This window comes from Metabacillus sp. YM-086 (genome assembly GCF_048059995.1).
GTDB lineage: Bacteria > Bacillota > Bacilli > Bacillales > Bacillaceae > Metabacillus > Metabacillus litoralis_B.
The window spans coordinates 1-57,671 of sequence record NZ_JBLUOI010000016.1; the positions used below are offsets into that span (position 1 = coordinate 1).

56 protein-coding genes, 4 tRNA genes, 1 other RNA gene, 2 pseudogenes and 1 riboswitch (1 of these 64 running past the window's edge) are annotated in these 57,671 nt (G+C 34.8%); of the genes and pseudogenes, 45 read left to right on the top strand and 18 right to left on the bottom strand.

All coding sequences use genetic code 11. The features are described 5' to 3' along the window. The first annotated feature begins 2 nt into the window (after window positions 1-2). The 3 genes from ACEWK1_RS09320 to ACEWK1_RS09330 all read left to right on the top strand — a co-directional run bounded on the left by ACEWK1_RS09320 (window position 3) and on the right by ACEWK1_RS09330 (window position 270). Window positions 3-76, top strand: a tRNA-Ile gene (locus ACEWK1_RS09320). Window positions 77-103: 27 nt separating this feature from the next. Then, window positions 104-178, top strand: a tRNA-Asn gene (locus ACEWK1_RS09325). A gap of 18 nt (window positions 179-196) precedes the next feature. Beyond that, a tRNA-Arg gene (locus tag ACEWK1_RS09330) sits at window positions 197-270 on the top strand. A gap of 37 nt (window positions 271-307) precedes the next feature. On the opposite strand, the gene ACEWK1_RS09335 is transcribed toward ACEWK1_RS09330, so the two are convergent. Beyond that, a complete protein-coding gene (locus ACEWK1_RS09335) occupies window positions 308-1,117 on the bottom strand; it encodes a hypothetical protein (protein WP_416636036.1) in 810 nt (269 codons plus the stop codon). A gap of 447 nt (window positions 1,118-1,564) precedes the next feature. On the opposite strand from ACEWK1_RS09335, the gene ACEWK1_RS09340 reads away from it, so the two are divergent. Further along, the gene (locus tag ACEWK1_RS09340) at window positions 1,565-1,756 is read left to right on the top strand and encodes a YbxH family protein (RefSeq protein ID WP_416636037.1); all 192 of its coding nucleotides are present in this window, start codon (window positions 1,565-1,567) and stop codon (window positions 1,754-1,756) included. A gap of 78 nt (window positions 1,757-1,834) precedes the next feature. Here the strand turns inward: ACEWK1_RS09340 and yyaC are convergent, their stop codons facing one another. From yyaC to ACEWK1_RS09355, 3 genes are all read right to left on the bottom strand, one after another. Continuing rightward, window positions 1,835-2,380, bottom strand: a complete 546-nt coding sequence (gene yyaC / locus ACEWK1_RS09345; protein WP_416636038.1) for a spore protease YyaC — start codon at window positions 2,378-2,380, stop codon at window positions 1,835-1,837. 203 nt (window positions 2,381-2,583) lie between these two features. Continuing rightward, the gene (gene sda, locus ACEWK1_RS09350) at window positions 2,584-2,742 is read right to left on the bottom strand and encodes a sporulation histidine kinase inhibitor Sda (protein ID WP_416636040.1); all 159 of its coding nucleotides are present in this window, start codon (window positions 2,740-2,742) and stop codon (window positions 2,584-2,586) included. Between the two features lie 136 nt (window positions 2,743-2,878). Beyond that, window positions 2,879-3,100, bottom strand: coding sequence for a hypothetical protein (locus ACEWK1_RS09355; protein WP_416636042.1), 222 nt, complete (start codon window positions 3,098-3,100; stop codon window positions 2,879-2,881). A 127-nt stretch (window positions 3,101-3,227) separates the two neighbouring features. Between ACEWK1_RS09355 and ACEWK1_RS09360 the strand changes: the two genes are divergently transcribed. From ACEWK1_RS09360 to ACEWK1_RS09390, 7 genes are all read left to right on the top strand, one after another. Continuing rightward, window positions 3,228-3,491, top strand: a complete 264-nt coding sequence (locus tag ACEWK1_RS09360) for a hypothetical protein (protein WP_416636044.1) — start codon at window positions 3,228-3,230, stop codon at window positions 3,489-3,491. 230 nt (window positions 3,492-3,721) lie between these two features. Then, window positions 3,722-4,597 (top strand): carbon-nitrogen hydrolase family protein, encoded by an 876-nt coding sequence (locus ACEWK1_RS09365; protein WP_416636046.1) that lies wholly within the window; start codon window positions 3,722-3,724, stop codon window positions 4,595-4,597. Between the two features lie 13 nt (window positions 4,598-4,610). Then, window positions 4,611-5,279 (top strand): GNAT family N-acetyltransferase, encoded by a 669-nt coding sequence (locus ACEWK1_RS09370; protein WP_416636048.1) that lies wholly within the window; start codon window positions 4,611-4,613, stop codon window positions 5,277-5,279. A gap of 19 nt (window positions 5,280-5,298) precedes the next feature. Beyond that, window positions 5,299-5,970 (top strand): GNAT family N-acetyltransferase, encoded by a 672-nt coding sequence (locus ACEWK1_RS09375; protein WP_416636049.1) that lies wholly within the window; start codon window positions 5,299-5,301, stop codon window positions 5,968-5,970. A gap of 145 nt (window positions 5,971-6,115) precedes the next feature. Continuing rightward, a complete protein-coding gene (locus ACEWK1_RS09380) occupies window positions 6,116-6,592 on the top strand; it encodes a hypothetical protein (protein WP_416636051.1) in 477 nt (158 codons plus the stop codon). A 48-nt stretch (window positions 6,593-6,640) separates the two neighbouring features. Next, entirely contained in the window at window positions 6,641-7,069 is a 429-nt protein-coding gene (locus tag ACEWK1_RS09385) for a ferritin-like domain-containing protein (protein WP_416636053.1), read from the top strand. A gap of 213 nt (window positions 7,070-7,282) precedes the next feature. Beyond that, window positions 7,283-9,790, top strand: a complete 2,508-nt coding sequence (locus ACEWK1_RS09390; RefSeq protein WP_416636054.1) for a DEAD/DEAH box helicase — start codon at window positions 7,283-7,285, stop codon at window positions 9,788-9,790. Between the two features lie 55 nt (window positions 9,791-9,845). Here the strand turns inward: ACEWK1_RS09390 and ACEWK1_RS09395 are convergent, their stop codons facing one another. Together ACEWK1_RS09395 and ACEWK1_RS09400 are read right to left on the bottom strand one after the other, a co-directional pair. After that, window positions 9,846-10,694 carry a DUF4097 family beta strand repeat-containing protein gene (locus ACEWK1_RS09395; RefSeq protein WP_416636056.1) on the bottom strand — a complete coding sequence of 283 codons (849 nt, stop codon included), beginning with the start codon at window positions 10,692-10,694 and terminating at the stop codon, window positions 9,846-9,848. Between the two features lie 111 nt (window positions 10,695-10,805). Beyond that, window positions 10,806-11,639 (bottom strand): PaaX family transcriptional regulator C-terminal domain-containing protein, encoded by an 834-nt coding sequence (locus ACEWK1_RS09400; RefSeq protein WP_416636058.1) that lies wholly within the window; start codon window positions 11,637-11,639, stop codon window positions 10,806-10,808. Between the two features lie 199 nt (window positions 11,640-11,838). Here ACEWK1_RS09400 and ACEWK1_RS09405 point away from each other — a divergent pair, with 199 nt between their 5' ends. After that, window positions 11,839-12,708 (top strand): alpha/beta fold hydrolase, encoded by an 870-nt coding sequence (locus tag ACEWK1_RS09405; protein ID WP_416636059.1) that lies wholly within the window; start codon window positions 11,839-11,841, stop codon window positions 12,706-12,708. A 78-nt stretch (window positions 12,709-12,786) separates the two neighbouring features. Here ACEWK1_RS09405 and ACEWK1_RS09410 read toward each other — a convergent pair whose 3' ends face one another. Together ACEWK1_RS09410 and ACEWK1_RS09415 are read right to left on the bottom strand one after the other, a co-directional pair. Continuing rightward, a complete protein-coding gene (locus ACEWK1_RS09410) occupies window positions 12,787-13,260 on the bottom strand; it encodes a YndM family protein (protein WP_416636060.1) in 474 nt (157 codons plus the stop codon). A 105-nt stretch (window positions 13,261-13,365) separates the two neighbouring features. Further along, a complete protein-coding gene (locus tag ACEWK1_RS09415; protein ID WP_416636061.1) occupies window positions 13,366-14,622 on the bottom strand; it encodes an MDR family MFS transporter in 1,257 nt (418 codons plus the stop codon). Window positions 14,623-14,719: 97 nt separating this feature from the next. Here ACEWK1_RS09415 and ACEWK1_RS09420 point away from each other — a divergent pair, with 97 nt between their 5' ends. Both ACEWK1_RS09420 and ACEWK1_RS09425 read left to right on the top strand, forming a co-directional pair. After that, window positions 14,720-16,510 carry an ABC transporter substrate-binding protein gene (locus ACEWK1_RS09420; RefSeq protein ID WP_416636062.1) on the top strand — a complete coding sequence of 597 codons (1,791 nt, stop codon included), beginning with the start codon at window positions 14,720-14,722 and terminating at the stop codon, window positions 16,508-16,510. A gap of 37 nt (window positions 16,511-16,547) precedes the next feature. Further along, entirely contained in the window at window positions 16,548-16,943 is a 396-nt protein-coding gene (locus ACEWK1_RS09425; RefSeq protein WP_416636064.1) for a VOC family protein, read from the top strand. A gap of 66 nt (window positions 16,944-17,009) precedes the next feature. On the opposite strand, the gene ACEWK1_RS09430 is transcribed toward ACEWK1_RS09425, so the two are convergent. Further along, window positions 17,010-18,059, bottom strand: coding sequence for a lactonase family protein (locus tag ACEWK1_RS09430; protein WP_416636066.1), 1,050 nt, complete (start codon window positions 18,057-18,059; stop codon window positions 17,010-17,012). A 195-nt stretch (window positions 18,060-18,254) separates the two neighbouring features. On the opposite strand from ACEWK1_RS09430, the gene ACEWK1_RS09435 reads away from it, so the two are divergent. Together ACEWK1_RS09435 and ACEWK1_RS09440 are read left to right on the top strand one after the other, a co-directional pair. Next, window positions 18,255-19,970, top strand: coding sequence for an ABC transporter ATP-binding protein (locus ACEWK1_RS09435; protein WP_416636067.1), 1,716 nt, complete (start codon window positions 18,255-18,257; stop codon window positions 19,968-19,970). 189 nt (window positions 19,971-20,159) lie between these two features. After that, window positions 20,160-20,777, top strand: a complete 618-nt coding sequence (locus ACEWK1_RS09440) for an acetate uptake transporter (protein WP_416636069.1) — start codon at window positions 20,160-20,162, stop codon at window positions 20,775-20,777. Between the two features lie 37 nt (window positions 20,778-20,814). Here the strand turns inward: ACEWK1_RS09440 and ACEWK1_RS09445 are convergent, their stop codons facing one another. Continuing rightward, window positions 20,815-21,606 carry a formate/nitrite transporter family protein gene (locus ACEWK1_RS09445; RefSeq protein WP_416636070.1) on the bottom strand — a complete coding sequence of 264 codons (792 nt, stop codon included), beginning with the start codon at window positions 21,604-21,606 and terminating at the stop codon, window positions 20,815-20,817. 326 nt (window positions 21,607-21,932) lie between these two features. On the opposite strand from ACEWK1_RS09445, the gene rocF reads away from it, so the two are divergent. Further along, window positions 21,933-22,841, top strand: coding sequence for an arginase (rocF, locus tag ACEWK1_RS09450; RefSeq protein ID WP_416636072.1), 909 nt, complete (start codon window positions 21,933-21,935; stop codon window positions 22,839-22,841). A gap of 32 nt (window positions 22,842-22,873) precedes the next feature. Here the strand turns inward: rocF and ACEWK1_RS09455 are convergent, their stop codons facing one another. Further along, window positions 22,874-24,289: a sigma-54 interaction domain-containing protein gene (locus ACEWK1_RS09455; RefSeq protein WP_416636074.1), complete on the bottom strand. Its 1,416-nt coding sequence runs from the start codon at window positions 24,287-24,289 to the stop codon at window positions 22,874-22,876. A 210-nt stretch (window positions 24,290-24,499) separates the two neighbouring features. On the opposite strand from ACEWK1_RS09455, the gene ACEWK1_RS09460 reads away from it, so the two are divergent. The 3 genes and pseudogenes from ACEWK1_RS09460 to ACEWK1_RS09470 all read left to right on the top strand — a co-directional run bounded on the left by ACEWK1_RS09460 (window position 24,500) and on the right by ACEWK1_RS09470 (window position 26,569). Further along, window positions 24,500-25,693 (top strand): ornithine--oxo-acid transaminase, encoded by a 1,194-nt coding sequence (locus ACEWK1_RS09460; protein WP_416636075.1) that lies wholly within the window; start codon window positions 24,500-24,502, stop codon window positions 25,691-25,693. A 75-nt stretch (window positions 25,694-25,768) separates the two neighbouring features. After that, window positions 25,769-26,128, top strand: a pseudogene (locus ACEWK1_RS09465) (Glu/Leu/Phe/Val dehydrogenase dimerization domain-containing protein); the annotation flags it as partial. Window positions 26,129-26,317: 189 nt separating this feature from the next. Continuing rightward, entirely contained in the window at window positions 26,318-26,569 is a 252-nt protein-coding gene (locus ACEWK1_RS09470; RefSeq protein ID WP_416636077.1) for a biotin/lipoyl-containing protein, read from the top strand. Between the two features lie 94 nt (window positions 26,570-26,663). Here ACEWK1_RS09470 and ACEWK1_RS09475 read toward each other — a convergent pair. Next, window positions 26,664-28,025: pseudogene (locus ACEWK1_RS09475) on the bottom strand (YjiH family protein). A gap of 406 nt (window positions 28,026-28,431) precedes the next feature. Here ACEWK1_RS09475 and ACEWK1_RS09480 point away from each other — a divergent pair. Together ACEWK1_RS09480 and ACEWK1_RS09485 are read left to right on the top strand one after the other, a co-directional pair. Then, window positions 28,432-29,529: a GntR family transcriptional regulator gene (locus tag ACEWK1_RS09480; protein ID WP_416636079.1), complete on the top strand. Its 1,098-nt coding sequence runs from the start codon at window positions 28,432-28,434 to the stop codon at window positions 29,527-29,529. Between the two features lie 56 nt (window positions 29,530-29,585). Beyond that, window positions 29,586-30,308: an HAD family hydrolase gene (locus tag ACEWK1_RS09485; RefSeq protein WP_416636080.1), complete on the top strand. Its 723-nt coding sequence runs from the start codon at window positions 29,586-29,588 to the stop codon at window positions 30,306-30,308. 32 nt (window positions 30,309-30,340) lie between these two features. On the opposite strand, the gene ACEWK1_RS09490 is transcribed toward ACEWK1_RS09485, so the two are convergent. Continuing rightward, entirely contained in the window at window positions 30,341-30,601 is a 261-nt protein-coding gene (locus tag ACEWK1_RS09490) for a small, acid-soluble spore protein, alpha/beta type (RefSeq protein ID WP_416636081.1), read from the bottom strand. Between the two features lie 150 nt (window positions 30,602-30,751). Between ACEWK1_RS09490 and ACEWK1_RS09495 the strand changes: the two genes are divergently transcribed. The 16 genes from ACEWK1_RS09495 (at window position 30,752) to ssrS (ending at window position 46,726) form a co-directional block, all read left to right on the top strand. Beyond that, window positions 30,752-30,982, top strand: a complete 231-nt coding sequence (locus ACEWK1_RS09495; RefSeq protein ID WP_416636083.1) for a hypothetical protein — start codon at window positions 30,752-30,754, stop codon at window positions 30,980-30,982. Window positions 30,983-31,156: 174 nt separating this feature from the next. Next, a complete protein-coding gene (locus ACEWK1_RS09500) occupies window positions 31,157-32,350 on the top strand; it encodes an alanyl-tRNA editing protein (protein WP_416636084.1) in 1,194 nt (397 codons plus the stop codon). A 667-nt stretch (window positions 32,351-33,017) separates the two neighbouring features. Next, window positions 33,018-33,743 carry an RraA family protein gene (locus ACEWK1_RS09505; protein ID WP_416636085.1) on the top strand — a complete coding sequence of 242 codons (726 nt, stop codon included), beginning with the start codon at window positions 33,018-33,020 and terminating at the stop codon, window positions 33,741-33,743. A 98-nt stretch (window positions 33,744-33,841) separates the two neighbouring features. After that, the gene (locus tag ACEWK1_RS09510; protein WP_416636086.1) at window positions 33,842-34,705 is read left to right on the top strand and encodes an NAD(P)-dependent oxidoreductase; all 864 of its coding nucleotides are present in this window, start codon (window positions 33,842-33,844) and stop codon (window positions 34,703-34,705) included. A 44-nt stretch (window positions 34,706-34,749) separates the two neighbouring features. Continuing rightward, window positions 34,750-35,235, top strand: a complete 486-nt coding sequence (gene rpiB / locus ACEWK1_RS09515) for a ribose 5-phosphate isomerase B (protein ID WP_416636088.1) — start codon at window positions 34,750-34,752, stop codon at window positions 35,233-35,235. A gap of 104 nt (window positions 35,236-35,339) precedes the next feature. Beyond that, a complete protein-coding gene (locus tag ACEWK1_RS09520) occupies window positions 35,340-36,650 on the top strand; it encodes an ABC transporter substrate-binding protein (RefSeq protein ID WP_416636117.1) in 1,311 nt (436 codons plus the stop codon). 123 nt (window positions 36,651-36,773) lie between these two features. After that, the gene (locus tag ACEWK1_RS09525; protein WP_416636089.1) at window positions 36,774-37,664 is read left to right on the top strand and encodes a carbohydrate ABC transporter permease; all 891 of its coding nucleotides are present in this window, start codon (window positions 36,774-36,776) and stop codon (window positions 37,662-37,664) included. 10 nt (window positions 37,665-37,674) lie between these two features. Then, entirely contained in the window at window positions 37,675-38,583 is a 909-nt protein-coding gene (locus ACEWK1_RS09530) for a carbohydrate ABC transporter permease (protein WP_416636091.1), read from the top strand. 120 nt (window positions 38,584-38,703) lie between these two features. Next, window positions 38,704-39,726: a LacI family DNA-binding transcriptional regulator gene (locus ACEWK1_RS09535; RefSeq protein WP_416636092.1), complete on the top strand. Its 1,023-nt coding sequence runs from the start codon at window positions 38,704-38,706 to the stop codon at window positions 39,724-39,726. Between the two features lie 64 nt (window positions 39,727-39,790). Further along, window positions 39,791-40,486, top strand: coding sequence for an RraA family protein (locus ACEWK1_RS09540; RefSeq protein ID WP_416636093.1), 696 nt, complete (start codon window positions 39,791-39,793; stop codon window positions 40,484-40,486). Further along, the gene (locus ACEWK1_RS09545) at window positions 40,464-41,564 is read left to right on the top strand and encodes an Ldh family oxidoreductase (protein ID WP_416636094.1); all 1,101 of its coding nucleotides are present in this window, start codon (window positions 40,464-40,466) and stop codon (window positions 41,562-41,564) included. The genes ACEWK1_RS09540 and ACEWK1_RS09545 overlap by 23 nt, the downstream gene beginning before the upstream one ends. Then, entirely contained in the window at window positions 41,558-42,751 is a 1,194-nt protein-coding gene (locus tag ACEWK1_RS09550; RefSeq protein ID WP_416636095.1) for an iron-containing alcohol dehydrogenase, read from the top strand. Before ACEWK1_RS09545 ends, ACEWK1_RS09550 begins: the two co-directional genes overlap by 7 nt. Window positions 42,752-42,773: 22 nt before the next feature. Beyond that, entirely contained in the window at window positions 42,774-44,273 is a 1,500-nt protein-coding gene (locus ACEWK1_RS09555) for an aldehyde dehydrogenase family protein (RefSeq protein ID WP_416636096.1), read from the top strand. 90 nt (window positions 44,274-44,363) lie between these two features. Continuing rightward, window positions 44,364-45,497, top strand: coding sequence for a glycerate kinase (locus ACEWK1_RS09560; RefSeq protein WP_416636097.1), 1,134 nt, complete (start codon window positions 44,364-44,366; stop codon window positions 45,495-45,497). Window positions 45,498-45,512: 15 nt separating this feature from the next. Then, window positions 45,513-46,475, top strand: coding sequence for a 2-hydroxyacid dehydrogenase (locus ACEWK1_RS09565; RefSeq protein ID WP_416636098.1), 963 nt, complete (start codon window positions 45,513-45,515; stop codon window positions 46,473-46,475). A gap of 62 nt (window positions 46,476-46,537) precedes the next feature. Continuing rightward, a non-coding RNA gene (gene ssrS / locus ACEWK1_RS09570) (6S RNA) lies at window positions 46,538-46,726 on the top strand. A 181-nt stretch (window positions 46,727-46,907) separates the two neighbouring features. Here the strand turns inward: ssrS and ACEWK1_RS09575 are convergent. The 3 genes from ACEWK1_RS09575 to ACEWK1_RS09585 form a co-directional block, all read right to left on the bottom strand. After that, window positions 46,908-48,065 carry an ROK family protein gene (locus ACEWK1_RS09575; RefSeq protein WP_416636100.1) on the bottom strand — a complete coding sequence of 386 codons (1,158 nt, stop codon included), beginning with the start codon at window positions 48,063-48,065 and terminating at the stop codon, window positions 46,908-46,910. Window positions 48,066-48,416: 351 nt separating this feature from the next. Beyond that, complete coding sequence (locus ACEWK1_RS09580; protein ID WP_416636101.1) at window positions 48,417-49,319, bottom strand: VanW family protein; 903 nt, start codon at window positions 49,317-49,319, stop codon at window positions 48,417-48,419. A gap of 7 nt (window positions 49,320-49,326) precedes the next feature. Then, complete coding sequence (locus ACEWK1_RS09585; protein ID WP_416636102.1) at window positions 49,327-50,172, bottom strand: hypothetical protein; 846 nt, start codon at window positions 50,170-50,172, stop codon at window positions 49,327-49,329. Window positions 50,173-50,335: 163 nt separating this feature from the next. On the opposite strand from ACEWK1_RS09585, the gene ACEWK1_RS09590 reads away from it, so the two are divergent. The 7 genes from ACEWK1_RS09590 (at window position 50,336) to ACEWK1_RS09620 (ending at window position 57,067) form a co-directional block, all read left to right on the top strand. Next, entirely contained in the window at window positions 50,336-50,860 is a 525-nt protein-coding gene (locus ACEWK1_RS09590) for a CBO0543 family protein (RefSeq protein ID WP_416636103.1), read from the top strand. A gap of 382 nt (window positions 50,861-51,242) precedes the next feature. Then, window positions 51,243-52,211, top strand: coding sequence for a bile acid:sodium symporter family protein (locus tag ACEWK1_RS09595; RefSeq protein WP_416636104.1), 969 nt, complete (start codon window positions 51,243-51,245; stop codon window positions 52,209-52,211). 93 nt (window positions 52,212-52,304) lie between these two features. Then, a riboswitch (TPP riboswitch) is annotated at window positions 52,305-52,405 on the top strand. 138 nt (window positions 52,406-52,543) lie between these two features. Further along, window positions 52,544-53,836, top strand: coding sequence for an acetylornithine deacetylase (locus ACEWK1_RS09600; protein WP_416636105.1), 1,293 nt, complete (start codon window positions 52,544-52,546; stop codon window positions 53,834-53,836). Between the two features lie 37 nt (window positions 53,837-53,873). Further along, the gene (tenA, locus tag ACEWK1_RS09605) at window positions 53,874-54,548 is read left to right on the top strand and encodes a thiaminase II (RefSeq protein WP_416636106.1); all 675 of its coding nucleotides are present in this window, start codon (window positions 53,874-53,876) and stop codon (window positions 54,546-54,548) included. Continuing rightward, window positions 54,541-55,311, top strand: a complete 771-nt coding sequence (locus ACEWK1_RS09610; protein WP_416636108.1) for an ABC transporter ATP-binding protein — start codon at window positions 54,541-54,543, stop codon at window positions 55,309-55,311. Before tenA ends, ACEWK1_RS09610 begins: the two co-directional genes overlap by 8 nt. Next, window positions 55,308-56,060, top strand: a complete 753-nt coding sequence (locus tag ACEWK1_RS09615; RefSeq protein WP_416636110.1) for an ABC transporter permease — start codon at window positions 55,308-55,310, stop codon at window positions 56,058-56,060. The genes ACEWK1_RS09610 and ACEWK1_RS09615 overlap by 4 nt, the downstream gene beginning before the upstream one ends. Continuing rightward, window positions 56,057-57,067, top strand: coding sequence for an ABC transporter substrate-binding protein (locus ACEWK1_RS09620; protein WP_212137382.1), 1,011 nt, complete (start codon window positions 56,057-56,059; stop codon window positions 57,065-57,067). The genes ACEWK1_RS09615 and ACEWK1_RS09620 overlap by 4 nt, the downstream gene beginning before the upstream one ends. Before the next feature lie 115 nt (window positions 57,068-57,182). Here the strand turns inward: ACEWK1_RS09620 and ACEWK1_RS09625 are convergent. Both ACEWK1_RS09625 and ACEWK1_RS09630 read right to left on the bottom strand, forming a co-directional pair. Continuing rightward, a tRNA-OTHER gene (locus ACEWK1_RS09625) sits at window positions 57,183-57,268 on the bottom strand. Between the two features lie 89 nt (window positions 57,269-57,357). After that, window positions 57,358-57,671: the end of a SurA N-terminal domain-containing protein gene (locus ACEWK1_RS09630; RefSeq protein ID WP_121661050.1), read on the bottom strand. 439 nt of this gene lie beyond the right edge of the window; 314 of the gene's 753 nt are visible here — the last part of the coding sequence; its start codon lies off the right edge, out of view — the gene reads right to left on this strand; it ends in the stop codon at window positions 57,358-57,360.

Genomic DNA, 57,671 nt, shown 5'->3' on the forward strand with positions numbered 1-57,671 from the left:
ATGGGCCTATAGCTCAGCTGGTTAGAGCGCACGCCTGATAAGCGTGAGGTCGATGGTTCGAGTCCATTTAGGCCCACTTTAAATCATGAATATTTCATTTTGTTCCGCAGTAGCTCAGTGGTAGAGCAATCGGCTGTTAACCGATCGGTCGTAGGTTCGAGTCCTACCTGCGGAGCCATTTTTATCTTTATATATTGCGCCTTTAGCTCAGCAGGATAGAGCAACGGCCTTCTAAGCCGTCGGTCAGAGGTTCGAATCCTCTAAGGCGCGTCAAAAAAGAGACCACTAGTGGTCTCTTTTTCATTTTCTATTTAGTTCCTAGTGGTATATTTATCACATCATTTTCTTCTTTCCAACTACATGGTTTTACCTCGTTATTATATAATTTCTTTAGAAGTAGCATACATAAATTTGTATGATCCACTTTTCCACCAACTGAACTGCATTTTTCTACATCTGCTCGTAAGCCAATTGAAAACAATGTAACTGGCTTTTTAAGTAGTGGATTCCACGCTTTCATAAATCCAATAGTAGAAGACTCATCATTTGTACTTTTATATTCATTAAGAAAAAATACTGCTCCACAACGTTTTATTAATTTTTCTTCAGCATCCTTGAGTGTTGTGTCAGGGTATGCTTTTTCAATTTCTGTTTTAGGCAATGTGAGAAAGTCTTTTGGTAAAACAGGTTGTAAGGAAGGATGAAATTCGTTCATATAATCTTCAGTTTTTTTTATCGAACTATAGATATTTTTCACTTCTGTGATCAAATATTCTATACTTTTGTGTTTTTCTAAGATGATTTTTTCCCATTCCCACTCTTCAGTATAAAATGAATTAAATTGTTCTAGAGCATTGTTTATTTTTAATGATCGTAGGTTTGTATATAATCCCTCACCATGTGTAAATCCGTATTTAAAAAGGGTTGTTCTTTTCCAATTTATGAAAGAATGTAAATCTTTCTTATCTTTATGTACCTGTATAGGTGAAGAAACCATTAATAAATTTAAAGTTTCTGAAAAAGTGTGTTCGAAAAAGGTTTTTAACTCGTTCATGGCAATTTCAGTATGCATTAAATTTAAGTTCGCATTATCCTTATTTTGAATTTTTTTATTCATTGAAGTCACCCTCCAGGAAAGTATTCATTCAATCATCAATTTTTGGGCATTTGACCCATTTATCATATGTGAGTCCTGCTTGAATTGTGACAAAAGACAATAGATGAATTACCTTTAGCAGGAAACTCACAAAATGTTGCTGCTTCAGCAGAAGAACAGTTTGCCTCAATGGAGGAAATCGCTGCATCGGCAAATTCCCTATCAAAGGTGGCAGAAGATTTACAAGGCATTGTTAGAAAATTTAAAGTGTAATGTTCAGCATACAAAGTAATCTAAGTAGATTATTTTTTACTTATAACATTCAAGCAGCACTGCGATAGAATCTTTGAAAATAATGGATGAGAATGATACAAAAATTTGGACCAACAGGATGTCAAATAAGAGGATAAAAAATGTCATATAGTTCATACTAGCCACTATTAGAATCTATTGAGAGGTTGTGTGGAGTTGGGTGCTGTAGAGAGAATGGGATACCGATTTGAACCTGAGTTTAGTGTAATAAATCAAAATGGGGCTATACATGTTTATCATAAAGGTGAGTTTGTTGAAGAAATTAAGTTCTCTTTTTCAGGGGATTTTCCGGTTCATGATAATATTGAAGCGCTAATTGATCAGTATTGTGAGGAACATAGAATATAAGACTCTTTCTTAAAAATAGAGCAAAAATAAAAAAGATTGAATGGACTACTATACGTCTCATCAATCTTTTTTTCTAAATTAAGATGTAATTCTCCAATTCATTTCATTGGATGTTCTTAACCATTCTGGTAGAGGAAATCTCTTTTCTATCGCCTCAGTTATCTCTTCTGCCATTTTTAATACAAGGGAGAGTTCAGTGTATTGAAGCACTTGCTGTGATAAAAATCCTCCTACATTCACCACACCTGAAATGCTATAATCGCCAACAGCATCTAACTCTTTACCGACCCCTGCACCAGGTTTTAATCCTCCATCAAATACATAAAACTTGCCGATTGAGTCAACTTTCCCTAACATTGAATCGATTACAATTACTTTCTTATTTATAGGAACTTCACTTAGCTTCTCATTTAAATTTTTAGCATGTACAAGGTTGTTTATTGTACCAATTACATTTCTGTAACCCTTCTTTTTTAGGAATGAACCTACTAATGGACCTAATGAATCACCTGTTGAACGGTCTGTCCCTATGCAAACAAATATAACTTTATTGCTGCTTATATTAGTAGGGATCACATCTTGTAATATTTCAGGTAAATGAAAGGAAGTTACTGGTGAAATCATTGGCACAGCCCCCTGAACAATAATTGTAGTTGATAAAATTTACATAAACTTAATAATTTATTTACAATTTTATCATATAAATCCATATTTTATTTAATAAAATAAAGAATTTTCAGAATATATTTCAGCATTTCTCGCAGGAGGGAGTTGAATTTTAGATGATATTGTTGCAATTTGTCGTAATAATATAAAAATAATAAGGATTATTTTTTGGTTGAGATTGGTAGAGGCATCGGGCGGGATTCGATTTCGTTCAGTAATAAATGAATAAATTCATCGGATGCTTTTAACTTGATCGCATCTTTATATGCCCTATAGAGTGTTAAATTTGAGATAAGTTGTAGGGTTGTCTTTTTTTGCATTATTTGAAACTCCTTGAATAGTATGATTGCAACATTTATTGTAGCCAATTTCCCAATAAATGATAAGGGTTTCGACGATCATTCTTATAATATGACAAAAGTGTATTTGTTATAGAGGATAGTTACTTGGAACATACTAGTTATTTTCGTAGGGAACAAGATCATCAATTTCATTCAATCCAAGGCTACATACAGATTTTGTATCAACATTATAAAATAAAAGTTGAGTCCTATCCGGAGATAAATGAATAACACGACCAGAAAATGAAGTTCTCCCTATTTTCGTTTTCGTATATGCCACTCGAAGAAGGGTATGCTTATCTTGCCATTTTTGGACTTTTGAAAAGAATTTTTCCATAATTAATAGTCCTTTCTAAGGATGTTGAGGTTAAGAAAAATAAAGATGTGATAAATTAAATATTTCCAAAATAACTGAGAATTATAAAGGATAAAATAATTAATACTGAAAATAAGGTGGTGTAAGGATGAAAATAGAAGGTACAATTATTTCTGGAGAGTTTGACTTTTCCATGAATGAATTTTCAATACATACTGTAAAGCATTTTCATACAGAATCTACTTTAAAAGAAAGGCAATTATTAATGCTTTATGAATATCTAACAAAGCATAAAGATGAAGATGGTGGGCAATTTATTACTTTATATGATCAATTACCTGTACGATTAACTAGAGGGGAATTGAATGATTTAATAGAAGATCTACAAAAGGTTAAATCATTGTACGAGTAAATTCTATCAGAAATAGTTTGATAAGACTAGTAGCTTAAAGAAGTTTTTAAAACCGCAATTTTTTGTTTGTGGTTTTTTATTATGCTTTGTAAAATACATTAGTATACTTTTCTACACTTAGTGAAAGTAAAGTATGTACTTGTAAAATATTGTTTGTTATCTAATAATGTGGATAGTAGCATCCATGAGAATTTTATCATTCCATAGATTGATTGAAAGAGGGTTTAAGAATGAACTTAAGAGTATCTGCGGTACAATATCACCTTCACACGATTCATTCGTTTGAGGAGTTTGCAAGTCAAGTCAAACACTATGTTAAAACAGCTGAAGAATTTGGTTCAGATTTTATTTTGTTTCCTGAGTTTTTTACCACACAATTATTATCCATTGGGGATGAACAAGGTAATGCATTACCTATTTATCGTTTACCCGATTTTACTGAAAAATATAGATCTCTATTTATTGAACTTGCCATGAGTACAGGAATGCATATTATTGGTGGAACTCATGTCATAGAAAAAGAAGGTAAGTTATATAATGTGGCACATCTTTTTTATCCTGATGGTCGAGTAGCTGAACAAGCAAAGCTGCATATTACACCTACCGAAGTAGAAGAGTGGAATATGAGTGCAGGTGATAGTCTGCAAGTATTTGTAACAGAAAAAGGGACAATAGCCATGCTAACTTGTTATGATATTGAGTTTCCTGAAATTGTTCGAATGGCAAAGGCAAAGGGGGCAGATGTAATCTTTTGTCCTTCTTGTACAGATGATCGTCATGGTTTCCATCGTGTTCGTTACACAAGCCATGCTAGAGCAATTGAAAATCAAGTATACGTTGTCACTACTGGTACAGTTGGATCTCTTCAAACAGTTGATTTTATGAGAGGAAACTTCGGGCAAGCGGCTGTTATTACTCCGAACGATGTTCCTTTCCCGCCAAAAGGAATTATGGTTGAAGGTGAAATTAATCAAGATATGATTGTAACAGCAGATTTGAATTTAGAGCTTCTGTATAAAGTACGCCTCACAGGCTCTGTTACTACATGGAGAGATCGTCGTACGGATCTTTATCCTGATTGGGAACCAGAAAAAGTAACGTATTAAACAGGAGGTTTCTATGTATCGAAAAGAATTTTATGTTTTCGACCAAGATAAACCAATTAAAGCTGTAATTCGTAACTATGAAAAAAAAGATTTCGAAAATTTAATCCTAATTCAGCAAGAAAGTTTTCCTCCTCCTTTTCCATCAGAGCTTTGGTGGAATGAAGAGCAATTGGAAAACCACATTGAATTATTTCAACAAGGTGCTTTATGTATTGAGATTGAGGGGCAGATGGCAGGATCAATGACTGCATTAATTGTAGATTTTAATCCGGATCATCCTAACCATACATGGGGAGAAATAACAGATAACGGGTACATCCGTAATCATAGCCCAGAAGGCAACACCTTATATGTTGTCGATATAGGTGTAAGGCCTAAATATAGAAAATTAGGTCTAGGAAAATGGCTGATGCTGTCAATGTATGAAGTGGTTATTCATTTAGGGTTAGAACGATTGCTAGGTGGTGGACGTATGCCCGGCTATCATAAAAAGTCTGACAATATGTCACCTGAGCAATATGTAGCAGCTGTTGTAAAAGGAACAATTAAAGATCCTGTTTTAACGTTTTTGTTACGGTGCAGCAGAACACCAATTGGAGTAGTATCAAACTACTTAGAAGATGAAGAATCATGCCATTATGGCACTCTTATGGAATGGAAGAATCCGTTTCATGTTGAATAATCATTAAAGGAGAATATTAATGGAGTATAACCGTATAACAAATATTAAAGATCCACTTTTTGCACAAATGCATCAACTCATGCAGGAAATTTTTCCTCCCGAAGAAGTGTTGGAATTTAACCTTTGGAAAGAGCCTTTAGAAGATCCAGGTATTCGTGTATTTGTTGCTGTTCACGAAGGCAAAGTTGTCGGAGCAACAGAGTATCGTTATTATGAAGACTTTAATGTCGCAATGACTGATTTTACGATTATTGGTCAAGCCGGCCTTGGAGTTGGACCTTTCTTAGCAAACAAGCGATCTCATGATCTGCAGCAACTAGCTAATGAAAATGGACAAAAGCTATCAGGTATGTTCGCGGAAATCTATGATCCTTATCGTGTTGAAGATTTTGAATTTGGCGGTGTAAAACCGATGGATCCGTATGTACGTCGAGAAGTATTAGCTCACCTTGGTTATAAACGAATTGATTTTCCTTATGTTCATCCTTCATGGAATAATGATGGAGAGGCTGTCACAGGTCTGGATCTTTGCTTCTTACCAATGGGAGAAAACAACACAACTATTCAATCGGATTTAGTTGTAGCATTCTTGAAGAGGTATTATACTGTACTACCTAACAAGCCTGAAGCATGGCTTAAGATGATCGAAGAACTTGAGTCTAAGGAGCAATTAGCTATAAAAAATATTTAATATTTCAAAAGCCCACTTTTATAGTGGGCTTTTTCTATGAAAATAGATCGTATATTTATCTCGTCCTTGCAAAAACTTATTAGTAAAAGAAAGTTTTTTCAGATAGTGTTTAAATGAAATTAGAAAAAAGGAGGAGAAACTATACTTGCTTAAATATTCAAGATTCTTATTGTTTTTAATGATGATCCTTCCTTGGTTTTCTCTGCCATTTATCGATAAAAAATCATTTAAACGGTACTATCCTGCAAGTTTATTTATTTCAATTGTTGTATGGCTGGAAAGTTATATTGCCAAAAAAAGAAGATGGTGGTGGTTTTATGAAAGTATTCATCCAAAAATAAAGGGTGAAACACCACTCATTTGGGGTCCTTTTTTTATAGGCTCTCTGTGGATTATGAAATTCACTTATGGGAAATTTTATCTATATCTTTTGATCAATTTGCTTGTTGATTCATTCTTTTCGTATCAACTAGTAAACTGGTTTCAAAAATTAGGAGTAAGTTCTTTGGTTCGTATGACTAGATTACAACTGCTATTCGTTTTTCAATTTAAAGCACTATTGCTTTATGGTTTTCAGCTTTTAAAAGAAAAAGGAAGTAACCCTAATAAAACAACAAGTTGACGCATTACATACTTAATTAATATACGATTAATAAGGAGAGAAATGTGATTGAAAGAGGAAAATGTTATCGATACTTTAAATGAATTTTTAAAAGGACAATATATGGGGATTCGTTCTTATGAACATTTTATTGAAAAGCTTGATGATGGATTAATAAAAAAACAATTTCAAACGATGCAACAGGAGCATAAACAGCATGCTTTACAAGTAGCAGAAAGAATTCAAAATCTTGGAGGTACTCCTGTTAGTAGTGAGGGAGTAGTTGGTTCTGTTCAAGGATTCATCAGCCAATTCCAAATCCCAGACACAACAGAAGGTATTATTGAAAGTGCTAAAAAAGGTGAAAGTTATTATGGAATTGGGATGTCAGAGGAAATAGTTAGAGGAGATTTAGATCAGGAAAGTCGGCAGCTTATTGAAAAGATATTGGATAAAGATCGACAACATGTACAGATATTAAATGAACTGCTTCACTAAATTGAGCTGCCATCAGCTCTTTTTTTATTGCTTAGTTTCTAAAGAAAAATTTCCTCCAGCTAATTCCCACGCGTTTTAGCGGTCATTATATTACCACTTTTTCATATTTTTCATCTACAATGAAAAGAACCACTACAAATTTGCCAATACATACATGAATTGATTATGAAATATAGAAACTAGAGATAACCTACATGGTGAAGGAGTTTTATCATGAATGACATATTAGCAAGTTATTATACAATGGCAGTTGAGCGTACTAAAACTAAGGTTTTAGAAGATATAGATAAGTATTTAGAAAAGAAGGAAACATTACCTTCATACGAACAATATGTTAGAGAACGTGGAGAGTATATTGATCAAATTTGGTTGAACTCATGGTTAAATACAACAGCAAGTCATGCAGCGAGTTATGAGAAAAAGGAATTTTTAATAGACAGAGGATATGACTTAGAAGGAATAACCAAGAAGTTAATAAACCAAATGTTTCGAAATGAAATAAGAGATGTCGAAGCCTTTCATGTTCTAAACTGGTTAGATGACATGTTCTTGAATCATAGTGATCATTGGAACGAAAGATATGAGAAAGCAAAAGAATCGTATGAAGATCGCAGAAAAATGCAGGAACACCGTGAACTTACCAAAAAGTTAATTTTGAAATTTGAATTTTATATAGAGGAGCTACTTAACGAAAACTATGAAGAGCTATATCTTTATGTTCGTTATTTAGTTGGTTCTCATCTTGCAATTGAAATTGAACAAAAAGGTGTTGTAATTGCTTCTGAAGGCTTAACATTTTCAACTTATTTATATGATGAAGCACATCTAGCTTATAACAGACATCAATATGAAGAAGACATGACAGAAATGTATGAACGATTAATATCAGGTTATTTGTTTGATTTTGGACCCAATTGGATTAAAGAACGTTTATCTACCGACCTTTTTGATGAATATAAGCATGTCTTTCATGGACCTGTGCCGGATACATTAATTAAGGAAATAGCCTTTGATTTATTTATGGAACTTGCAGAAGAATTTTTTGCTGACTTACTAGAAGAGTATGTAACAGATTTAACAAAGCTTATCGATACTCCTTTCGATCTTCAAGCACATCAGAAAATTTTTGAGCATGACCTTTCAGAGCGGGAACGAAAGGTTGTTGAAGAATTAGAAGAGATCAAACGAAGAAAAGAAGAAGAAGCCAGGATGGTTGATGATATTTTTGGGAGAGAATATAATCCACCAGCTGGCCGAAATATCCAATATATTCTTCATGTTGGAGAAACAAATACAGGGAAAACCTTTCAGGCGATTCAACGTATGAAGGACGCAAATAGTGGTATTTATTTGGCTCCTCTTCGATTGCTAGCTCTTGAGATCTACGAAAAGTTAAATGCAGAGGGTATTCCATGTTCTTTGAAAACCGGTGAAGAAGAAAAAACAATTGAAGGTGCTGCCCATATAGCATGTACTGTTGAAATGTTTTATGAAAAAGATTTTTATGATGTGGTAGTGATTGATGAATCACAGATGATTGCTGATAAAGATCGTGGGTTTTCTTGGTATAAAGCCATAACAAAAGCAAATGCAAAAGAGGTTCATATAATTTGCAGCTTTAATGCAAAACCAATGATTTTACAGCTTCTCGGTGACTCTGATATCGAAATTCATGAATATATTAGAGATATTCCTCTAGAAGTTGAACCACAGCTATTTCGCCTGAATCAAACGAGAAGAGGTGATGCATTAGTCTGCTTTTCGAGGAAGAGAGTGCTTGAGACAGCTTCTGAGCTGCAAAGAACAGGTCGTCAAGTTAGTATGATATATGGAAGCATGCCTCCAGAAACAAGAAAAAAGCAAATGCAGAGATTTATTAACGGTGAGACGACAGTTATTGTAGCGACAGATGCTATTGGCATGGGACTTAATTTACCTATACGACGAATTGTGTTTTTAGAAAATGATAAGTTTGATGGTACAAGAAGAAGGTGGCTCACTTCACAAGAAGTAAAACAGATTGCTGGTCGTGCCGGCAGGAGAGGCATTTATAATATTGGGAAGGTAGCATTTGTACACAACCCAAAATCAATGGCCCGCCTGCTAGATCAAGAGGATGACCCACTTCAAGGTTTCGCGATTGCCCCGACAACAGGTGTGCTTGAACGGTTTCAAAAATATTCGCGAAAACTTGGTTTGTTTTTTTATTTATGGGATCAATTTAAAAGTCCAAAGGGAACAAAAAAAGCTTCCCTTGCAGAAGAAAAGCTATTGTATGAAATGATTGAAGACACAATTATCGAAGCAAAACTATCTATGGCAGATTTATATGGTTTTTTACATTTACCGTTCTCAACGAATGAACCGACCCTTAGAGCTCAATGGAAACAAAAGCTAGAAGCAATTGTTGATGGAGAGGACCTGCCTGATCCTTTAATTAAAGATTCAGGTTTAGAAGACCTTGAACTCTCTTATAAATCAATTGGTCTCCATTTATTATTTTTATATAAATTAGGTCGGAACACTGAAGCTCATTACTGGGAAAGACTACGTGAGGAAATTAGTGACAAAATTCATGAGCATCTAAAGTCTGGTGTTCAAATAACAAAGAAAGTATGTAAAGTGTGCGGGAAAAATTTGTCTCATAAATTTAAGTTTCAAATATGTAATGAATGCCATTTTGAACGACAAGAAAGGAAAGAAAAAAAGAAATCTCGATAATGAGAAGAGGATAACAAACAGGACTTAATCCCTGTAGTTATCCTCCTATTTTTATTTAGTTTATTTCTACTTTTCCACTTGAAACATCAATGTTGACTTGGTGTTTACCAGAACCGTAAACACCATACATTTGATCTGAATTCTTTTGTAATTCTTTTAAATCAAAACTAGAAGAAATGTGACCACTTCCAATACTTCCATTAAGTGTAAAGTCAGCATCTGATGGAAGATTGATTGTTGCTAAACCAGAGTTGATTTCAACATCGATCGAACCAATCAGTTTGTTCATTTCTAAGGTTATTTTCCCAGAGGAAAGATCAGCCTCTACTTTCCCAGTATGTTCTTTAATCGTAAGATTTCCCGAGCTCATATCAAAAATTCCAGATTCAGTTGAGATAGATGAAAGGTTAACATTTCCTGATGATCCGTCAAGCTCCAAATCATTTGCTGTTAACCTACTTATTTGGACATTTCCAGAACTCATGTCGATTGTTAAAGCATCCAATTTCATCTTTGACTGTCCGTTGAATGTAACATTACCTGAGCCACTATCAATAATAAGTTCCTTTTGATAATCCTCTGGAATATATATGGTTATTTCAGTCTTATTAAACATAGAAAATATGTGAAACCATTTTTGAGATTTTGATTCTACAGTAATTGTATCTCCATTCTCTGTTACCACTACTTTCCCTTTTCCTTCTAACTCAGCCCTTACTTGATCTGTATTTTCAGGAATAATTTTCGTGCTAGCTCCAGAAATATCTAATTCAATTTTATCTACTTTATTTGAAACCTCTGCTGAAGAACCATTTCCTCCAAAAACAAACCAAGTAGTGTTTGAATGAATGATGAGGAACAAACCTCCGATAAAAAATAAAAGCAAAAATAATTTTTTCATCATGTTAACCTTTCCTTTCGGTACAATTTGTTGTTATCTCTATCATAAGGAAAAGGAAGGAACACAACAATGAACCCTAGATTTATTTTGACTAGGGCTTGAGGCGTAGTATGTTTATTTGTCATTGTTATTAACAGGTTTAAGAAACTGATTGTAAAAAGAATCACTTGGAATGAGATTAACTAGTGATGCTTGGATTTTTGTGATATGAGCTAAAACTCTGGTTCCTAACCAGCTTGTTGGTAAAAATTCAGGAGGTAGCATGGGGTCCTCTGCAAGAAGCATGTCATGAACTTCTTGGATTTCTAAATAGAAAATAAATAGTTTTAAAGGATCTTGCTGGTTTCCATTTAAGTAAGGATGAAGCTTTGGTTCATATTCATTTTTAATCCAATCAAGTTTTTCTGTGTAGATGTTATGAACCCTTTCAAGATCCCATATTTTTGCTGCTTCATTTGGTCCTTTTGCTCCTTGATTATGGATCTTATTTAAAAGAAATTCATCACTAACAAGAATGGTTACATATTCTTCAATCTCTAATGTATCGATCATATTTAGTACCTTGTTTGTTAGATTCCAAGGATAAATATAAACACTATTATATAATTGGCCGAAGCCAAGTTGGATGAGCTGCCTTCGAAAGGCATCTCTTTTTTTTCGTTCTGTTTCAGGGATCTCAGTTAAAATCATGTACCATTTATGATTCCAATGATACTGATAAAAATTTTGTGTTCGATTAACCGTGGTGATAAAATCCCGTCCATATGTAGTTATTGCATAAACTGAACGCTGAGGTGAAGTAATAAATTTTTCTTTTTTTAATTTCGATAAGATATTTCGAATCGTTTGAGGAGTATAGTTTCTTGCCTCATAAATACTGATTATCTTTTTCCCTTCTAATTGTTCTACCTTGGAAAGCAAATATAATATTTGTTTTTCTACCGTCACTTTAAACCTCCTACATATAACCATGAAAAGTACGAGTGTATGTTTATTTGTTTATTTTATCATGATAGGTTGAAAAAATGGTATTCAGTAAAACGAGTTTAAATAAAAAATGGTTGATGTTTCCAAAAATATTTTTTATAATACAAATTATATCGTACGTTAATTTATTAATTATAAATGAAGGGGAGAAAAGATGATAATGAAAGAAGAAACACAATATCATGATTCTTACAATAAAAGTCTAGAGCTTTGGCCGGTTGAGTATTCCACTTATTATGTGAACACCGCTCAAGGAAAAACACATATTATTGAAAGTGGTAACAAGACTGCTCCATCTTTAATTTTGTTGCATGGAGGTAGCATGAGTTCAACGATGTGGTACCCAAATGTAATGGAATGGAGTAAAAATTATAGGGTTATATGTGTGGATATATTAGGAGATAAAAATAAAAGTATACCCCGAATAGAATTTATAGATCGCCCTAGTTATGCGCTCTGGCTTAAAGATGTTTTAGATACATTACAGATTAAAAAGACAGATATCGTTGGGTTATCTTATGGAGCACTAAATATAGTTAATTTTCTTTTGTTTTATCCAGAAAAAGTGAACCGGGTTGTATTAATGAGTCCGGCTGCAACATATGTGCCTTTTGATTCTAGGTTTTATACACATGCATTTGGTATGGTGCAGAATCCAAGTGGTGTTCAATCGTTTTTAAACTGGATTTTTAATGATCGATATAAGCCACATCCTTTTATAGCTGAACAATTAGTGGCAGCTATGAATTGGGTCGAATCTTCTAAAAGTACAGCACCTAAAGAAAATGGTTTTCCTTATGTGTTTACGGATGAGGAATTAGCTTCAATTAGGAACCCAATTTTATTAATGTTTGGTCAAAATGAAGTAATGTATAACGTTGATGAGGCTTACAAACGTGCTGAGAATTCTTCTCCTTGTATGACAGTAGAGTTGGTAGAAGAGGTAGGTCACCTCATCTCTATGGAAAACCAAAGTTACATTAATAGGCGAGTGCTAGAATTTCTATCCGAGGAAAGAGGGAACTTTTGAAGATAAAGAATCAGCATAACATGCACAATCTGTCATCATCATTTAGCTGATGACAGATTGTTATGTAATAGATAACAACTATTTCTTGTTATCTTCATTTCTTTTTAACGTATTAGAAAGATCTTTTAGATTTTCTTCTTCCGCCATTTCGGTACCAAAAGCTAATCTTGAATTCGAAGCAGGACCTCTGCTTCTAGAAAGAGATGGAGTGTTTTGACGTTCTGCAACAAAAAGATGGACAAAAACTTCTGCACCTGTAATGATAACTGCAGAAATGATACTTCCCCATGCTACTTGTAGATAGCTTTCAAACAGGAAGCTTCCAAAGACCCAAACACTAAGGTATGTGAGTAAAAAGTCAGCAACTGCAGCAGCTCTTTTACCTAACTGAGGTAAAATCACTAATTCCCCAACGGCGTATGAAACAATTGTAACAAATAAACTAAATGAAACAATATCAACGATTGTGGCATCAAAAAACAAATCTAGACCAATTCCAAAGGCAATAAGACATGTCACAAATTTAATTAATAGTATTGTTGCATGATTCATGTAAAAACCTCCTCGTATGTTATTTTGGTCAAAACCGAAAAGTTCATTCAAATTTGGTTAACTATGAAGTTAAAAAAAGTTGATTCAATTGAATCAACTTTTCACTTAAAACGTATTAATTAACTTTTGATTTTGTTCTACTGATTTTCGTTCCTTTATACCAATTGAATATCGATAGCAAAGTAAACCTATAATACCAAGTCCGAAGTACACAACAGCCATAGCTTTAGAAGGAATAAATGCTCCTAGCGTTAAACCTAAGCTACCAAATAACATAGCCATGTTATAAGAAAGATTGTCAACTGCCATATATGAGGCTCTAGCTTGTTCATGAACAATTCCTGCTAAAATCGTTTGACGAACAGGTGAATACATAAGCTCTCCAAGAGTAAATAAAAGAGCTGATATAACAAGTAAACTAAAAGAATTACTAAACGCAAGAACGCTAAAGCTACAGGCGTAAATAGAAAGACCGATGCTTAAAATCACTTTCGGATTATATTTATTTAACCATTTCGATAAATACAAAGTGGTGCACACAATCGTAATGGTATTGATAAGCATAATTAGCCCAAACATCTTAATCCCTGTTATTTCAATGGAGAAAAAGTGAGTGTGAAATTCATTTTTTAACCTTACTGCAACATATTTATCAAGTTGAAATTCCAATGACATTGTGAAAATGGTCGCTAGCACAAATAACATAAAACCACGATCTTTAAGTACAGCCATATAGTGATTGATGATTCCTGCTTTTTGTTGAATTTCTTCAGAATCTATCTTAGTTTTAGTTAATGTCTCATCTATAAAAAAGATGATAAGAAGCAGAGTAATGCCGCTGACAATAAGAAACAAAAGAAAAAGGAAGAACTTATAATCTTCAAAAAGGAGACCACCAATTGCGGCGCCTAATGCAATCGAAATGTTACCAGTCCAATATCCGAGACCATAAATAAAGGGCCTTTCTTTTTCAGAGCTAATATCAATAATCATCGCATTTGCGGCAGGGCCAATTAAACTAGAGCTCATGTTACTTAAGACAAACATTAAATAAGTAATCCAAACGGAAGTAACCCACGGAGAGTTGACTAATGCCATCACGGTTAGTGCGATGACCTGAATTACTTGAGCAATGACCATCATTTTTTTACGCCCCAAACGATCTGAAAGGAAGCCTGAATATAACGCCACTACAATGGAGAGAGAAATGTTTATCATCAGAAGTATCCCGGTCATACCGGCTCCAACATGACTACTAAAATAAATGGCCATAAACGGGAGAATAGACATTTGAGTAATATCAGTAAAAAAGTCTGTTATTAATCTAAGTTTTATCGTTGAATGTATGTCACGAAATTTCATGCTATCTACCTTCTTTCTTCATTTTTTATTATAATGAAAAAAATAAGAAGAAAAACTGTAAACGATGTTAACATGATTTCGTATTTTAGGAGGAACTATGAATCTTATTGAACATTATGTTAATTTGCGATTAGCCTATCAAATGTACAAGGAAGAAGAAAAGATTGAAACAACAACAGGGGAAATATCTCTTCATCTTTCTTGTACGATGCGAAATACAAATATTTTGATGAAGAAAATGATGGAATTAGGTTATCTAAAATGGATGCCCCAAAAAGGAAGAGGGAGAAAATCAACTTTACTTTTTCACCTATCATTACTGGAGGCTGCTACTAATAATGTACAAAGACTGCTCGCTGAAAAGAATTTTGAAGAAGCATACTCCTATATTTTGAGTATTCAATTTTCTCAAGTAATCAAAGAAAAACTCTTACATAATATGCACAGTCATTTTGGGTTAAAGTCGATCACTCACTCTACTGGTCGAAGAGATACTTTAAAGATTCCTCAGAATATGAAAATTCATACGTTAGATCCTACTTTTGTTGGAATTGTTCATGAAGCCCACATTGTACAGCATATTTTTGATACGCTTGTTCGCTATGATCGGGAAAGTAAATCCTATATTCCCGGCCTTGCCTTGGCCTGGGAAGAGAATAATGGAAAAGAATGGACCTTTTATTTACGCAAAGGTGTAATGTTTCACCACGGTCGAGTACTTCAAGCAAAAGATGTTCAGTATACGATGGAGAGATTAAGGACAAATCAAAAAATTCCTTACCACACTCTGTTTGAATGTGTAGAAAAAGTAACAATCATAGATGACATTACTATACTGTTTACTTTGAAGAAACCAAATTACATGTTTCTTGATGTTATGAGCAGCTTTTTCACTTCCATCATTCCTCATGATATTGAATTAGATCCTTTAAAGCCGATTGGCACCGGTCCATATCAAGTGGAAAAAAATGAAGAGCATCTTCTTGTGCTGGAGGCATTTCCTCATCATTTTCAAGGAAGACCTTTCTTAGATACAATTGAAATTTGGCATATGCCAAATTTAAAGGAACAATTAGATAAGATAGAGGAAGAAGTTAATAAAAAAGAGCATCAAACAGCGACTTATCAAGAGCTTGGCAGCTTTTTTTTCGTCTTTAATTTGAATAGAAATGGGTGTCATCATAATGAAAATTTCCGTTTGGCAATTCAACAAATCATCGACCCATTCAAACTTGTAAATGAGCTTGGATATCCAAGGAAATATCCTGCATATAGCTTTAGATTAGACCAAAGTAAACAAATCGTTAATCACTTTCAAAATAATCTAGAAGAAGCAAAAAGACTACTGTCTTTAAGTGGTTATGAAGGACAAATACTTAAGGTTGCAACATTTGATTTTAAAGAAGCAAAAGAGGACATGGAATGGCTGAAAATGCATTGTCAGCAAATAGGTCTTAATATTGAGGTGTCCGTCATACAAGCCTCAGAAATCTATGAGAAAAAGGTACTTGGTCTCTACGATATCATTTATACAGGTGAAACGTTTGAGATAAATGAGGAACTTAGTCTTTATATGATGTATTCAAGTGATAATAGTGTGCTTCGAATGGCACTAGACCCTAAAACAAAACAACATATTGATATAGAGCTTAATTATTTAATATCCTTAGATGATTTAAATAAGCGTTCAGCCGTGTTTCAGAACATAGAAAATTGGTTAAGAGAAGAAGCGTATATCATTCAGACCTATCACACAATTGAAGAACAAAACTATCATAAGGCATTAAATGGTATCGAAGTTTCAGGATATGGCATGCCGGATTTACGGTCGCTATGGGTGAAGCCTGATATAGAGAGTTCATCAAGTTATTCAATTTATATTCCATAGGTAGATGAATTTTAAAAATTCAAAGGAGTGGGTTTTGTTGATAAAGTCCGAGGGTATTCATCATGTTAGTCTTTCTGTAATAGATTTAAACAAAGCAAAACATTTTTATGGGACAGTTTTAGGCTTTAAAGAAATAGAGCGACCGAAATTCGACTTTCCAGGTGCATGGTATCAAATTGGGGCTCAGCAACTACATTTAATTGTGGATGAAGTTTCTTCTACACTACGAAAAGTAAATGAATTGAACTCTAGAGAAGGTCACTTTGCTATTAGAGTAAATGATTATGAGGAGACTCTTGCGTACTTGAAGAACCAAGGAGTTCAAATTTTGGAAAAACCAAAAAGTAAAAGCGGATTTGCACAAATTTTTTGCATGGACCCTGATTTTAATTTAATTGAATTTAATGTAGATCAAGAAACGATGAATAAGTGAAGTGTTGGGGGGAAACATTCCCTTAACTATAAAAGGATGAGCTAATCAAAGCTCATCCTGTATACTTTATTTTACATTCAAAAACTTCACACAAACCGGATCAGGAACAGATACTTGTGAGTCAAGTAAGCTAAGTTTCCCTGATTCAATATCTCGTGCAAATAATACAAGGTTACTGCTTTCTTGGTTAGATGCTACAATGAATTTCTCAGTAGGGTCCAGTGCGAAATCACGTGGCCAATTTCCTTCTGTTGATGTAAATTCTATAAATGAGAGCTCACCATTTTCTTGATTTACACTATAAACAGCAATGCTATCATGCCCACGGTTGCCAGCATAAACAAAGCGGCCGTCAGATGAAATATGAATCGCACTTCCTTGACTATTTTCTGTGAAATCTTCAGGAATGGCCGGGCTGTATTGAAGCTCTGTGAACACGCCTGTGTCGGAATTATAGCTTAAAGTGATCACTTCATTACTTAGTTCTGTCATAACATAAGCATATTTTCCATTCGGATGGAATGTGATATGTCTTGGGCCACTACCGGATTTCACAAGTAACGTATGAGCTTCTTCCAGCTGTCCGTTGTTAATTTTATAAGTGATGATTTTATCAATTCCAAGATCAACTGCTACGACATATTTTTCATCAGGAGTGAAGCCTGAATAATGCGTATGAGGTTTTTCTTGCCTTTCATGTGGTCCCTGACCAGTATGTTCAATAACTGAAACAACAGAATTGATTGAGCCATCTTCATTCGTTAGAAAGGATTCTACTGTTCCTTTGTGGTAGTTAGCCGTCACAACGTGTTTGTTTTGACTGTCTACACTTACGTGACATGGTGAAGCACCGTCAAGCAGCTGTTGATTAATGGCTGTAAGATCACCTGTTATACTGTCAACAGCATAGGATGCAACACCGCCTTGGTTTCCTTCCTTTACGACTGCATAAAGATTTTTATTGTCTTGGCTTAAATTTACATATGTAGGGTTGTCCAATTCAGCGACAGCTTTAACATCACTTAGTTTTCCTGCATCTGTGTCTAAGGTAAAGCTGTAAACTCCTTTACTATCACCTTTTGTGTATGTACCAACATAACCGATTAATTTTGCCAATTTTTTAACTCCTTTCAAATGTACTATTTCTCATTATATCGTTAGTTTCATCTGTTCAACAACATTAATGGCCGTTTTTTGATATTAAGCCTAAGAGTTTCAAAATTACACTTGAAGTAAAAAAGATTCTATCAATTTATCAGCCTATGCTAATATAATAGTATTTATATGAAAATGGAAAGGAAGTAAAGATTCATGCTAAGGCGGTTTTATTCGTACTATATTCCCCATAAAAAATTATTTATTATTGATTTTAGTAGCGCTATTATCGTAGCTCTTTTGGAGTTAGCATTTCCATTAGCAGTTCAGTGGTTTATTGATTCATTGCTTCCTAGTGAAAACTGGTCTGCAATAGTTTCTGTTAGTATCGCCTTGCTTTTGTTATATATTATTAGCACGTTCTTACAATATATCGTGAACTATTGGGGACATATGCTTGGAATTAATATTGAAACAGATATGAGAAAACAATTGTTTCAACATGTGCAAAAGCAATCATTTAAGTTTTTTGACAATACCAAAACAGGAAATATTATGAGCCGAATTACAAATGACCTAATGGATATCGGTGAACTTGCGCATCATGGACCGGAAGATTTATTTATTTCCATTATGACCTTTGTAGGGGCCTTTTGGATTATGTTCACCGTAAATGTAAAGCTTGCGTTGGTTGCGTTGGTTATTTTCCCATTTTTAGGATGGCTTATGGTTATAAGTAATTTAAAGATGAATAAAGCCTGGAAGAAAATGTACGGTGAAATTGCTGATGTAAACTCACGAGTAGAAGATAGTGTTTCTGGTGTTCGAGTTGTGCAATCTTTTACAAATGAAAAATTCGAAAATGAACGTTTCTCTGTAAATAATTTAAAATTCCGTAAAGCTAAGCTTGGTGGGTATAAAGTAATGTCCTTTAGTTTATCAGGAATTTATATGATGACAAGATTTGTTACATTGGCTGTTCTCGTAGTAGGTGCATGGTTAAGTTACACAGGACAATTAACATATGGTGAGCTTGTTGGATTTGTTTTGTATGTGAATGTCTTGTTTAAACCAATCGATAAAATCAGTGCCTTAATGGAATTGTATCCAAAAGGAATGGCTGGATTTAAGCGTTTTACAGAGTTGCTTGACATGGACCCTGATGTACAGGATGTAAATGACGCAGTTGAAGTAAAATCATTAAGAGGGGATATAGCGTTCAATGAGGTTACCTTTGGTTATGATCAACATAAACGCGTATTAAATAATATCAATCTATCCATTTCAGCTGGAGAAACCGTTGCCTTTGTTGGTCCATCAGGAGCAGGGAAAACGACAATTTGTTCATTAATTCCACGATTTTACGATGTAGAATCTGGAGAATTAAAAATTGATGGCATTGATATACGGAATATGACAAAGCATTCTCTGCGTTCACAGATTGGAATTGTGCAACAAGATGTGTTTTTGTTTACAGGTACCTTAAGAGAAAATATCGCTTATGGAAAACTTAATGCTACTCAAGCGGACATTGAAGAAGCAGCAAAACGTGCTCATCTAGAAAGCTTCATCGAATCACTACCGTTTGGCTATGATACCCAAATTGGTGAAAGAGGCTTAAAGTTATCAGGTGGACAAAAACAAAGAATTGCCATTGCAAGAATGTTCTTGAAAAATCCACCTATCTTAATATTGGATGAAGCAACGTCAGCATTAGATACCGAAACAGAGCTTATCATTCAAAAAGCACTAACAGAGCTATCAAAAAACAGAACAACTCTTGTCATTGCTCACCGTCTTGCTACAATTCGAAACGCGGATCGTATTGTTGTTGTAACTGAGGACGGAATAGCGGAACAAGGGAAACATGATGATTTGATTGAACAAGGCGGGATTTTTGCTAATCTTCATCGTGTTCAATTTCAGAGATAAGATGGGACATTTTTTGTTCCATCTTTTTTACTGATTTTTTTAAAAAAATTGGTTGCGATTACAGTTCAAATATACCAAGGGTAGGTGCATTTTTCTTGGTTTTTTCAATTATTCGACTTCTTTAAAACAGATTGACATGGCATACTAACTTCTGTATTTTATTTAAGTATGTTTTTTTAGGAGGAAGTTATGAATAGTCATAATACACATCAAGTTAAAATTACAACAGCAGATCCCTCAGCGTTAGGTTTATTTGGACTGGCAATGGTAACGCTCGTTGCTTCTTCACAAAAGTTAGGGTTAACAGATGGAGTTTCATTTATTTTACCATGGGCATTCTTCTTAGGTGGACTAGCACAATTATTCGCATGTGTTCAAGATGCTAAACATAACAACATCTTTGGAACAACTGCATTTGGAGCTTTTGGTCTATTTTGGTTCGGTGTTGGAATGTCTTGGTTAATTCAATTAGGAGCATTTGGTGAAGAACTAGCAGCAAATGCTGATCCAAAGCAGTTAGGTGTCGCATTCATCGGTTACCTAATCTTTAGCGTTTATATGACAATAGGTGCAATGGAAACTCATAAGGTATTATTTTTCATTTTTGTTTTCATCGATTTCTTGTTCATCGGCTTATCTTTAAGCACGCTTGGTGTGATGCCTGAGGCGACACATATGCTTGCCGCAGTTTCAGAATTAATCATTGCTCTGCTATCTTTTTACGGATCTGCAGCTGTTGTTTTAAATACACATTTTGGCCAGGTTGTCTTACCGATTGGAAAGCCGTTTGGTCTATTTAAAAAGTAAAAGAAAAGGAGGCTGACTTTTGTTAGCCTCCTTTTTATTAGTCGTCATTTTCTTCAGCCATAAAAGGCTTATTCACAAAGTAGTACATCCATCCCATTAAAACTCCACCACCAATTAAATTTCCAATTGTTACAGGAATCAAATTATGAACAACTCCAGGAAGCGTAAAACTTTCAGGTGGATTAGAAACAAAAGCAATAGCAAACGTGCACATATTTGCAATACTGTGTTCATATCCAGAAATGAAGAAGCAAAACACAAATAACATCATCGTAAATAGTTTAGCCCCATCTCCTTGAAGTTTCATTGGGATAAAAAATGCCAAACAAACCAACCAGTTACACAGAATTCCTCGAAAAAATAATTCATAGGTAGGAAGATGAACTTTTTTATCAGCGACACTTAATAAAAACCCTGTCGTTTCTTTATCTGAAAATAATCCAGTTGAAAAAATAAAAAACGCAAAGAAACATGCACCTAAAATGTTTCCAATATAGCTTGTAGTCCAAAGCTTAATCACTTCAGCCCAACGCATTTTCTTTTGAAAAGCCGTGTAGGAGAAATAGAATGTGTTCCCAGTAAACAAATCTCCACCGCCATAAGCGATTAAGATAATGGCGGCACCAAACGTTAATGCTGCGATAGGATAAGCAAAGGGAGAATGCTCAATATAGAAGAAATTTCCTGCCTTAAAAGCAACAATAACTCCAAAACCAATAAACATGCTAGCTAGCATTGAACGTAACAAGTATCGAAGCGGACTTTTATGAAAGATCTTATGTTTCTTAAGAGCTAGCTTCTCAACTTGCAGTAAAGCCTTATTTTCCAAGTCATTCACGCTCCAAAATATATGTAGTTAGGTTTTAAATTTTAATTAAAAATTGAAAGAATTGCTGTGATGAAAGTCACTATTATTGTTCTTTTTAAAAAATTTTTTTATAAATAAATTTAAAAAGAACAGGAAAAGTTGTTCGAGTGTTATTATATTAAGATTTCTATTTTTTAATGATAACGCTTAATTAAAGGTATATAGACTAAGATATAATTATATTTGTATATTTATTTTTGTATACTTGTGTATATTTATACGTGGAGTTGTCAAGTTGAGTCAGAATTAACCCGTAAGATACAATTGAAAAAAAGGAGGGGTTTTGGATGAAAAATCATATTTCAATCATAGGGGTACCAATGGATTTAGGACAATCAAGACGTGGAGTAGACATGGGTCCTAGTGCTATTCGTTATGCAGGTGTTGTGGAAAGGTTAGAAGAACTAGATTATGAGATTCATGATAAAGGAGATATAGAGATTGGCAGACCAGGTAAAGATGAAGAAGCAACCCTTGGAAATAATCTTAAATATTTAAAGGCTGTAACAAAAGCTAGTGAAAAGCTTGCTGAATCAGTTGATGAGGTTGTAGCCAAGGGATCATTTCCGTTAGTGTTTGGTGGTGACCATAGCATTGCAATTGGCACACTAGCTGGAATTGCTAAGCATTATGATAACCTGGGTGTCATTTGGTATGATGCACACGGAGATTTAAATACAGGAGAGACCTCCCCATCAGGTAATATTCATGGAATGCCTTTAGCAGTAAGTTTAGGTATAGGCCATTCAGATTTAACCAATATAGCAGGATATTCTCCAAAAATTAAGCCAGAAAACATTGTGATTATTGGTGCTCGTTCTTTAGATGAAGGAGAGCGAATTCTTATCCGTGAAAAGGGGATTAGAGTCTATACAATGCATGAAATTGACCGTTTAGGTATGACAAAGGTAATGGAAGAAGCAATTGATTATTTAAAAGCTAGAAACATAGATGGAGTTCATTTATCACTTGATTTAGATGGACTTGACCCGGATGAAGCACCAGGAGTTGGAACGCCGGTTTTAGGTGGAATAAGTTATAGAGAAAGTCATTTAGCGATGGAAATCTTAGAAGAATCAAAATTAATAACTTCTGCTGAGTTTGTAGAGGTGAATCCTATTTTAGATGAAAAAAATAAAACTGCTACTGTAGCAGTAGCCTTAATGGGTTCACTTTTTGGAGAAAAATTATTATAACAGACCGAAGGGGGGCATCCCCTTCAGCGGTTTTATTTTAGTCTGAATTTTCTTAAACGATATTGAAGACTTTGTCTACTAATTTGTAACGTCTTTGCGGCTTGGGAGATATTATAGTCATGCTCTTTTAATATTTTTTGAAGATATTCTTTTTCGTGATTTGTCATATAGTCTTCAAGTGTTAGGAGTTCTTTTGATTCTTCTTTATCCATTTCGTAGAATTGATTTTCTTCATATATAGATGGATCAACAAGTTCAGTAGCTTTTTGTTTAAAGGGAATTGGTAAGTGTGGAACGTCAATAATTGTTTCTTCTGGCTCCATTAAATTCATTGCTCCTTCAATGATATGTTCAAGTTCGCGGACATTGCCAGGCCAATCATAGGCTTCAAACAAAGCTAATACATGTTTGCTAATACTCTTTATGTTCATATCGAAAAGTTGATTAAATTTTTTAATGAACGACTGTGCAAGTGTCTGAATATCATCCTTACGTTTCCTTAGTGGAGGGATGAATAATGAAACAACGCTTAATCGATAAAAAAGATCCTTTCGTAAATGACCATTAGCAATAGCGTCAATTGGATCTTCGTTAATTGTTGCAATAACTCTAACATCAATTTTCTTATCTTTTGTATCTCCGACTCTTCTAATGGTTTTTTCTTGAAGAGCACGAAGAAGTTTTGCTTGAAGAGTTGGATTTAACGAGTTGATTTCATCAAGAAGCAACGTTCCACCCTCAGCCTGCTCGAATAAACCTGGTCTTTCAATTGATCCGGTAAAAGCGCCTTTTTTTGTGCCAAAGAGAATACCTTCTATTAAACTTTCAGGCAATGCAGCACAATTTTGGCTAATAAATGGGTAGGAGGAACGCTTGCTCCCATTATGAATACTTTGAGCGAAAAGCTCTTTTCCGGTGCCAGTTTCACCAACAATAAGGATTGAAGATGAAGTTCTTGTTGCTCGTTTACTAGCTTCAATAACTTCTGTAATCTTCACACTTTTACCAATAATGTGATCAAACGTGAACTTTGTATCTCCCTTTTTAAGGATGTTATCTCTGATAATTCGCTCAAGGTTTGTTATATCCTTAGCTACTTCGATTGCTCCGCAAATTTGCTGAGTAGAATCATATAAAGGGCAGGTATCATTAATTGTCGTAATTTCTTGACCATTGTGGGTAAAATACGTTTGTTTTGACTTCTTTGTAGTGTTACCTCGTAAAGCTGAAATGAGAGTACTTTCATTCGCATTATTAAATTTAAATAGTTCAAGAATATTTTTGCCGTGTACGTTACTAGGATCCATCTCTTCAATATCAGCCATTTTTTTATTATAAATAATTGTCTTACCATCTTTATTTACTACATGTATTCCGATGTCAATCATATTAACCAAAGTTTGAATAATGGCTTGCATTTCAGCATTCGTTAAATTTTCTATTTTCATTTTTTCCCACTCTCCTAGAATAAGGATAGATCATATAAAAGAGGGGTGCAATGATAATTTGCATAATGGTAATTAAGATGAATTGTGGTGTTGAATATTTTTGCACTTTTGGTGCAAGGCAGCCAATGAACTAGGGGAAATAATGCTGGCATAGATATTGCATATTAGATAGATAGAAAAGTCTTATTTTTTACAAGGAGGAAAATAAAAATGACAACAAAAACAGAACAAGTGATCAATCAAACAGAACAATTTGGTGCAAACAACTATAATCCTCTACCAATTGTTATTTCAAAAGCAGAGGGAATATGGGTGGAAGATCCTGAAGGTAATAAATATTTGGATATGTTAAGTGCTTATTCAGCCGTTAACCAAGGTCATAGACATCCTAAGATTATTCAGGCATTAAAAGATCAGGCCGACCGCGTTACCTTAACATCACGTGCTTTTCATAATGATCAGTTAGGCCCATGGTATGAAAGAATTGCAAGAATCACCAAAAAGGAAATGGCACTACCGATGAATACAGGGGCAGAGGCTGTGGAAACGGCAATAAAAGCTATAAGACGATGGGGATACCAGGTGAAAGGGATTGCTGATAATCAAGCCGAGATTATAGCTTGTGAAGGTAACTTTCATGGACGTACGATGACAGCAGTTTCTTTATCTTCTGAAGAGGAATATCGTAAAGGATTTGGGCCGATGCTGCCAGGAATTAAACTCATTCCTTATGGCGATGTGGAAGCGCTAAAAGCAGCAATTACCTCGCAAACAGCAGGATTTATTTTCGAACCAATTCAAGGTGAAGCAGGAATTAATATTCCGAGAGAAGGGTTTTTAAAGGAATCGTATCAAGTATGTAAAGATAATAATGTTTTGTTTGTAGCAGATGAAATTCAAGCTGGATTAGCTCGATCTGGTAAAATGTTTGCTTGTGATTGGGAAGATGTTGTACCTGATATGTATATTTTAGGGAAAGCATTAGGTGGGGGAGTTTTCCCAATTTCATGTGTAGTAGCTAATCGTGATGTATTAGGTGTATTTAACCCTGGCTCACATGGATCTACATTTGGAGGTAATCCTCTAGCATGTGCTGTTTCAATTGCAGCTCTTGATGTAATAGAGGAAGAAAAGCTTGTTGAACGTTCATTGAAGCTAGGAAACTATTTTGTGGAACGTTTAAAAGAAATTAAAAATCCGATTATTAAAGAGATAAGAGGTAGAGGCTTGTTTATTGGGGTAGAGTTAACGGAGCACGCACGTAGTTATTGTGAAAAGTTAAAAGAAAATGGTTTATTGTGCAAAGAAACCCATGAAACAGTAATTCGTTTTGCGCCTCCATTAGTTATAAATGAAGAGGAGCTAGATTGGGCGATCGATCGTATTAAGCGTGTATTATCATAAATGTTTTAAGAGTTCGTCAAGTATATCTTTTTCTAGGGACTTTATAAGCTTTTATTCCATATGAGGTGATGACAATTGAATACAACTATTCAAAATAATGAGGTTTTAAACTTATTTTCATCCACGCAAGTAGTAATTAAAGAGGCCTTAAATCATTTAGGATATCCAGAAGAAATGTATGAACTATTAAAAGAACCATTAAGAATGTTGACAGTTCGAATTCCAGTTAAAATGGATAATGGTTCAACTAAAATTTTTACCGGCTATCGAGCACAGCATAACGATGCTGTGGGGCCAACTAGGGGTGGAATTCGTTTTCATCCTCATGTCGATGAGGATGAGGTTAAGGCCCTATCAATGTGGATGAGCTTGAAATGTGGTATTGTCAATCTCCCGTATGGTGGAGGAAAAGGTGGGATTGTTTGTGATCCCAGAAATAGTTAAATAAAGTACTAGTTGAATCTTTTAATCAGGTCTATGAACTTGCTGAGACTCGAAAAGTTAATATGAGATTAGCGGCCTATATGGTTGGAGTTCGAATGATGGCTGAAGCATCAAGATATAGAGGATGGATTTAAGAAAAGGCTTTTTATACTTGTTATAAAAGAGGAGTGGAAGGTTATTATGAATCCTATTTATTCTATTGAAAGTCTTGATGATGGAGTCGTTAACCAAGTTTGTATTCATGAAAATGAGTATGTTTATGAATGGGAACCACTTTTTCAGATAAAAACAGATAAGGGAAATGTAATTGATATAACGATTGGTGCCAGTGGACTAGTAAAGGATATTTCTGTGAAGGTTGGAGATCCTGTATACAGGTGTTCGTTATTAGCTAAATTACATGATGATAATAAAATTACTGGGTCTGATTAATTTAGAAGATCAAGACGCTAAACAACAATGAAGAAGCCCTATTCCAAATGTGGAGTAGGGCTTCTTCGGTCTATTTATCGGAGCAATATAGTGATTAAAATACGATGTGTGCCATAAGCACAATAATTGGTAGAGAAATAATTGTTCGTTGAAGGAAGATGATTACTAAATCAAGGAAAGAAACCGGTAGTTTAGATCCTAACAGCAACCCGCCGACCTCTGACATATATATTAATTGAGTGATCGATAAACAGCCAATGACAAACCGTGTCATTTCACTTTCAATTCCACTACCAATGATAGCAGGCAAAAACATATCTGCAAATCCAATCACCATTGTTTGTGATGCTTCTGCAGCCTCAGGAATTTGCATAATCTCTAATAATGGAATAAATGGGGTACCAAGAATACTAAATAATGGTGTATATTCAGCAATGATTAGTGCAAGTGTACCGATTGCCATAACAATTGGTAAAACACCTAACCACATATCAACTACATTTTCAATTCCACCTTTTAAGATATTCGAATACTTCACTTTTTTTGCTTCTTGAACAGCACGGTTAACCCCCTATTTGAAAGTTGAGATACCAGGTGGAATTAGCTCATCTTCTTTTTCGACTTCGCCAATGTAAGTATTGGATTTGCGTGATAAGGGAGGAATTCTTGGACTAATAAGTGCACAAGCGATACCTGCAAGTACAATAGTAAGATAAAAACTACCAAAATATGCTTCTAACTCTAAATACGACATAATGACGATTGTAAAGGTAATTGATACAACGGAAAAGGTTGTTCCGATGACCGCCGCTTCACGTTTTGTATAATATCCATCTTCATATTGTTTATTAGTTAAAAGTACTCCAATTGTACCATCCCCGAGCCAAGAAGCTAAGCAATCAATAGATGATCGTCCAGGAAGTGTGAAAAGTGGTCTCATAACCTTTGTGAAAAGTGACCCACATAACTCTAATAATCCAAAATCAAGGAGCAACGGTAGAAAAACACCTGCAAATAGAAATACTGAAAACAAGACAGGAATTAAATCGTATAGAAGCAACCCACCTGTATTTTCATTCCAAATAGCTGAAGGACCTATACTAAATAAAGCAGAAACTGAGAAAATCATACCTAATGCTCTCATTATTTGCCAAATCCAGGACACATTAAATAGTTTATTTAGGAATGGTTGATTAATGATTTTTTTTGGTTGAAAAACTTTCGTATACAAAGAGACTACAGCAGTTAAAAATATAATAAAAGTTGCGATATAGGGTAGTGTATCTCCAAATAGAGTTTGAATAAAGTTTGCTAGTAAAGCAACCGTAACTGAAATCTCTCCGTTAATTGATATAGGAATCACAAAAAGTAAAATTCCTATTAAAGAAGGAATAATGAATTGTAAATAATCAATTGTCTTATATGTATTTCTTTGATCAACTTCCTTTTTTAACATTTTTTCCACAAAAACACCTCTCCTTTTATACGTGTTTCTCAGACGTATTTGCCAACCTTAAGTTTGAAACTAGTTTAGGATTTTAATCGTACATAAGATAAAAACCCTAATTAATTTCTAGGTAAACCTACTATCTAATTTCTACTAAATATTATGCAATTTTTATGCCAAGAAAAGAACCAGTCTATTTTCTCACTTATTTGATTTGAAAGAAAGATAAAATGCCAAATAAGGTGGCATTTAAGTGCAAAAAAATTTTGCTGATGAAATGTAAAATAAGATGAATATATATACCAGTTTGCTATTAAAATTTACATTTTATTAATAGTGCTTAGTAGTATATAATAATGAAAGAAGTTGTACGAATAAGTTACACGGTAACATACAAGCTGAAAGTGGTGACATAATGGCGCAACAAACGAAAGTCGGGATGGTAAAACAAAAAATTAAAGAATGGATTAATGAGGGCAAGGTTTCCCCAGGTGAAAAGATTTATTCGGAAAATGAACTTGTAAAAATGTTTGAAGTTAGTAGACATACAGTTAGACAAGCTGTAGGAGATTTGGTACACGAGGGGTATTTATATCGAGAACAGGGTGCGGGAACTTTTGTCGCAAACCGCAGGACAGAAGCTAAACGTATGCCTCCAACTGGTAAAAATATTGGCGTAATAACAACATATATTACTGATTACATATTTCCATCCATTATTAAAGGAATTGAATCACATCTATCGCAACATGGTTACTCTTTAACCTTTGCTTGTACTGATAACAATCCCGAAAAAGAAAGACAATGTCTTGAAACAATGATAAATCGAAATGTGGACGGCTTGATTGTAGAACCTACAAGAAGTAGTAGCTACAATCCAAATTTACATTACTATTTGCAAATGGAGCAAAATAATACACCTTTTTTAATGATCAATCAGTACTATCCACAATTAAATCCACCACATATTATTTTAGATGATGAAAAAGGTGGATACATTGCAACAGATCATCTAATAGGACTAGGCCATCGAAAGGTGATCGGCCTATTCAAAAGTGATGATATTCAGGGCTTAAATCGTATGCAAGGGTTCATCAGAGCTTTTAGAGAAAAGAATATCGCGTTCTTTCCTGAAATGATTATTACTTATACAACCGAGCAAAAAGAAGAGGTATTTCTTAACAAACTTAAAGGTGTTTTATTATCTGATGAAAGACCAACTGGAATTGTTTGTTATAACGATGAAATAGCCATAAGTGTTCTTAACTTATTGCGTGAACTAGGCTTAAAGGTTCCTAATGATATTTCTATTGTAGGATATGATGATTCTTATTTAGCAGAAGCTTCTGAAACAAAGATTACATCTGTAACTCATCCAAAAACGGAAATGGGAATTGAGGCGGCAAAATGGGTTGTTTCTGCAGTAGAAAATAGAGAAAAAGCTGGTACTTATCAAAAAGTATATCAGCCTGAATTAGTTATTCGAAGTTCAACCAAAGCTATTTCAAAGTAAAACCTATTGTTTTTTTATTATATAAAAAGGGATATAGAAATACGGGAGTGCGAGATATGAATAGTATAAAAAGTGCTGAAGCTGTCTTTTTCGATTTGGACGATACTTTATATGATTCGTTATTACCTTTTCAAAACGCCCTTGAATATTATCAAGTTGGTTTACCTCGTTCAAAGGCAGAGGAATTTTATAAAAAAGTCAGGCATTACAGTGACGTTCTTTGGAAGGAACATGTAAAAGGTGAAATAAGTCTTGAAGAGTTAAGAATACAACGACTAATACGTTCATTTTTAGATTATCAAATAATTATTACAAACGATCAAGCAATTGCAATACAAGAGCGTTATGAACAAGAGCAACAACAAATAAAACCATTTGAATCTGTGTTCTCATTGTTAAAGCAATTAATAGAAACAAAAACGCTCGTTGGAATTATTACAAACGGACCTGTTGATCATCAAATGAACAAGTTAAAGGCATTAAAAATAGATAAGTTAATCCCAATCCAACATATTTTTATTTCGGATGGAATTGGAATGGCAAAGCCTGATAGCCGAGTGTTTGAGCATGTTCGTATGAAAATAAAAATTGACCCAGTGAAATGTCTATACATCGGAGATACTTGGGAAAATGACATTGTTCCTCCGATTGAAGTAGGATGGAAGTGTATTTGGTTTAATCATCGAAATCGACAACCACAAACAAAGCATGTACCAAATGAAATCATTATGAATGAAAAAGAGTTTTTACTATTTGATGAAAAACAAGGGCGTTATTAAACCCTTGTTTTTTCTGTTTATAAAAAAATGATTCAATGCCGCCCTTCTTTGTTCAACTGTTCCTCAGCCAACTTAATCATTTCTCGGACCATATTGCCACCCAGCTTGCCACCAATTTTTCCAGCTTGTTTGGATAATAAGTTTCCATTGTCCCCCTCATGTAAAGGGATACCTAATTCTTTTGCTGTTTCATATTTAGCATGCTCGAACTTTTTTGTATTTGCAACTCTTGCTTTTAATTGGTTTACTTGCTCTCTTGCCTCAGGGACAAGTATCTTATTTCTATTTGCCATAATATAACCCCCCTTGATATCAGTTTCCCTTTCGTAAGTTTTTTCTATGAGAAGATATTTTATTAAAATTTTTTCTGTAATAAATGAATGATTTTTATTACTTAATAGGTCAACAATAAAAAATATTAGTAAGAAAAAGGAGGTTTTCCAATGGAACATTGTCATGATTTCTTAAAGAGTAAAAGATGGCTTGATCAAGACCTTGATTCAAGATATATAAATGTTGATCATCCTTATGCAATATTGCTTTCAGAAGATGAGGGACAAATCACATTAAGAGGAAATGCAGGAGAAGATAACGGTCAAAACGGAGAAGAAATATTCACGTTTACAACTTTGGAACATTTACAGGAGTGGTTTGAGAATAATATAGGCGAGTAGTCCCGAAGATCTCTTGTTCTTGTGCTATAGTAAAAATAAAGAAAACTCGTCAGTTGAAAAGCATGTGTTGAGTGTTGCCAATACGCTTTTTTCTTTAAGCCGGAAACACGTTTTTTTATGATTTGTGCTGAACATGTTTTCTTTAATAAAGATTTGTAGAAGAGAGTGGGCTATATGACTAAAAAGCTATACTACGAAGATGTTTACCAAACTGAATTTTCATCTAAAGTGATCAAACGCGACCGTGATGAATCTGGCTATTTTGTTGTATTACAAGAAACTGCCTTTTATCCAACAGGTGGTGGTCAGCCATTTGATAAAGGAACATTAAATGCTATAAACGTGCTAAATGTGGAAGAGGTTGATGGTGAGATTCGTCATTATGTGGAAACTAGTATAGATGTGGAAGAAGTTAAGGGTGTGATTGATTGGGAACGTCGGTTTGATCATATGCAACAACATGCTGGGCAACATATTCTAACTGCTGCTTTTGAGGACAACCTAGGCTATAAAACATTAAGTTTCCATCTAGGTGAAGAAACATGTACGATTGATATTGATACATCATCCCTTACAGATGAAGAAATACATAAAGCAGAAAAACTAGCAAATAAAATCATCTTAGACAATAGGCCGATTTTGACAAAATGGGTTAATAAGAAAGAGGAATTAACAGGTTTTCACCTTCGCAAGGAACTATCTGTAAGTGAACAAATTCGTCTTGTTATTATTCCAGAATTTGATTACAACGGCTGTGGTGGGACTCACCCTAGATCAACAGGAGAGGTTTGTTTATTAAAAATACTAGCATGTGAAAAACAGAAAAAATATACGCGTGTTCATTTTGTTTGTGGTGATAGGATAGCGAGACAGCTCCAAGAAAAACAAGAGGTTCTCAAAAAATTAACAACACAACTAAGTTCTCCTCAGCAACTAATTGATAAAGCAGTTACACGTCTATTACAACAAACAAAAAGTTTTGAAGAAAAGATAGTGAACCTGCAAGATAAGCTTCTACAATATGAGGGAAAAGAACTACTAGAAAAAGCGGAAGAAATTAATGGTGATTATATTATTCATTCGGTTTTTCAAAACCGTACAATAAATGAACTACAACTTCTAGCAAAAGAGATTGTTGAAGCAAATCAAAATATTATTGTTCTTTTTGTTAATGATGATCAAATGAAGCTGCAGGTTGTTTGCGCGAGAAGTGAGGATATTGATATCAATTTAAATCAATTATTAAAAGGAGTATTACCTTCTATAAATGGTAAAGGAGGCGGGAAGCCCTCATTTGTCCAAGGTGGAGGAGAACGCAGTATATTACCAGAAGTACTGCTAGATCATCTAATAAAAGGTTTATCGTAAATACTATGAAAGATCTGATATCAAAAAGTCAGGTCTTTTTTTCTTGGTTAAGGAAATGCGTAAAGGCTTCTGTAAACGAAATAATACTTACTAAAAATTATTGCTGTTTTATCTTTTTATAATAAAATATTTTGCGTGGTTTAAGTGTTTTTCAGTGTGATGAATAATTTAAGTTAGTCAATAAAAAACTATAGTGTTTTTATAGACTAACTTATCATTACCTCTATAACTTATCAGTAGAGTGAAAGGAAAAATATAATTTTATTAAAACAATATAATTTGAGCAATTATTAAAAAATTCAGAAAATTATATTGACTTTATTTCTGAGAGATTGTAAGGTTTTAAGTGTAAGGGGAACGGTTTCCAAAAACGATTTCCAAAATCGGTCTCCTAACTTTATTCCTAGCAATCATTCCAGTTGCTCATCCACTATATAATACACCTTTATTCTTCTACTTTCATTCATCTTTTGACTACAACATTATTCACATCATGAATTTCCTACAAGTGTCAATCTAACTTTTATTTTGATTATTTTTAAAGCGTTTACATTTAAAGGAGGTGAACTCACTTCGTCATTGGACTTATATAAATTAATAGTTTCGTTAGTTAACTAAAGCGCTACAAAGTAGAATGGGAAAACTTTAAACAAAGGGAGAGGTTTACATGTCAGTAAATGAAACAGTTGAAAATAAAAATCAATTAGATGATCGTGCTGAAATACTAGAATTATATAAAGATTTACGTGTAACAGATGTTCGCGATGGAATGGACTGGGTTGGAATGCATGGATATGGAACAGTTAGTCATGAAATCAAACCGTTGTTCCGTACAAAAGTAGTCGGAATAGCACGAACTGCTCGTTATATACCTTTCGAGGGTCCAGCACCAAAAGTAACTGGTGATGAATACACAGCATGGGTGAAATGGTATTATAGTGAGGTTTGTAATGATCCTTGGGGTCAAGATATTGAAGAGGGAGATTTTGTTTGCCTTGATGTAGCTGGAATTGATGTTGGACTTCTAGGTTCTAACAACACTTTAGACTTTAAAGGTAAAGGTGCTAGAGGCTATTTAACAAATGGTGGTGGAGTAAGGGATACAGATGAAGTAATTATGCAGAAAATCCCGGTATGGTCAAAATTTGTTTCTCAAGGAATGGATCAAGCACGAATCCGTTATCAAGAAAAAGATATTCCGATTTCAATCGGAGGAGTTGCAATTTATCCAGGAGATGTAGTCGTTGCTGACGGAGATGGAGTTGTTGTAGTACCTCGTAAACTAGCAAGAGAGGTAGCAAGATATGCACATCAAGAGTTACAAGGTGATAAAGAAGGAAGAAGAAGACATTATGAAAGGTTAGGCATTGAGTTAGACGAAACAGTGTTATAATCTTCTGTTTATTTCATAACTTCTTGAAAAAATATACTTACTAATTTTGAGGACTGAATCCTATTTTGGATCAGTCCTCCACATGAAGGGAGTATAAAATGAGGATAAAACGAATTGGCTTTATTGGTTTAGGAGCAATGGGGTTACCAATGGCAAAAAATTTATTAAGTAAAGAGTTTGAATTACATGTGATTGCACATCGTAATCGACAACCCGTTGAAGAATTAAGAGCATTAGGTGCGACAGAGCATTCTTCATTAACTGATATATTCGCATTATGTGATTGTATCATTAGTATTCTACCAACTGATAAGGAAATGGAAAGCGTTCTACTAAATGAACAAGCACTTGAAGTGATAAATCCTGATAGTGTTCTTATTGAAATGACATCAGGGTCACCAGAAATGATGAAGAAGGTTCATGCTATATATCAGAAAAAAGGCATTCCTGTTTTAGATGGTCCAGTTAGTGGTGGAACTGTTGGAGCTGAAAATGGAACGTTAACTGTGATGGCTGCTGGGGATAAAGAAGTTCTTGAGAAAACAAGGCCAGTACTAGATGCAATGGCAAAAAATATTTACCTGGTAGGATCCGTTGGTGCTGGAAAAGCCATTAAAGCAATCAATCAAATGTTAGCAGCGGTTCATATGGTAGCTTCAGCTGAAGCAGTAGCACTGGCTGAAAAGCTTGAAATAAATATGGATAGCTTAAAAGAAGTGGTTGGAAGTAGTTCAGGTGCTTCTTGGATGCTAGCAAACAAGATGGACAGTTTGGTAAACCGAGACTTTACTCCAGGCTTTAAGCTTAATTTAATGAAAAAAGATGTGACAATTGCAGTGAAAGAAGGTCAAGACAAACAATTACCACTTGCAAATTATGTCCTCGAACTTTTTGAAGAAGCATCAGCAGAATTAGGAGAGAAAGATTTTTCAGCAGTTGGTAAATCATCACTATCTTCATAAGGAAGATGGTGATGATAGGATTTCATTTTGACTGGAGATTGAAGATGAAGATAGCTCTTGGAAGTGACCATTGTGGTTTTGAAATGAAAAAAACGTTGATGCCTTTTTTTCAAACCCTTAAGTGTGAAATTTTAGATTATGGCTGTGATTCAACTGAACCGGTAGATTTTCCAGACATTTCACAAAAAGTTTGTGATGCTGTAAGAAATGGCCATTCCAAAAGAGGAATATTAATCTGTGGCACTGGTGTAGGAGCAGCCATTGCAGCAAATAAAATACCAGGTATTCGTGCTGCTGTATGTCATGACTTTCATTCAGCACATCAAGCTGTAGAACATGATGATGTAAATGTTATGTGTGTAGGGGCTCAAATTGTTGGACCTTGGCTAGCAGAAGATTTAATTAGAGCATTTCTTAATGCAAAATTTAGTACGGAAGATCATTTTGTGAGAAGAGTAAAAAAGCTACAGCAACTGGAGATTGCTGCAGCAAAGGAATATCTCTCACAAGAACCTAGAAAATTCTTGTAAGAACATTATATCAAACTTTTAAAATTATAGCTCTTAATCACTAATCATAGAAGAAACGCTATACAAAATAAAAAAACTAAATGAGGTGAAAGGTTTTGAGGAAAATGAAAGCGTTTTTAACGTTGCTATTATCGGCTTTTTTAATCATAGGTATAGTTGGTTGTTCCGGTGGAAAGACAACATCAAATAACGAATCAAACGGAGAAGGTTCTAATGAGGAGCAAGTTGAAATCCGTTTTTCTTGGTGGGGTGACACAAAACGTAATGAAGTATACAACGCAATTGTAGACCGTTTTGAAGAAGAGCATCCAAATATTAAAGTTAAACGAGAATTTGGGGGTTGGACAGATTATTGGGATCGTCTTGCTACTCAAACAGCCGGTGGAAATGCACCTGACGTAGTAAGTATGCACCAATTTTATGTATCTGATTATGCACGACGCAATGCATTGCTTAATTTAGGTGAATATGTTGATGCAGGTAAGATTAACTTAGAAAATTTTCCTGAATCTACTATTAATAGTGGTAAAGTTGGCGACAATCTTTTCATGGTAGCAAAAGGGGTAACAATGTCAGGGTGGGTGTATAACACTGCGCTATTCGATAAGCTTGGCGTTGAATACCCAAACATGGACTGGACTTGGGATGACTTCCAAGAAAAAGTGAAGGAAATTCATAAAGCATCTAATGGAGAAATATGGGGTTCAGCAGATATGAGTGGAGGTCAATTGCAGCCAAATCTACGCTACTTCTTAAGACAAAAAGGAAAGGATTTATTTGATGATGAAGGCAAAATAGCTTTCACAAAAGAAGATGTTGTTGAGTGGTGGACTATGTGGGATAACTTGAGAAAAGAAGGAGCAATTCCAGATGCAGCTACATCAACAGAGTATGAAGGTGCTCCTTTAGAACAAAATTTATTTGTTACTGGTAAAACAGCAATACAACAATTACCGGCTAACCAAATTTATCTATATCAACAGCAATTTAATGAAGGTGAAATCCAAATTGTAAGAATGCCACATATTGATGGTGGACAAAACGGTGAGTACATTGAAGGAGCGTATTTAAGTATTACAGAAAAATCTGAACATCCTGAAGAAGCAGCCATGTTTATTGACTTTTTTGTAAATGCAGAAAAAGCTCTTGAATTATTCAAAGTTGAACAAGGTGCACCAGGCTCAACAAAAATGCAAGAATTTGTTAAGCCATTATTAGATCCAGCGCAACAAAGAGCAGTAGAGTTTATTCAAGAGGCTGTTGAGTACGGTGAGCCTGCACCATATGCTCCACTAGGTGTTAATGAAGTAGAGCAAGCTTTCAAAGATAATGCTAGTGCCATTTCATTCGGACAAAAAACTGTTGAAGAGGCAGCAGAAGATTTTATGAACACTGCAGAAGGAATTTTAAAATAATGACCTATATATCTCTTATTGCTTAAATGATTGTCAAAGGAGGTTAACTTGAATGACTGGACATTTTAAATAATGCTTAGAAGAGTCCATTCAAGTTAACCTCATAAAATATGGAGGGTTACTATGAAAGCTCTAAAACGAAGTTGGGAGAAGAATTGGGTAGGATATTTCTTTTTAACACCTTGGTTAATAGGTTTACTTGGATTAAGTGTCATACCAATGGGGGCATCTCTTTATTTTTCTTTTACTAGTTATGATATGTTCACAGCTCCTGAGTGGATCGGGTTGGCAAACTATTTGGAAATGTTTCAAGATAGCAAATGGTTGAATAGTGTAAAGGTAACATTAAAATATGTGTTCATAGGGGTACCTCTACAGTTAGGTTTTGCTTTAGGAGTAGCTGTTCTATTAAACCGTGGTTTAAGGGGTTTACAAGTATATCGTGCTATCTATTATGTACCTTCTTTATTTGGAGGAAGTGTTGCCATCGCGTTACTTTGGCGCCAATTATTCGGTGGAGATGGATTAGTGAATAGTCTTTTAGCTATTATCGGTATTGAAGGCAAGAACTGGATATCATCACCCGATACAGCTTTGTATACGTTAATCATACTAACAATCTGGCAATTTGGTGCTCCGATGGTTATTTTCCTCGCTGGACTAAAGCAAGTTCCGGTTGAATTATATGAATCTTCTAAGATAGATGGTGCAGGTCCAATTAGACAGTTTTTCAGTATTACACTTCCATTAATTACTCCTATTATTTTTTTCAATCTTGTTATGCAAATCATCAATGCTTTCCAAGCTTTTACCCCGGCTTATATTGTGAGTGGTGGAAGTGGTGGGCCGCTAGATTCCACTTTGTTTTATACGCTGTATCTTTATCAAAAAGGATTTACACAGTTTCAGATGGGATATGCATCAGCAATGGCATGGTTCCTATTAATTTGTATATCAATTGTTACGGCACTCGTCTTTGTTTCTTCAAAAAAATGGGTGTACTACCAGGAATAGAGGTGATGAAATGGAAACAAATAAAGCATCAGATTCTCTTAATTCTGTGACAGCTTTTGAACGGGACATCTACACTGAAAAGAAAAAGCTAAAACCTAAGAATATCGGATTACATGCTGTTATTATTTTGATCGGTGTTATTATGCTCTATCCACTTCTATGGATGGTAAGTAGTTCTTTTAAGGAAGCAACCGAAATTTTTAAAAATATCTCTTTTTTACCAACAAGTGTTACATTTGAAAACTATGTTGAGGGATGGTCTGGTCTTTCAGGAGTTTCATTTAGTAAATTTTTTCTGAACACATTTATCTTAGTTGTATTTTGTATTATTGGAAATGTAATTTCTTGCTCAATGGCAGCTTACGCTTTTGCAAGATTAGAGTTCACCTTAAAGAAAGTATTATTTGCAATCATGCTAGTAACAATGATGCTTCCTTTCCATGTTACAGTAATTCCGCAATATATAATGTTTAATAAGCTTGATTGGATTAATACCTATATACCACTTATTCTCCCAAAGTTTTTAGCAGTTGACGGGTTCTTTATTTTCTTAATGGTTCAATTTATTCGTTCAATTCCTAGGGACTTAGATGAAGCAGCAAAGATAGATGGTTGTGGACCAATTAAAATGTTCTATAAATTAATAATGCCTTTAGCCTTACCAGCTGTTATTACAACAATAATCTTTACCTTTATTTGGACTTGGAATGATTTCTTTAGCCAACTTCTATACTTAAGTGATATTAAGTTATACACTGTTGCCCTTGGTTTAAGGATGTTCTTAGATGCAATGGGACAAAACTCTTGGGGAGCGTTGTTTGCAATGTCTACACTCTCACTAATTCCATTGTTTATCATCTTTATCTTTTTCCAAAAATATTTAATAGAAGGTATTACAACAGGAGGAGTAAAAGGCTGATTTTAAATTATAAAAGTTCAGTTAAATGCTAAATAAATTAACCTTTCACTTTAAGAATGCTAGATTATTAGGTTATTGGTTATTGTGTATATGTAGTTGTATGGAAAAGAGGTTAATAAAATGAAGGTAACGATTTCTGATGTGGCCAAGAAGGCTGGAGTTTCTAAGTCAACTGTATCTAGAATTATAAATGGAAATCATGAACAAAACACAGAAGAGACAATTCAACGAGTCTTAAAAGTGATAGAAGAATTAGATTATAAGCCGAATGCTTTAGCAAGGAGTTTAAAATCAACAAAAACAAATGTGATTGGAATTATTTTATCAAACTTACAAAATCAGTTTTGGTCAAATGCTCTAGAGGGTGTTGAAGATACTTGTAGAAGTTTAGGCTATAACTTAATGATTTGTAATTCGAATGATGAAGGACAGCTTGAAGAAGATCATATCCGTTCTTTTCAAATGAGGCAGCTTGATGGGTTAATTATTAATCCTACATTAAAGAATAAACAATTGTATCAGAAATTAATGGAAGATGGTTTTCCATTTGTCTCTATTAATCGAAAAATCTACAACCTAGATGTACATGTGGTAACGGTAAATAACATTAATGGTGCAAATGTTGCTATTCAGCATTTAATAGATTTAGGAAAAAAGAAGATTGCTATTTTTTTATATCCTCCAGCTGAGATTAGCCCTAGGTTAGAACGATTGGAAGGCTATAAAAGAACTCTCTTAAATAATGGTATTGAGATTAACCAATCTCTAATTCAAATTGTAGGAGAAGAAAAAGGGGAAGTGGAAGAAGCTGTGAAAGGGCTAATTCATTCTAAACATATTCCCGATGCAATCTTTTCAACGAACAACATGATGACACTTGAAATATTAGAAGGTATAAAAAATCAGGGGCTGAAAGTGCCGGATGATATAGCTTTGGTAGGTTATGATGAAACAATTTGGGCTAAACATCTATATCCTCCACTTACTACAGTGAAACAACCTGCATATGAAATGGGAAGTTTTGCTGCAAAAAAGGTTATTCAATTAATTGAGGCCTCAAAGGATGAAGTACAACTTCCAAAGGTTGTATCACTAGAACCAAGTTTGATTATACGTGAATCTTGTGGAGGAAAACATTCTTAATTTTGGACCGGATGGATTGAGGAATTGTGGGGTTCACTCTTTAAAATAACAGGGAGGGGTATTTGTGAGTAATATAGGGTTTCGAATTTTACCGATCAAACGAAAAGTTGATAAAGAATTAGTTGAGGAATTCCGAAATGTGGTAACACCACATATCAGTGATAATTTAAATCGAATACATGCAATTGGTTCTAAATTACGTCCATATCATAAAGAAGGAAAATTAGTTGGTACAGCCATAACAGTTAAAACTAGACCTGGTGACAATTTGTTAGTGCATAAAGCAATTGATATTGCAGAGCCTGGTGATGTGATAGTAGTTGATGCTGGAGGAGACACAACAAATGCAATTGTTGGGGAGATTATGCTACGTATAGCAAGAAGAAATGGAATTGCTGGATTTATTATTGATGGAGCAATACGTGACACGAAGGCTTTTATGGAGGGAGACTTCCCAGTTTATGCTGTAGGAGTAACACACAGAGGTCCATATAAGGACGGACCAGGTGAAATAAATGTTCCAATATCAGTAGATGGAATGTGTGTTAATCCTGGAGATTTACTTATTGGTGATGAAGATGGTATTGCTGTGGTACCTGTGGAATCTGCAAGGGACTTGTTAGTCAAAGTTAGACAACAAGAACAGAAAGAGTTAGAGATTTTTAGATCAATTGATAATAACACTATAGATCGAAGTTGGATAGATGAAACTCTGAAGCAGAGAGGTTGTGAATTTAATGACAATACCCACAAGGTATGATTGGGGAAAATTACAGAATTTTTGCTCAGAGGTATTTATTCAAGCTGGTGTAGATAAGGAAAGTGCCCAGGTAGTAGCTGAATCTTTAATTCAAGCAGATTTAAGAGGTGTAGATTCTCATGGGGTGGTTAGGACTGCCATTTATTTAAAAAGAATAGAGAATAAAATGATTAATCCATCTGCTGAAATTTCAATTGAATCTGAAGACGATGCAGTAGTATTGATAAATGGAAACAATCATTTAGGAGCTGTTGTTGGAACGAAGGCCCTGGAGATTGCTTTACATAAGGCACAAAAAAAGGGTGCTGCCATTGTTGGTGTAAAAGGATCTAATCATTTTGGGACTGGTGCCTTTTACTTACAAAAAGCCATAGAGAAGAATATGATCTTAATGGTTTTATCAAATGCATCACAAACAATGCCACCAACAGGAGGGATAAGACCATTTATTGGAACAAATCCCCTAGCAATTGGGGTACCAGCTGGAGAAGAGAATCCCTTTCTTTTAGATATGGCAACAAGTGTTGTAGCCCGTGGGAAAATTATTGTGGCAGCTCAGAAAGGAGAAGACATTCCTTTAGGATGGGCAATTGATAAAGATGGAAATCCAACAACGAATGCAAACGATGCACTAGAAGGATCAGTTTTACCTGTTGGTGGTCCTAAAGGATATGGGATCTCCATGTTTATCGATATTTTAGCAGGTGTCCTAACAGGGGCGGGATTTGGCAAGTATGTAAATAACATGTATGAAAATTGGGAAGAACCACAAAATGTAGGGCATTTCTTTTTAGCTATTGATATAGATCGATTTATGCCGATTGAAACATTTAAAAAACGAATGGATCTTTATATTAGAGAAATAAAAAAAGAACCAAAAGCTGAGGGTGTCGAAGAAATTTTTATTCCAGGAGAAATTGAGAAGAATAAAGTAATAGAACGAATGAAAAATGGAATTGAATTACCGAGTAAGGTTGTTGAGGAGTTAATAGAGATAGGTACTCGCTATAAAGTAGATTTATATAAAGCTGCAAAAACCGATTCTTATCAACATAAGGAGGCATTTAACAAATGTTAACATTATCTTCGTTTCGCTACGAAATTCCAACAATAATCGAATTTGGGAGAGGATCTGTTCATGATTTACCTAAGCATGTGGAAGCTTTAGGAGGAAATAAGGCTCTAATTGTAGGTGATCCAGGTGTTCTACAAGCAGGTATTGTAAGTCGAGTTGAAGATCCTCTTGAAAAATCTGGAATTCCATACATGACTTTTACAGATGTAGGTGTAGAAGCTTCAATTGAATCGGTAGATTATGGAGTTGAGATGGCAAAACGTTCTGGCTGTGATATCGTCATTGGTGTTGGAGGTGGAAGTGCTCTAGATACAGCAAAATCAATTGGAATCATGCTGAAACATGGTGGTAATATAAGAGATTACATTGGTCTAGATAAAGTACCAAGCCCCGGAGCTTCTGTTATTGCCATTCCAACCACTGCAGGAACAGGAAGTGAAATGACAAGGTTTGCGGTTTTATCAGACAAAAAAGCAAAGGCAAAATTAAGTGTTGGTAGTATGTTTGCTTGTCCAACTTTAGCATTATGTGATCCAGAACTTACCACTTCATTACCACCACATATAACAGCGGCCACAGGAATGGATGCGCTTACTCATGCTCTAGAATCTTTTGTAAATAAAGCAACTCAACCAATCTCTGAAGGTTTATCTATTCAATCTATGAAACTTATTTCGAAAAGTCTTAGGTTGGCAGTTATTCAGGGAGAAAATATAGATGCTCGTCAAGATATGCTAATGGCAAGTACAATTGCTGCAATGGCTTTTAATTCAACTCGTCTTGGTTTAGCCCACGCGTTGGCTATTCCTTTAGGGGCCCATTTCAAAATTCCACATGGTGTTGTTAATGCCATTTTATTACCAGAAGTTATGAAGTTTAATATTATTGGAAATACAGAAAAATTTGCTGAGATAGCAAGAATTTTTGGTGAAAAAACAGATCACCTTTCAACAAGAGAGGCAGCTGAGCGAGCGGTTGTTGCAATCAAACAATTAAATGAAGATATTGGAATTACCCAAACGTTATCAGATTACGGAGTTGAAGAACAGCACCTCGATCTAATCGTAGAAGAAGCAATTCTTTCAGGAAATGTACCAGTAAACCCTGTTAAACCATCAAAAGAGGATTTGAAAAATATTTGTCGTGGCGTTATGAGTAAAAGCAATAAAAAAGAAGTGATAATTGGTTAATTATGAAAGAAGGGATGATTTCATGATTTCAACATCAAATACAAACATGCTTAGTTGGTTAGAACAAAATGTAGGTAAAACATATGGAAATTTTATTAATGGGAAATGGATTAATAGTAACAGTGGTGAAACATATCCTATTTATAATACTGCTAAAAAGAATCAAATTCTTAGTTTCTTTCAAAGATCTACTAAAGAGGATGTTGACAGTGCAGTAGAGGCTGCAAATACATCATTTAACAGCTGGGCAAAAGTACCTGGGCCAGATCGTGGAGCCATCCTTTATCGTTTTGCTGATTTACTTGAGCAAAATGCGGAAGAATTAAGTTATATGCTTTCGGCTGAGCAAGGGAAGTCATTGGGGGAATCAAAAGGTGAAATACTTAGAGCCGCAAAAGAGGCTCGGTTTTGTGCAGGAGAAGCATTTCGAATTGAAGGAAACACTTTACCAGGTGAGAGGTCTGGGGTTAACGGAGTAACTATTAGGCAACCTATTGGTGTAATCGCAGCCATTGCGCCATGGAATTTCCCGGTTGTTACACCTGTTAGAAAAATTGCACCAGCTCTTGCATATGGATGTACAGTTGTCTATAAACCAGCTTCAGCAACTCCATGGACATCAGTACGTATAATGGAGTTACTAGATGAGGCTGGTGTACCAAAAGGAGTTGTGAACCTGGTTGTTGGTAGTGGGTCATCAGTAGGGACTCCATTAATTGAACATCCATTAGTAAAAGGAATTAGTTTCACAGGTTCTACTAAATTAGGAGTGCAAATAAATGAGAGTGCAGCTAGAAGATTAGTGAAAACTCAACTTGAACTAGGAGGGAAAAATCCTGCTGTTGTTCTAGATTATGAGAATTCTGATGATGTAGCTAAACAAATCGTTGCCGCAGCTTTTGCATGTAGTGGACAAAGATGTACCTCAATTAGTCGAGTTATTGTCGTAAAAGAAAAAAAGCAAGAGCTTACTGAAGCATTATTAAAAGAGCTAAGGCAAATTAAAGTTGGTCCAGCCTGGGAAAAGGATGTAACAATGGGTCCTTTAGTTAATCAACAACAACTAGATTCTGTACAGGACTATTTAAAGATCGGCCTAGAAGAAGGGGCTAGATTACGTTTTGGTGGTAAGGTATTGACTGATGAAGTGTATGAAGAAGGTTCATATATGCAGCCAACTTTATTAGATCAAGTTACCCCACAAATGAGAGTGGCACAGGAAGAAATATTTGGTCCAATATTATGTGTTATTGAAGCGGAAAGTCAAGAAGAAGCATTTGATATAGCAAACTGTATCAGCTATGGTTTGGCAGCATCCGTCTTTACAACTAAATTCTCAGCCGCACACACATTTGCAGAAGAAGCTGAAGTTGGAATGGTTCACGTTAACCATGGAACCGCCAGTGCTGCGCATATGCCATTTGGAGGTTGGAAACAGTCAGGGTTCGGTGCGTATTCAATTGGAAAATCTAATAGCGAATTTTATACAAATCTAAAAGCTATTTATTATCAATTTTGTTAAAAACATTCTGGTAAAGTAATCGGTATAATACCGATTGCTTTTCATTTTTATTCTTATTCCATATGCATATTTAATTAAAGGGGGATGCTTGTGAAGATTGTAATAGCACCAGATTCATTTAAAGGTTCTATTTCGGCACGAGATATTTGCTATGCAGTTGAAAAAGGAATCCGAAGAGTTCTATCAAAAGTAGAGATAACTCATGTCCCCTTAGCAGATGGAGGTGAAGGGACAGCTGAGAATATAGTAGCCGCTTCTAATGGTCACTTCATTTATACAGAGGTATGTGGACCTTTAAATAAACCAGTTCAAGCAGGTTATGGAGTGTTAGGAAACCAATCAACAGTTGTGATTGAAATGGCACAGGCCTCTGGATTACCACTACTAAATGAGGATCAAAGAAACCCATTAATTACTACAAGTTACGGAACTGGTGAACTTATTAAACATGCATTAGATGCGGGTTATAGACAATTTATAATTGCTTTAGGTGGAAGTGCAACAAATGATGGCGGAGCAGGAATGCTTAAGGCACTTGGTGTAGATTTTTTTACGAGTGATGGTCATATCCTTAAAGGTGGTGGAGCTTCTTTAAGTGAATTATCATACTTTGATGATTCGAACCTAGATCCACGTTTAAATGATTCTACTATATTAGTTGCAAGTGATGTGACAAACCTCTTATGTGGACCAACTGGAGCAACAGCAGTTTTTGGTCCTCAAAAAGGTGCAACATCTGAAATGATAGAACAGCTTGATCAAGCTTTATTTCATTTTAGTGAAATCGTATTGAAGCAAAAAGGAATTAATATGAGAGAGCTAATTGGTGGAGGGGCAGCTGGGGGGATGGGAGCTGCACTAATTGCCTTCTGTCAAGCGCAATTAAAATCAGGGATTGATGTTGTCTTAGAAGAGATTGGGTTTACTCAAATTTTAGAAAATGTTGATCTACTTATTACCGGTGAGGGAAAACTTGATTCTCAAACACTTTCTGGAAAAGTGATAAAAGGTGTTTCTGACCAGGCTAGAAGTAAGCAGATACCAATTATAGCTCTTTGTGGAGCAGTAGACTTAAGTCAGGAAGAATTAGAGGAGCTAGGAATATTAGCTGCTTTTTCAATTGTGCCAGGTCCATGTTCCTTACAAGAAGCTTATAAGTATTCTGAGAAGTGGATCGTAGACAAAACTGAATCGATATTCAAAATACTTAACCTTACTTTATAAAAAGGAGCGAAAAGGGTGAAGCCGAAGGTATATATCACGCGAAAGATTCCTATTGATCTATTGGTAGAGTTAGAAGCTGTTTGTGAAGTGGATATATGGGAACACGAAGATATTCCTGTTCCACGTCACGTATTGGAAGAAAAAATTGTAAATATCGATGGACTTTTTTGCTTATTAACAGAAACGATTGATCAGTCTTTACTGGATAAAGCAAATACTTTGAAGATTATCAGCAATATGGCTGTAGGATATAATAATATCGATATTGAAGCGGCTAAAAAAAGAGGGATAACCGTTACAAACACCCCAGGAATTCTTACAGAAACAACTGCGGATCTTACTTTTGCACTCTTAATGGCTACTTCGAGACGGTTAGTGGAGTCCGCAGACTATCTTAAAAAAGGTGAATGGAAAACATGGTCACCTATGCAATTAACAGGGCAAGATGTGCATGGAGCAACACTTGGTATTATTGGATTGGGTAGGATTGGTGAAGCGCTAGTTAGAAGAGCAAAAGGATTTGATATGACTTGCATCTACTACAATAGAAGTAGAAAGCCGGAAATTGAAAAAGAATTGGGTGTTGGATATGCAGTGTTAGATGAACTTTTAAAAAGGGCTGATTTCATTTGTATACTTACACCATATACTAATGAAACAAAAAACCTAATAGGGACAAGAGAGCTCTCATTGATGAAAAGTACGTCAATTTTAATTAACACTGCTAGAGGTGGAATTGTTGACGAGATAGCATTGTATGAAGCGTTATCTACAAAAAAGATTTGGGCTGCTGGTCTAGATGTGTTTGAAGAAGAGCCAGTAAATTCTAACCATCGACTTCTATCTTTACCAAATGTAGTTGCTATACCACATATCGGAAGTGCTTCTGTAAACACAAGACGAAAAATGGCTAAACTAGCAATAGAAAATTTGTTATTGGGAGTTAAAAATCAAACACCAAAAAGCATAGTAGTCTAATCTGCACATATTGTGGAAAAATCTCCTATTGCATTCACCTACTATTTCTAGTATTATAACAATACAAGCTGCGCTGTACGCATTCTTTATAAAGTTTTAACCTTTAAGCTGAAATAGGGAGTTTTACATTGAAGACGGACTATCAAGCCTCCATTACGTTGAGGACGATATGAAACCTTCTGCGAACACCCACTTGTAGGAGTGGTGGTTTAAAACTCTATAACTTACGATGCGGCAATCGCGGCTCCTTACTTTAACATTTAATCCGGTTCCCAATGGGAACCGGATTTTTATTTATGTTTGTAATCTATAGGGTGTCTTTTGAAGTTGTCTTAACTGAATTGGAATGCATTTTACATAAAGAAAAACCGATTCTAAGAATCGGCGATTTTCTTAAGGTCTAACATAACTATCTAGGAATATGACAAAAACTTAATAATCCTGTAGTTCCCGCTGTATAAAGCTTTCAGTTGTAATGGCTGCTACTCCTAAAGCTGCTGAATGAGTGGAATGCTTAGAAAAACTAATTTTTAGATCTTGTTGTTGAAAAGATAGAGAGTGCGAATAAATAATATCCAACATAGATTGCTTTATCAATGTTTGGGCCATTGCTAACCGATTTCCTATAATAATTTGTTCAGGGTTAAAGGTATTTATAATATTATTAATTCCATATCCTATATATTGACCTGTTTCTTTAAAAAGCGTGATTGCTTTTTCATCTTGGTTTTGTGCTTTATCTATTAATGATTCAAGGGTTGCATCAGAGCCAGCTCTTTTTAAAAGAGCATGTTCAGATGCATAAGCTTCCCAACATCCTTTACTTCCACAGCTACAAGGGACCCCATTCATATTAATGACCATATGGCCCATTTCGCCAGAGAAACCATTGAGTCCTTGATAGAGCTCATTATTTAATATAAGCCCAACACCAATTCCGATTCCTGCGCTTACATAAACAATATTCTTATAGTCCTGACCAACTCCAAATTGCTTCTCGCCATACGCTCCAGCATTTGCTTCGTTCTCAACGATAACAGGAACCTGAAATTCTTTTTCTAGGAGGGTTTTTATATCACAATTTTTCCAACCAAGATTTGGAGCAACTCGTATTTCGCCTTGTTTATCAACGATTCCAGGTATACCTATGCCAATTCCAATTATTCCGTAAGGTGTTTGAGGGAGATCTTTTATAAGAGAATAGATAACCTGTTTTATTTGTTCTATGACATCTAAGAAAGTGTGTTCCTTTACTTTTATTGTTTCTTCTAACAATATCTTTCCTTTCAGATCTGTTACAACTCCCAAAACATAATTAACACCCAAATCAATGCCGATAGAATATCCAGCATTTACATTGTAGTGAAGAAGTACAGGGCGTCTACCTCCACTTGATTCTCCTGGTCCTGATTCATAAACTAGATCTTTAGATAACAGTTCGTTCACAAGGGAAGAAACAGTGGCTTTATTTAAACCTGTTTGTTGAGCGATATCGGCCCTGGAAATGGGCTCCTCATTTGTTATAGTTTGAAAAACAAGCAAGGTGTTATTTTTCTTCACAATTTGTTGATTCCATGTAAGTTGACTCAAATTTTTCACCTATTTCAAAAGTTTTCGGATGAATATAATTATAATATAAACTTAGTTTAATCGGCAGACAAACCCTGTTATTTCATATAATAATAATAGCTTCATGTATTTAGGGGTTCTGGCAAGTTAATAACTAAAGGGTCATCAATACATATAATGCAGCAAGTATTTTTTCCGTTAATAGAATAAGAGGGTTATTTTGTAAGGGTTCACTTAAACAGGATTATAACATGAACAAAGAGCTTTTTTTCATTTTTCTGCTATTTAGTTAAAATGCATAAGGAATAAGATCAGATTCGAATTAGTAAACTGATCTTTATTCCTTTTTTAGAAGTACTTTGACTTCATTAGTTATAATCTTTCCTCTTCTGGTAATTGATTTGGAGCACTTTGAATATTTTGTTGCTTAATTTCTAATGTTTCTGAAGAAAATATTTTTATTATTAGTTGTCCTCCGTATACTTTAGATTGAATAAGCAATGGTTGATTATGTTCGTTTTCAAATGTAAAATCAGGTCCATACCAGCTGACAGTGGCATCGCGTTTTGAAGGAACATATGGGACTCTACGACTATGGGAGTATCGCTCAATAATTTTTACTCCGGCTCGGTCAACTGCATTAAACAAAGTTGAGGAAACTTGGCAAATACCTCCACCAATCCCTTCTGAGAGTTCCCCTCTTACAATTACCGGAGCAGGTAAATAGCCTTTTTCAATTGTTCGTTTACCAACAACAGCATTGAACGAAAAAGTCTCTCCAGGGAAAATAACATGGTTATTAATTGCTTCGGATGCTAACTTAATATTATGTGACCGTTCCATGTTTCTACTATTAAAATAAGTTACGTAATGGCTAATTAATTTTGCTTTAATAGATGTGAGAAGTTCACTGTCAACCTTTGGATAGATTGTTTTGACAGGCACTTCAATAGAGTTTGAGCCTTTTTGCAAATATGTAACATAAACATTTGCTTTCCATTTTTCTTGATCAAGTTTATGCCCCATTTCTTCACTCTTTATTTGACCATGTTCATCTAAGTATGCATTAGATGGTGGTTCATAAACAACTGATTCTAAAGAAGCTGTAAGTTCATCTAATTTTTCTTGGTCTATAAATTCTCCTTCAAAGGATGGTATAGCCAGCTCTGAACGATGAAGAGATGTTATTTCTTTCCCTTCAAAGGTAACAGATAAATGTTCAGATTGGACAGAAGGCTGTACCATAATCATAAAAATTGCTAAAAGAAATTTCATAGAACGCTCACCTCCCTGTTTCATTTAATTCAATTAAGAATGGATCTCTTAATACTTTCCATGGAGAAAAAAGTGAAGTTCTTATTAAGGTGAAGGTTTGTGTAATCTTAACAGGACCAATTTCATCAAGGTATATTTTTGTTTCAACGGGAAAAGACGATATTAATGAGGAGTCATGATCGTCTTGACTCTTTTTTATTGTCCATTTCATCCCTTCAATATTGTCGAGAACTTTATAAGAGCTATCATTCATATTCATATTTGAAATGCTTATTCCTTTCATTAAATCCTTGTCATGATTTTTCGCTGTAATAAGAAAGATATTTAGTATTTCTTCCGCTGAAAGTGAAGCTGTATAATCATCGAATTTCCCAGCAGCTTTTAAAATCATAACATGATGGGAAAGGTCAAATTTTCGGGTGCGGTGCGTTGTACTGCCTGAGAAATGGATGCAAAAATGTCCCGGAAATCCATTTTGTATTGCTCCCGCTCCGTGGGGCATACCATGCATCGATGCGGGAATTAACTTATCTTCCGTGAGAATATAAACTGCTCTTCTTCGCCAACTCCATTTTCCATCATAAATACTCTTCATTTTTTTCGTGTCATTTGTTGTTAGTGGTTGTACATCTGCATGACCACTTCCGGCTCTTCTTTGAACATTAAAGCTTTGTCCGCTAGCAATATCAATAACAGTAAATGTTGATTTTCTTGGAATAATTTCTTTTACTTCATCCCAACTTAACAACTCTGGTTGAAAACTGATGTAAGGAGGTGGTTGATCATTTGCTGCTAATGTTTGTTTGTTGGAAAGAGATACAAAAAGAAAAATAAGTAACAATGTTTTTTTCATAAAAAGTCACTCCAAATTAACCTTGTTTCATTTATTTTGTGTAAAAAACTCTAGAACATAGCCTTTTATAAATGGAAATATAAGGTATCAATTGCCCTGTATTGATACAGAATAGTTATACGGAAAGTAAAAAAGTGAAAAAAGAAAACATTGGAGAAGTAAAATGAATTTTGTTTATGGATTTCTGTATATATTTGCTGCATGGAAATGGGGAGATTGGCAAAATTGGAGAGAGTATTATCCAACCATTTTATTTTTTATAATTGGTGACTTGTTATATCATTTTTTACTTTATGATTATTTTCCATTATGGAAGTTTAATCCGATTCCAATTGATGAAAAAATGGGAATAACAGGTACCCATATTTCTTTATTTATCATGTTTATCAAATATCCTTGTACAATTCTTTTGTATTTAGGGAATTTTCCTATTGAGCGCTTAAAACGGTTTATCTATATCGGGATTTGGGTTTTGATTTATACAGCAAATGAGCTCTTAACACATTACTTTGGGGGAATAAATCATTATAATGGTTGGAATGAATGGTGGTCGGTTTTGTTTAATTGTGCTATGTTTCCTTTATTGGCATTGCATCATTATCGTCCATTGATAACTTGGATATGTTCGTTTGGTTTTATTTTGTTTTTATGGACGATTTTTGGTGTGCCATCATATGTTTTTCGTTAAAACATTAAAGGGAGATTTTATCATGAAAACAGAAATGCTAGCATATTTTGATGAATTTGGACATAGAAAATTCAACAAGAGGAGGTTTCAGGAGTTGTAAGAGCTGAATTACATGAATTTGAAAAACTGTGGTTCAGGGAATTAGAAAAAATTAGGGTTGAGGGCTTTCTGGAAAATACACATAAAGCGCAAAGAGAGCTAGAGACAAATGTAACAAAACAAGACTTTGTTCCTCATCAGGATTCTTATATAAAGGAAATAATTAAGAAAATAAAGGGAAAATAGTTTACTTAATTAAGTACCTTACTGTCACTCATTCTTCTTAATTCTGTTACAATGTCATATACATAGTTTTTATCTAAATAGATTAGGAGAATGATTCATGCTTCAAACAGTTAATCGGCAACTGGAAAAATGGATGCCTATTATTACGCCAATAAGTGTGATTATAGGGGTTATGCTTGCTGAAAATCTTTTACCTCTTACATTTTTAATTCCGTGGCTATTTGCATTTATGACCTTTTCAGGTAGTCTTAGCTCTACTTTTACGTCTTTACAAGGAGCATTAAAAAAACCAATGCCTTTATTTATGATTTTAATGCTGTTGCATATTATTATGCCGCTTCTAGCTTGGACAGTAGGACACGCATTTTTTGTGGATGATCATTTAACAATGACCGGATTAGTGCTAGCAAGTGTTATTCCAACTGGGATTACCAGTTTTATTTGGGTAACAATCTATAAGGGGAGTATAGGCTTAGCATTATCTATTATCTTGTTTGACACAATCTTGTCGCCGTTTCTTGTTCCGTTTACTTTATCTTTTCTAGTTGGTCAAAAAATTCAAATAAATACGATGGATATTATGTATGGGTTGTTATTTATGGTTGTTATTCCATCTATTTTAGGGATGTTTACAAATTTTTTGACAAAAGGGAAAAGTGTTAAAGCAGGGAAAAATCTTGCGCCGTTTTCAAAAGTTTCTCTTGCTTGCGTTGTTATGATGAATGGAGCTGTTATTTCTCCCTATCTTAAGCAGTTTAGTTTAAAATTGGTTATTATTGCTATTGTTGTTTTTACACTTGCTTCTTTTGGATATTTCTTAGCATGGATGCTGTCAATTCTGTTAAAAAGAGACCGCGAAACAAAAGTAGTCATGATGTTTACGGGTGGAATGCGGAATATTAGTGCGGGGGCTGTAATTGCGGTTCAATATTTTCCTCCGGCTGTAGCTGTTCCTGTAGTTCTGGGAATGTTGTTTCAGCAAGTGCTTGCATCAATCTTTGGTCATATATTTAATCTTTTTGATCAAAAACAACATTTTGAGGCCAATATCTCTGCTTCACAATAAATAATACTCGTATATTTTAAAAAGAAGATGTTGCCAAATATTTCTGAGTGTGTTAAAAATAATGTGAATTACTAATTTCATAATATGATAGATTTTCACCACTAGGGGAGCTTTAAGCTGAGAGAGGCAGTGCGCCTTGACCCTTATTACCTGATCTAGATAATACTAGCGGAGGGAAGAGGTGTTTGAATAAATAGACTTTAACGCAATTTGGTTATTATTAGTAGCAGTTTAACTAATTTTTATACCATTATGCGATTCAAACCACTTCTTTTCTAAAAAAAGAAGTGGTTTTTTTATTTTACTGCATTTTAAAAAAGGAGGGAAAAACATTGTCTAATCCAATAGAACGGTTAATTAATATCGTCGATGAACGCCAGGAGGATTTGGTTTCTTTATTAAAAAGCTTGATTGAATATAAAACACCTGCACCACCAGCTAGAAATACGAATGAAGCACAACAATTTATTGCAGAGTTTTTAGAAGAGAAAGGTTTTACCATTGATATGTGGGATGTGTATCCAAACGATCCTAATGTTGTTGGTGTGTTAAAAGGGAAGGAACCTGATCTATATAACAGCTTGATTATTAACGGTCATATAGATGTGGCCGAAGTTAGTGAGGATGAAAAATGGGATGTTGATCCGTTTGTCCCTGTTGTAAAAGATGGTGTGATTATAGGGCGTGGTGCAGCTGATATGAAAGGTGGATTAGCTGGTGCATTGTTTGCTATTCAGTTAATACACGAACATGGTATTACCCTTCCTGGTGATTTGATTTTACAATCTGTGATTGGTGAAGAGGTTGGGGAAGCTGGGACTCTTGAATGTTGTAAAAAAGGATATAAAGCAGATTTTGCTGTTGTGGTAGATACAAGTGATTTACATATTCAAGGGCAAGGTGGAGTTATTACTGGTTGGATCACTGTAAAGAGTGACAAAACGTATCATGACGCAACGAGAAGGCAAATGATACATGCCGGCGGAAAACTTTTTGCTGCCAGTGCTATCGAAAAAATGACAAATATTATTCATGGATTACAAGACCTTGAAAGGCATTGGGCAATTTCGAAAAGCTATCCTGGATATCCTCCTGGTACAAATACAATCAATCCAGCAGTAATTGAAGGAGGAAGACATGCTGCATTTATTGCTGATGAATGCCGTTTATGGATTACTGTTCATTATTATCCAAATGAAACACATGAGCAAATTATAAAAGAAATTGAAGAGCATATTCTCCATGTTGCTCATGCAGATCCTTGGCTGAGGGAGAATCCCCCAACATTTGAATGGGGAGGAAAATCAATGATCGTTGATCGTGGCGAGATTTTTCCGTCATTAGAGGTAGATCAAAATCATCCTGGGGTGAAAGGTTTAGCCTCAACCCATGAACAGCTTTTATCAACACAAGCTATTGTTGATGTTTCTCCAACCGTAACCGACGGAGGATGGTTAGGAGACGCAGGAATTCCAACCGTCATATATGGACCTGGAAAATTACAACATGCACATGCAGTAAACGAACAACTGTCCATTCAAGAACTTGTCGAGTACACAAAGGTCATTTTAGCTTTCATCTATAAATGGTGTCATTTAAAGAAGAGTGACCAAACTGTTGATTAGTTATTAATTTTAAGTAATAGAAAGTAGGGGAGAATGAATGAAATTTAGTCAAAGGCTATACGAAAAGGTTCTACCGATCTGGGAAAGTAATCATAATCATCCATTCGTTAAGGGAATGGGGAATGGGACTCTTGAAAAAGATAAATTTCGGTTTTACATGATACAGGATTATTTGTATTTGATTGAATATGCAAAAGTTTTTGCCCTAGGTGCGGTGAAAGCTACAGATTTAAACACAATGGGCAAATTTGCAGCATTACTGAATTCTACTTTAAATGAAGAGATGGAGCTACATCGACAATATGCAAAAAAATTCGAGATTACGGTAGAAGAGCTTGAAGAAACCAAACCCTCTCCAACAACTCTAGCCTATACTCACTACATGCTTCATGTTAGTCAAAATGGAACACTTGCCGAATTGGTATCTGCTTTACTTCCATGTATGTGGAGTTATTGGGAAATTGGTAAAGATCTCAAAAAAATAGAAGGTGCAAGCGAACATGAATTATATGGAGAATGGATTTCGATGTATTCATCTGATGAATTTGGTCAACTAGCTACATGGTGTATTGAGTTAATTGATGAACTCTCAGATGGTAAGCCAGAATCAGAATTAGTGAAATTAGAAGAAATCTTTCTAAATACTACTAGATTCGAGTACATGTTTTGGGAAATGGCCTACCACGAAATGATGTGGCCAACAAATGGATAAATCAGTTCTTGAATTTAAAAATATAACCTTTCAATATAGGGAGCACCCTAGTGGAACACCTATCTTGAAAAATATGAATCTACATATTCGTGAAGGAGAATTTATAAGCATAATTGGACCAAGTGGCTCAGGAAAAAGTACATTATTTAAACTAATAACAGGGTTGGAGCAGCCTTCAGAGGGAGAAATTTTCCTGAAGAATCAACTAGCCATAAATCGACTTGGGCAAGTAGGGTATATGCCGCAGCAGGATTTACTTTTGCCATGGCGCACAATTATTGAAAATGCATTACTTCCATTAGAGATAAAAGGAGTAAAAAAACACCTGTCTCTTCAAAAGGTTAGTGAGTTATTAGAAGAGTTTGGGTTGAAAGGTGTAGAGGATTGCTATCCTGGTGAATTATCTGGAGGAATGAGGCAGAGGGTCTCATTTTTAAGAACAATATTAAGCGGATCAAACATTCTCCTTCTGGATGAACCGTTTAGTGCTTTAGATGCTATCACTAGATTATCGTTACAGGAATGGCTACTCTCACAATGGCAAAAAAGAAAAGAAACAATTGTTTTTATAACTCATGATGTTAATGAGGCATTGTTTTTATCTGATCGTATTCTTCTATTTACAGAAACTCCTGTAACGACCTTGAAAGAAGTTATAGTTCCACTAGAACGCCCTAGAATCTTAAAAGATTTAAACCGATCAGAAGTAATCTCCTTAAAAGATGAGTTGCTTGAAGACTTACGAACGAGGATGAAAACATGAGTATTTTTAAAAAATATGGTGCATCCAGTACGTTAACTATTTTACTTCTCGTTGTTTGGGAAATTGGTGCAAGGCTTTTGAATATGGGATTCATTCTGCCAACACCAACTGATGTTGTCTTAAAGATATGGGAATTAAGAGTACCTTTGTTTTTAGAACACTTACCTGCTACATTTCTTATAATCTTGATTGGACTCTCCCTTTCTATTTTATTTGGGGTGGGGCTTGCTGTATGGATGAGCATAAATAAAACAGTAGAAAAAACCTTCTATCCTCTTATTATATCGTCACAAACAATTCCAATTATCGCATTGGCACCGATTTTTGTTTTATGGTTTGGCTATACGATATGGAGTAAGGTTGTCGTTACGGTGCTTATTACTTTTTTTCCGATAACAGTAAATACGTATGATGGCCTACGTGCAACAACTAAGGAATATAAAGATCTTTTGCGAACTATGGGAGCAACAAAAAAAGACATTTTCTTTAAGCTGCAAGTACCGGGAAGCGCATCTTACTTTTTCTCTGGATTGAAAGTGGCTGTAACGTTAAGTGTGATTGGTGCTGCAATTGGAGAATGGATCGGTGCTCAAGCTGGGTTGGGGTATTTTAGTAGACGAATGATGACTCAGTTCGATGGAGCAGGGGTTTTTGCGCCAATTATTATTTTATCTGCAGTCGGAATTTTTTTATTTGTCATTGTAAGCTCATTAGAGAAAAAAACGTTAAAATGGAGGAAAACAGAATGAAGAAGTTATTATTAATGTTCTTATGTTTAGTATTAGGATTACTTACAGCTTGTGGTGCTAACAATAGCGCATCAACAGAAGCAAATGAAGAAGCGAAAGATCTAAAGGATGTTAGTATTATGCTTGATTGGTATCCTAATGCTGTACATAGCTTTTTATATATTGCAAAGGAAAAAGGATACTTTGAAGAAGAAGGATTAAATGTTGATATTCAATTTCCTGCTAATCCAACAGATCCGATCAACTTGGCTGCTGCAGGGAAAATTACGCTTGGCATATCGTATCAACCAGATGTTATTATTGCTCGTGCCAATCAGGATGTAAAAATAAAATCAGTTGGTGCAATTGTTCGTTCACCATTAAACAGAGTTATTTTTATGGAAGATAGTGAAATTCAATCTCCAAAGGATTTAGAAGGAAAAACTGTTGGCTTTCCTGGTATTCCGCTTAATGAATCATTAATTCAGTCTATGGTTAAGGCTGATGGTGGAAACCCTGAAAAAGTTGAAATGATAGATGTTGGCTTTGAATTAGGATCTTCAATTGTTAGTGAAAAAGTAGATGCAGTAATTGGTGCATATATAAATCATGAAGTACCTGTATTAGCTCATGAAGGACACAACACAAGAAATATGAACCCGACCGAATATGGAGTTCCTAATTACTATGAGTTAGTAGCAGTAACAAGCGACAAAACATGGGAAAAAGAACAAGAAAGTATTGCAGCCTTTTGGCGTGCTGCTACAAAGGGATACGAATTTACAGCGGACCACCCTGAAGAGGCTTTAGAAATACTTCTTACTAACCAAGATGAAGCAAACTTTCCTTTAGTAAAAGAAGTGGAAACAGAAAGCCTAGAAATATTATTACCATTGATGAAATCTGAGAATGGATTTGGAAGTCAGGACCAAGATCAATGGGAAAGTACAATAAGTTGGATGAAGGAAGCAGGCTTAATTGAAACAGAACCTGAGGTTGAAGATATATTTGTAAATTTAGTAGAGTAAAGGTAAAAGGCGTATTCCTTAGTTAATTGGGGGTACGTTTTTTATATTATTTAGTCTAAAACACACATCGAAAGCAGATAAGAACGGTACTACAAAATCCCAGTATAATTAAGAAAGGACTTGGTGGGATTTGAACCCACAAGATGTACAACAATTTACGACAAAACTGTTGACTGCTCTAACCACTTGAGCTACAAGTCCAATTATATTATGTTCATAAAAATGCATTTTATAACATCATATGTAAAAAAAATAAAAAAGAGATGTGTGGGTCACATCTCTTTTTTACATTATATTTTTAGTTCAACGTCTGCTGCTTTACGAAGTTCTTCCACTTTTGTAGCTACTTTTTCTTGTGTTTTTTGTTGTTCAAGATTAGCTTTTAAAGTATCTTTTACTTCCTCGTATTTTGGAGTATCTTCAGATTCACCAGCCGTACTTACCATTGAATCATAATATTCTTTTATTTCTTCCTCTTTTACTTCTTCTACCTTCAAATCATTCTTTACAAATTGATCATATTTTACCGTATCAGCAATTTGTTCTTTTAGCTTGTCCAAGGTTAAGTTATTCGTTTTTAACGCTTCCTCAAACTCTTCTTCTG

Bases quoted from the DNA above. Each gene is read 5' to 3' on its own strand.
- ACEWK1_RS09335 (WP_416636036.1), bottom strand. From the start codon at position 1,117: ATGAATAAAAAAATTCAAAATAAGGATAATGCGAACTTAAATTTAATG.
- yyaC (WP_416636038.1), bottom strand. From the start codon at position 2,380: ATGATTTCACCAGTAACTTCCTTTCATTTACCTGAAATATTACAAGAT.
- sda (WP_416636040.1), bottom strand. From the start codon at position 2,742: ATGCAAAAAAAGACAACCCTACAACTTATCTCAAATTTAACACTCTAT.
- ACEWK1_RS09355 (WP_416636042.1), bottom strand. From the start codon at position 3,100: ATGGAAAAATTCTTTTCAAAAGTCCAAAAATGGCAAGATAAGCATACC.
- ACEWK1_RS09360 (WP_416636044.1), top strand. From the start codon at position 3,228: ATGAAAATAGAAGGTACAATTATTTCTGGAGAGTTTGACTTTTCCATG.
- ACEWK1_RS09365 (WP_416636046.1), top strand. From the start codon at position 3,722: ATGAACTTAAGAGTATCTGCGGTACAATATCACCTTCACACGATTCAT.
- ACEWK1_RS09370 (WP_416636048.1), top strand. From the start codon at position 4,611: ATGTATCGAAAAGAATTTTATGTTTTCGACCAAGATAAACCAATTAAA.
- ACEWK1_RS09375 (WP_416636049.1), top strand. From the start codon at position 5,299: ATGGAGTATAACCGTATAACAAATATTAAAGATCCACTTTTTGCACAA.
- ACEWK1_RS09390 (WP_416636054.1), top strand. From the start codon at position 7,283: ATGAATGACATATTAGCAAGTTATTATACAATGGCAGTTGAGCGTACT.
- ACEWK1_RS09395 (WP_416636056.1), bottom strand. From the start codon at position 10,694: ATGATGAAAAAATTATTTTTGCTTTTATTTTTTATCGGAGGTTTGTTC.
- ACEWK1_RS09405 (WP_416636059.1), top strand. From the start codon at position 11,839: ATGAAAGAAGAAACACAATATCATGATTCTTACAATAAAAGTCTAGAG.
- ACEWK1_RS09410 (WP_416636060.1), bottom strand. From the start codon at position 13,260: ATGAATCATGCAACAATACTATTAATTAAATTTGTGACATGTCTTATT.
- ACEWK1_RS09415 (WP_416636061.1), bottom strand. From the start codon at position 14,622: ATGAAATTTCGTGACATACATTCAACGATAAAACTTAGATTAATAACA.
- ACEWK1_RS09420 (WP_416636062.1), top strand. From the start codon at position 14,720: ATGAATCTTATTGAACATTATGTTAATTTGCGATTAGCCTATCAAATG.
- ACEWK1_RS09435 (WP_416636067.1), top strand. From the start codon at position 18,255: ATGCTAAGGCGGTTTTATTCGTACTATATTCCCCATAAAAAATTATTT.
- ACEWK1_RS09440 (WP_416636069.1), top strand. From the start codon at position 20,160: ATGAATAGTCATAATACACATCAAGTTAAAATTACAACAGCAGATCCC.
- rocF (WP_416636072.1), top strand. From the start codon at position 21,933: ATGAAAAATCATATTTCAATCATAGGGGTACCAATGGATTTAGGACAA.
- ACEWK1_RS09455 (WP_416636074.1), bottom strand. From the start codon at position 24,289: ATGAAAATAGAAAATTTAACGAATGCTGAAATGCAAGCCATTATTCAA.
- ACEWK1_RS09460 (WP_416636075.1), top strand. From the start codon at position 24,500: ATGACAACAAAAACAGAACAAGTGATCAATCAAACAGAACAATTTGGT.
- ACEWK1_RS09470 (WP_416636077.1), top strand. From the start codon at position 26,318: ATGAATCCTATTTATTCTATTGAAAGTCTTGATGATGGAGTCGTTAAC.
- ACEWK1_RS09480 (WP_416636079.1), top strand. From the start codon at position 28,432: ATGGCGCAACAAACGAAAGTCGGGATGGTAAAACAAAAAATTAAAGAA.
- ACEWK1_RS09485 (WP_416636080.1), top strand. From the start codon at position 29,586: ATGAATAGTATAAAAAGTGCTGAAGCTGTCTTTTTCGATTTGGACGAT.
- ACEWK1_RS09490 (WP_416636081.1), bottom strand. From the start codon at position 30,601: ATGGCAAATAGAAATAAGATACTTGTCCCTGAGGCAAGAGAGCAAGTA.
- ACEWK1_RS09495 (WP_416636083.1), top strand. From the start codon at position 30,752: ATGGAACATTGTCATGATTTCTTAAAGAGTAAAAGATGGCTTGATCAA.
- ACEWK1_RS09500 (WP_416636084.1), top strand. From the start codon at position 31,157: ATGACTAAAAAGCTATACTACGAAGATGTTTACCAAACTGAATTTTCA.
- ACEWK1_RS09505 (WP_416636085.1), top strand. From the start codon at position 33,018: ATGTCAGTAAATGAAACAGTTGAAAATAAAAATCAATTAGATGATCGT.
- ACEWK1_RS09510 (WP_416636086.1), top strand. From the start codon at position 33,842: ATGAGGATAAAACGAATTGGCTTTATTGGTTTAGGAGCAATGGGGTTA.
- rpiB (WP_416636088.1), top strand. From the start codon at position 34,750: ATGAAGATAGCTCTTGGAAGTGACCATTGTGGTTTTGAAATGAAAAAA.
- ACEWK1_RS09520 (WP_416636117.1), top strand. From the start codon at position 35,340: ATGAAAGCGTTTTTAACGTTGCTATTATCGGCTTTTTTAATCATAGGT.
- ACEWK1_RS09525 (WP_416636089.1), top strand. From the start codon at position 36,774: ATGAAAGCTCTAAAACGAAGTTGGGAGAAGAATTGGGTAGGATATTTC.
- ACEWK1_RS09530 (WP_416636091.1), top strand. From the start codon at position 37,675: ATGGAAACAAATAAAGCATCAGATTCTCTTAATTCTGTGACAGCTTTT.
- ACEWK1_RS09535 (WP_416636092.1), top strand. From the start codon at position 38,704: ATGAAGGTAACGATTTCTGATGTGGCCAAGAAGGCTGGAGTTTCTAAG.
- ACEWK1_RS09545 (WP_416636094.1), top strand. From the start codon at position 40,464: ATGACAATACCCACAAGGTATGATTGGGGAAAATTACAGAATTTTTGC.
- ACEWK1_RS09550 (WP_416636095.1), top strand. From the start codon at position 41,558: ATGTTAACATTATCTTCGTTTCGCTACGAAATTCCAACAATAATCGAA.
- ACEWK1_RS09555 (WP_416636096.1), top strand. From the start codon at position 42,774: ATGATTTCAACATCAAATACAAACATGCTTAGTTGGTTAGAACAAAAT.
- ACEWK1_RS09580 (WP_416636101.1), bottom strand. From the start codon at position 49,319: ATGAAATTTCTTTTAGCAATTTTTATGATTATGGTACAGCCTTCTGTC.
- ACEWK1_RS09585 (WP_416636102.1), bottom strand. From the start codon at position 50,172: ATGAAAAAAACATTGTTACTTATTTTTCTTTTTGTATCTCTTTCCAAC.
- ACEWK1_RS09590 (WP_416636103.1), top strand. From the start codon at position 50,336: ATGAATTTTGTTTATGGATTTCTGTATATATTTGCTGCATGGAAATGG.
- ACEWK1_RS09595 (WP_416636104.1), top strand. From the start codon at position 51,243: ATGCTTCAAACAGTTAATCGGCAACTGGAAAAATGGATGCCTATTATT.
- tenA (WP_416636106.1), top strand. From the start codon at position 53,874: ATGAAATTTAGTCAAAGGCTATACGAAAAGGTTCTACCGATCTGGGAA.
- ACEWK1_RS09610 (WP_416636108.1), top strand. From the start codon at position 54,541: ATGGATAAATCAGTTCTTGAATTTAAAAATATAACCTTTCAATATAGG.
- ACEWK1_RS09615 (WP_416636110.1), top strand. From the start codon at position 55,308: ATGAGTATTTTTAAAAAATATGGTGCATCCAGTACGTTAACTATTTTA.
- ACEWK1_RS09620 (WP_212137382.1), top strand. From the start codon at position 56,057: ATGAAGAAGTTATTATTAATGTTCTTATGTTTAGTATTAGGATTACTT.